General features: G+C 55.5%; 32 protein-coding genes, 1 tRNA gene and 1 pseudogene. 27 read left to right on the plus strand and 7 right to left on the minus strand.

Annotation, left to right across the window (positions count from 1 at the left end; all coding sequences use genetic code 11):
* From Q0V70_RS09415 to Q0V70_RS09440, 6 genes are all read left to right on the plus strand, one after another.
* A partial coding sequence (locus tag Q0V70_RS09415) for an MMPL family transporter (protein WP_297591152.1) occupies positions 1-2,634 on the plus strand: 2,634 nt, incomplete at its 5' end.
* Between the two features lie 133 nt (positions 2,635-2,767).
* On the plus strand, positions 2,768-3,982 hold the full coding sequence (locus Q0V70_RS09420) for a hypothetical protein (RefSeq protein WP_297591154.1): 1,215 nt from the start codon (positions 2,768-2,770) through the stop codon (positions 3,980-3,982).
* A 229-nt stretch (positions 3,983-4,211) separates the two neighbouring features.
* Complete coding sequence (locus Q0V70_RS09425) at positions 4,212-5,744, plus strand: Re/Si-specific NAD(P)(+) transhydrogenase subunit alpha (protein ID WP_297591157.1); 1,533 nt, start codon at positions 4,212-4,214, stop codon at positions 5,742-5,744.
* 3 nt (positions 5,745-5,747) lie between these two features.
* On the plus strand, positions 5,748-7,277 hold the full coding sequence (locus tag Q0V70_RS09430; protein WP_297591158.1) for an NAD(P)(+) transhydrogenase (Re/Si-specific) subunit beta: 1,530 nt from the start codon (positions 5,748-5,750) through the stop codon (positions 7,275-7,277).
* A 165-nt stretch (positions 7,278-7,442) separates the two neighbouring features.
* Positions 7,443-8,231, plus strand: coding sequence for a hypothetical protein (locus Q0V70_RS09435; protein WP_297591160.1), 789 nt, complete (start codon positions 7,443-7,445; stop codon positions 8,229-8,231).
* A gap of 312 nt (positions 8,232-8,543) precedes the next feature.
* On the plus strand, positions 8,544-9,275 hold the full coding sequence (locus Q0V70_RS09440; RefSeq protein WP_297591163.1) for a metallophosphoesterase: 732 nt from the start codon (positions 8,544-8,546) through the stop codon (positions 9,273-9,275).
* 156 nt (positions 9,276-9,431) lie between these two features.
* Here the strand turns inward: Q0V70_RS09440 and Q0V70_RS09445 are convergent, their stop codons facing one another.
* Positions 9,432-10,052 (minus strand): superoxide dismutase, encoded by a 621-nt coding sequence (locus Q0V70_RS09445; RefSeq protein ID WP_297591166.1) that lies wholly within the window; start codon positions 10,050-10,052, stop codon positions 9,432-9,434.
* A 180-nt stretch (positions 10,053-10,232) separates the two neighbouring features.
* Here Q0V70_RS09445 and Q0V70_RS09450 point away from each other — a divergent pair.
* From Q0V70_RS09450 to Q0V70_RS09485, 8 genes are all read left to right on the plus strand, one after another.
* Positions 10,233-10,317 (plus strand) — tRNA-Ser (locus Q0V70_RS09450).
* Between the two features lie 176 nt (positions 10,318-10,493).
* On the plus strand, positions 10,494-11,687 hold the full coding sequence (locus Q0V70_RS09455; protein WP_004013784.1) for a site-specific integrase: 1,194 nt from the start codon (positions 10,494-10,496) through the stop codon (positions 11,685-11,687).
* Between the two features lie 900 nt (positions 11,688-12,587).
* Complete coding sequence (locus Q0V70_RS09460) at positions 12,588-12,980, plus strand: hypothetical protein (RefSeq protein ID WP_297591177.1); 393 nt, start codon at positions 12,588-12,590, stop codon at positions 12,978-12,980.
* A gap of 228 nt (positions 12,981-13,208) precedes the next feature.
* Positions 13,209-14,474 carry an FtsK/SpoIIIE domain-containing protein gene (locus Q0V70_RS09465; RefSeq protein ID WP_297591179.1) on the plus strand — a complete coding sequence of 422 codons (1,266 nt, stop codon included), beginning with the start codon at positions 13,209-13,211 and terminating at the stop codon, positions 14,472-14,474.
* On the plus strand, positions 14,471-15,733 hold the full coding sequence (locus tag Q0V70_RS09470; protein ID WP_297591182.1) for a UvrD-helicase domain-containing protein: 1,263 nt from the start codon (positions 14,471-14,473) through the stop codon (positions 15,731-15,733). Before Q0V70_RS09465 ends, Q0V70_RS09470 begins: the two co-directional genes overlap by 4 nt.
* Positions 15,726-16,895 (plus strand): replication initiator, encoded by a 1,170-nt coding sequence (locus Q0V70_RS09475; protein WP_297591184.1) that lies wholly within the window; start codon positions 15,726-15,728, stop codon positions 16,893-16,895. Before Q0V70_RS09470 ends, Q0V70_RS09475 begins: the two co-directional genes overlap by 8 nt.
* A 253-nt stretch (positions 16,896-17,148) precedes the next feature.
* Positions 17,149-20,106, plus strand: a complete 2,958-nt coding sequence (locus tag Q0V70_RS09480; protein ID WP_297591186.1) for a putative Ig domain-containing protein — start codon at positions 17,149-17,151, stop codon at positions 20,104-20,106.
* Positions 20,107-20,632: 526 nt separating this feature from the next.
* Positions 20,633-21,808, plus strand: coding sequence for a transposase (locus Q0V70_RS09485; protein WP_297591189.1), 1,176 nt, complete (start codon positions 20,633-20,635; stop codon positions 21,806-21,808).
* Positions 21,809-22,921: 1,113 nt separating this feature from the next.
* Here Q0V70_RS09485 and Q0V70_RS09490 read toward each other — a convergent pair.
* Positions 22,922-23,137 carry a hypothetical protein gene (locus Q0V70_RS09490; protein WP_297591192.1) on the minus strand — a complete coding sequence of 72 codons (216 nt, stop codon included), beginning with the start codon at positions 23,135-23,137 and terminating at the stop codon, positions 22,922-22,924.
* A 277-nt stretch (positions 23,138-23,414) separates the two neighbouring features.
* On the opposite strand from Q0V70_RS09490, the pseudogene Q0V70_RS09495 reads away from it, so the two are divergent.
* From Q0V70_RS09495 to Q0V70_RS09510, 4 genes and pseudogenes are all read left to right on the plus strand, one after another.
* Positions 23,415-23,933: pseudogene (locus Q0V70_RS09495) on the plus strand (trypsin-like serine protease); the annotation flags it as partial.
* A 129-nt stretch (positions 23,934-24,062) separates the two neighbouring features.
* Positions 24,063-24,980 carry a cell wall-binding repeat-containing protein gene (locus Q0V70_RS09500; RefSeq protein WP_297591226.1) on the plus strand — a complete coding sequence of 306 codons (918 nt, stop codon included), beginning with the start codon at positions 24,063-24,065 and terminating at the stop codon, positions 24,978-24,980.
* A gap of 151 nt (positions 24,981-25,131) precedes the next feature.
* Positions 25,132-28,062: a hypothetical protein gene (locus tag Q0V70_RS09505; protein ID WP_297591200.1), complete on the plus strand. Its 2,931-nt coding sequence runs from the start codon at positions 25,132-25,134 to the stop codon at positions 28,060-28,062.
* Positions 28,063-28,086: 24 nt separating this feature from the next.
* On the plus strand, positions 28,087-28,314 hold the full coding sequence (locus Q0V70_RS09510) for a helix-turn-helix domain-containing protein (protein ID WP_004013795.1): 228 nt from the start codon (positions 28,087-28,089) through the stop codon (positions 28,312-28,314).
* A gap of 90 nt (positions 28,315-28,404) precedes the next feature.
* On the opposite strand, the gene Q0V70_RS09675 is transcribed toward Q0V70_RS09510, so the two are convergent.
* From Q0V70_RS09675 to Q0V70_RS09520, 3 genes are read right to left on the minus strand one after another with little or no spacing between them, the layout of a single operon-like run.
* Positions 28,405-28,605, minus strand: a complete 201-nt coding sequence (locus Q0V70_RS09675; protein ID WP_353616764.1) for a Fic family protein — start codon at positions 28,603-28,605, stop codon at positions 28,405-28,407.
* 32 nt (positions 28,606-28,637) lie between these two features.
* Positions 28,638-29,462, minus strand: coding sequence for a nucleotidyl transferase AbiEii/AbiGii toxin family protein (locus Q0V70_RS09515; protein WP_279105855.1), 825 nt, complete (start codon positions 29,460-29,462; stop codon positions 28,638-28,640).
* A gap of 5 nt (positions 29,463-29,467) precedes the next feature.
* Positions 29,468-30,043 carry a type IV toxin-antitoxin system AbiEi family antitoxin domain-containing protein gene (locus tag Q0V70_RS09520; protein ID WP_297591204.1) on the minus strand — a complete coding sequence of 192 codons (576 nt, stop codon included), beginning with the start codon at positions 30,041-30,043 and terminating at the stop codon, positions 29,468-29,470.
* 889 nt (positions 30,044-30,932) lie between these two features.
* Here Q0V70_RS09520 and Q0V70_RS09525 point away from each other — a divergent pair.
* From Q0V70_RS09525 to Q0V70_RS09565, 9 genes are all read left to right on the plus strand, one after another.
* A complete protein-coding gene (locus tag Q0V70_RS09525; protein WP_297591235.1) occupies positions 30,933-32,534 on the plus strand; it encodes an ABC transporter substrate-binding protein in 1,602 nt (533 codons plus the stop codon).
* 171 nt (positions 32,535-32,705) lie between these two features.
* The gene (locus tag Q0V70_RS09530) at positions 32,706-33,632 is read left to right on the plus strand and encodes an ABC transporter permease (protein ID WP_297591207.1); all 927 of its coding nucleotides are present in this window, start codon (positions 32,706-32,708) and stop codon (positions 33,630-33,632) included.
* 10 nt (positions 33,633-33,642) lie between these two features.
* On the plus strand, positions 33,643-34,611 hold the full coding sequence (locus Q0V70_RS09535) for an ABC transporter permease (protein ID WP_297346644.1): 969 nt from the start codon (positions 33,643-33,645) through the stop codon (positions 34,609-34,611).
* Between the two features lie 2 nt (positions 34,612-34,613).
* Positions 34,614-36,455 carry an ABC transporter ATP-binding protein gene (locus Q0V70_RS09540; protein WP_297591210.1) on the plus strand — a complete coding sequence of 614 codons (1,842 nt, stop codon included), beginning with the start codon at positions 34,614-34,616 and terminating at the stop codon, positions 36,453-36,455.
* Between the two features lie 56 nt (positions 36,456-36,511).
* The gene (gene typA / locus Q0V70_RS09545) at positions 36,512-38,431 is read left to right on the plus strand and encodes a translational GTPase TypA (protein ID WP_297591212.1); all 1,920 of its coding nucleotides are present in this window, start codon (positions 36,512-36,514) and stop codon (positions 38,429-38,431) included.
* A gap of 41 nt (positions 38,432-38,472) precedes the next feature.
* Positions 38,473-40,365 carry a VanW family protein gene (locus Q0V70_RS09550; RefSeq protein ID WP_297591214.1) on the plus strand — a complete coding sequence of 631 codons (1,893 nt, stop codon included), beginning with the start codon at positions 38,473-38,475 and terminating at the stop codon, positions 40,363-40,365.
* Between the two features lie 39 nt (positions 40,366-40,404).
* A complete protein-coding gene (gene fdxA / locus Q0V70_RS09555; protein ID WP_295027402.1) occupies positions 40,405-40,728 on the plus strand; it encodes a ferredoxin in 324 nt (107 codons plus the stop codon).
* A 243-nt stretch (positions 40,729-40,971) separates the two neighbouring features.
* On the plus strand, positions 40,972-42,276 hold the full coding sequence (locus Q0V70_RS09560; protein ID WP_295027403.1) for a citrate synthase: 1,305 nt from the start codon (positions 40,972-40,974) through the stop codon (positions 42,274-42,276).
* A 104-nt stretch (positions 42,277-42,380) separates the two neighbouring features.
* Positions 42,381-43,343, plus strand: a complete 963-nt coding sequence (locus Q0V70_RS09565) for a DapH/DapD/GlmU-related protein (RefSeq protein ID WP_297591217.1) — start codon at positions 42,381-42,383, stop codon at positions 43,341-43,343.
* Between the two features lie 125 nt (positions 43,344-43,468).
* On the opposite strand, the gene Q0V70_RS09570 is transcribed toward Q0V70_RS09565, so the two are convergent.
* Together Q0V70_RS09570 and Q0V70_RS09575 are read right to left on the minus strand one after the other, a co-directional pair.
* Positions 43,469-44,920, minus strand: coding sequence for a cell wall-binding repeat-containing protein (locus Q0V70_RS09570; protein WP_297591220.1), 1,452 nt, complete (start codon positions 44,918-44,920; stop codon positions 43,469-43,471).
* 75 nt (positions 44,921-44,995) lie between these two features.
* Positions 44,996-46,505: DNA repair protein RadA (locus Q0V70_RS09575; protein ID WP_297591223.1), on the minus strand; the 1,510-nt coding region annotated here is incomplete at its 5' end.

The following is a 46,505-nucleotide window of genomic DNA, read 5'->3' on the forward strand; positions in this document are numbered from 1 at the left end:
CAGGAGTTGAAGGCGCAAGCCGAGGCGGCCGGGGCGAAAGCGCAGCAGCTCGCCGCCAGCGGAGATATGGCAGGAGTTGGGGCGGCGATAGCCCAAGCTGAACAATTCGGGGCTGCAGCCCAGCAGGCCGGAGCCCAAGCCCAAGAACAGGGCGCCGCCGCCCAACAACTCGGGGCCGAAGCCCAGGCGGCGGGCACCGAGGCTCAAACCGAGGCCGCTCGTGCCCAAGAAATCGGCGCCCAAGCGCAGGCGGCGGGGAATCAGGCTCTTGCCAGTGGAAACCAAGCCCAGAGCCTGGCCGCGCAAGCTCGCCGACTGGGTGACCAAGCCAAAGCGAAGGGCGACAGGGCTCAGGAACTGGGCGATCAAGCGAAAGACAAGGGCGACATCGCCAAAGACTTGGCGAACCGTGCCCAAGCGCTCGGCGACGCAGCCCAAGCGCTGGGCGACCAAGCCAAAGCGCTGTCCGAACCCGACTGGCCCGTCTCAAAAGCTCTGCACACCGAGCTGAAACAGTTTGAGACGAAACTGAAAGGGATGCCACACGTAGACAAGGTGTCCTATCCCTTCGTGGAATACAACGCCATGCTCGATCCCCAAGCGCGGGAACTGGTGGCGAAGGACGGCCAGGGGTTTGTCATGGTGGCCACTATGGATTTGCGGGTCAACGGGAAAGCTCAAAAGACCCCGCCGGAACAGTTCGAGCCGGACGTGAGGAACGTTGAGAAAGCCCTGGGCGAGCTGGAATCCACGCTGAAATCGGCTCTGCCAAAAGATGCGGTGCAGTCCGATTTCCGGGTGCGGGTCACGGACGCGGACCTGGTAAACCAGGCCGGAATCCAAACCCTTAAGAACGACCTGGTGCGCTCCGAATCGATTGGGATTCCGCTGTCTTTCCTGATTATGGCGGTCGTGTTCGGAGGATTTTTGGCCGCTTTGCTGCCGCTGTCGGGAGCGATGGTGGCGATTTCCACCGCCCTGGCCATCATGCTGGGGATGACTTATCTGTTTGAGCAGCAGTCTTTCGCCGTCAACGTGATTTCAGTGCTGGGGCTGGGGCTATCCATCGACTACGGCTTGTTGATAGTGTCGCGCTACCACGAGGAACTTGTGCGTTTGCGTGACCTGCCCGAAGACGAATGGAAACCGGACTTCTCCGGGGTGAAAAAACCCAAGACCCGCGAGCGGCTGGAAGCCCTGAATCCGCGCTACCTGCGGGCTTTGGAAATTACCCTGTCTACCGCGGGGCGAACGACTTTCTTTAGTGCCCTGACTGTGGCGATTGCGTCCTCCGGCATGATTTTCTTCCGGCCGGAGCTGTTGAAGTCCCTGGGTATTGCGGGGTCCTCCACCGTGCTGCTGGCGATGATTGCGGCGCTGACTTTGGTGTCCGCGCTCATGTTTATGGCTTCCGCCCGCCTGGAAAAGCCCTCCATCCTGACCAAGATTCCGTTCCTGCGCCGCTTCATGGGCGACGTAGAGCCGGCACATGTGAAGCACCGGGTAACGCAAAGCAAAGATCCGGATGGCGCACCGGAAGTTGACCCCGAAACGGAAAACACGTTCTTTTATCGGATTTCCATCGCGGTAACCCGCAAACCCTGGCTGTCTTTCATCGTTTCGGCAACGGTTTTGGTGGCGGCGTGTCTGCCATTGGCGACTTTGAATCTGCGCAACTCGCTGTTCGACATGCTGCCAGTCCACAACGAACAAAGGCTTTTGTACGAAGATTTATCCGTCCAGGTGCCGCGTACCGGACTGCCCCCGGTGCGTATCGTCGCCGAGGACACCACGCCCGAGGAACTTGATGCCTGGACTGAAGCAAACCTCAGCGATATCAAAGGAATCGCCCAAGTTTTTGCCGCTTCCCAACTGGGCGACACGAAGGACTCCGTGGCCATCGTGGATCTGGAAACGAAAGACATCGGTTCCCCGCAAGCCGAGAGGATCGTGAAGGAAATCCGGGATAAACCCCATGATTTCGAGCGCTATGTCATCGGCCAGGCGGCGAACCAAATCGACTTCATCTCGTCATTGGCCCAAGGCTTGCCCTGGGTGCTCAGCGTGCTGGTGATTATCACCATTATCCTGCTGTTCCTCATGACCGGCTCGATAGTGATACCGCTGCAAGCCCTGGTGATAAACACGTTGTCACTGATGGCGACCCTGGGGATCTCCACCCTGGTCTTTGTTGACGGTTTCGGGGTGGAGCTGTTGGGTGCCCAAAAACTGCCGGGGCTGGAATCTTACGTGGTCGTGATGCTGATGTGCTTCGGCTTCGGGCTGTCGATAGACTACGAGCTGTTCCTGTTATCTCGAATGAAAGAGGTGTGGGACGAGACCGGGTCGGCCCGTCTGTCGGTCATTCAAGGCTTGACGCGCTCGGCGCGGATTGTGACTTCCGCGGCAACCATTCTGGTCTTTGTGTTCCTCGCGTTCGTGACCGGGCACATGATTGTGTTGAAGCAGGTCGGATTTATTTTGGCGTTGGCGGTCGCCTTTGACGCCACTATTGTCCGCATGGTGCTGGTGCCCTCCGTGATGGCTCTGTTCGGCCGGGTGAACTGGTGGGCGCCGCGACCCCTGCGCCGCCTGCATAATCGCTTCTCGGAAAGTTTCACGCACCACGGGTGAGCTAGCCCGGTAATAATTCCAGGTAAATGTAGGGTAAAAACTTCCCTGCGATTTTGGTCATCAAGCGTATACTCGTGGGCCTCTAGGTGGTATGGTTTTTCTGTAAAATCGAGTGATTTTGAAAGGAAAAACCGTGAGTCTTCCTCCACCTCCCGAAAACGAATCTTTGCCGCCCGCGCCCGTAAATCCCACGGCCTACCCCGGCGCCCAGCCAGCGATGCCTCCCGCACAGCCGCAACATACAGCGCAGCACGTTGCGCAGCCTAGCCAGCCGGAACAGCCCGGTTTTGCCCCGGCTCAACCCGCTGCTCCAATGCAGCCAGTCGCACCTTCTGCGATGCCTCCGGTTTCGTATCAGCCGATGCCTCCCGCTCCGGTCCAGCCGATGCCTCCGGCTGCGGGTTCGGCGATGCCTCCGGTTCCAGGTCAGCCGATGGGTGTGCCCCAAGCTGCCGGGCAACCTGTCCCGCCTGTGACCGGTGCGCAGCCCATGGTTGGCTACACCAACCAAATTCCCGGTGGCGCTCCTGGCCAGGGGGGTATCTACATCGCGATGCCAAAGCAAGACGGCGAATTCATGAAAGCCTTGAAGGCGATTTTCCCCACATTTAAGCGGATTCACAAATCCCAAGGCGACCAGGTAGTGCTGGAGAACCTGCAGCTGAAAGCCTGGTGGTGGGTGATGTTCCTGCTGTTCAGCATCATTTCCGGCTTGGCATATTCCGTTGGGGTAGCGCGTTCAGCGGACTTGATGGTGGGCGGTTTTATCAACGGCTTGAGCAATTCCATCGGAGCCGGAAGCATTTCACCCTACTCCATCCTCAGCTTCGGATACTGGTTCCTGGTCTTTTTCGTGGCCATCATCGTGTCTTTTGTGGCAGTCATTCTCCGGGCGGTTTTTGTCAAAGCAACCGTGGCAACGTTTAAAGGGGACATGACTTTCCTGCAGTGCTGCAACGTGGTGGCTACCGGTCTGGTGCTTCCCACCATTGCGCTGGCAGCTATTTTCGTAATCGAGCTGCTGCCCATCCCGTTCTTGACTATGCTGCTGGTGGTCTTATTGACGATAGCGTTCCTCGGTGGCTTGTTCATGATGGAGCTGCTGATTAGCGCCGCTATTCGCAACATTACGCGGACTGAAAAAACTACCGCCTTGTGGCACTCTATGTTCTTGGTGTTGTGCCTGGCCTGCTTCACCTTCGTTTACCTGATTCTAGGATTCACCACCACCACCATCGCGATTGGTAGTAGCGCGGTTTCAGCCGGCACAGGCATGGTCCAGGAGGGGTTGGACAATATGGGAGGGCCGAATTTGGGAGATGCCCTCGAAGAAATGCTGGGACAATAACCCTCTCGGCGAGTCTGAGAAAAGTTCCCTGGGGAAGCGGCGAGAGTCTCGTGGCAACCCCGGGGAACTTTCTTTTGCTTTAGGCCGGCCGCCGCGAACTTGACCGCAGTCTGAATCCGCCACCCGATAAAAACAACCCTGCGAGTTACTGATAGGATAAACCCGTCACGGGGACCATCCCGCCCCGGCCCGTTCGAGGCCGGAAACTGTTGACATTCAGGAGTTATACGTGCGTATAGGAATACCGAGAGAGCCCGCTGAGGGGCAAAAACTGGTATCCGCCACACCTGACACCGTTGGCAAACTGATTAAGTTGGGTTATGAGGTCATTGTCGAAGCCGGAGCTGGCGCCGACGCGTCGTACCCAGACCAGCTTTATCGCGATGCCGGTGCCGAAGTGGTGGGACCGCAGGAAGTTTGGCAGGCAGACATTGTCACGACTTTGGACACCCCGCCGCAAGACAAAATCGACCAGCTGCGTGAAGGCACCGTGTTGATTTCGCGCCTCGGGGTGCGTATCCACCCCGAAATCGCCGAAGTGTTCGCCAAGCGAAACGTGACCGCGATTTCGATGGACGCCGTGCCGCGCATTACCCGCGCTCAGGCGATGGACGTGCTGTCCTCGATGGCAAACATCGCTGGTTACCGCGCGGTTATCGAGGCCGCTAACGCTTTCGGGCGCTTGTTTACCGGCCAGGTCACGGCCGCCGGCAAGATGCCTCCGGCTAAGGTTTACGTTATCGGCGCTGGTGTCGCCGGTTTGGCGGCTATCGGCACCGCGAACTCGATGGGTGCCATCGTCCAGGCCACCGATGTGCGCGCCGCCGCGGCTGAACAGGTGGAATCCATGGGAGCTGAGTTCGTGGAGATTCCCGCTCCCGCTCAGGAATCCTCGGACGGCTACGCCAAGGAAATGAACGAGGATCAGGCCAAAGCGGCCCTGAAACTCTATACGGAACAGGCCGCCGCTTCTGACATCGTCATTACCACCGCCCAGATTCCGGGTCGTCCCGCCCCGCTGTTGCTCACTGCAGAAGCGGTGGGGGGCATGAAACCCGGTTCTGTCATCGTGGACATGGCGGGCGGCAACTGCGAACTGACCAAGGCTGGGGAAGTGGTGGTAACTGACAACGGCGTGACCATAATCGGCTTCACCGATCTGGCGAACCGTCTGCCCGGCCAGGCCTCCCAGCTCTACGGGCAAAACATTGTGAACCTCATGAAACTTATGACCCCGGAAAAAGACGGCACCATCGTCTTTGACCTGGAGGACGAAGTCGTGCGGTCCATCACTATTGCCCACGAAAAGGACGTACTGTGGCCCCCGCCGCCCATTTCGGTCTCGGCGGCCCCGGCCAAGCCCGCCCCCGCAGCGTCAGCGCACGCAGCTGCTGAACCGGAAAAGCCGAAGTCCCACGCCATGCGGAACTTCTGGATTTTCGTGGCCGCCGTGCTGGGCATCGCCCTGGTCGCGGTGACACCGTTCTCGATGCTGCCCTACTACATCATTTTGGCGCTGGCGATTGTGGCCGGGTTCTACGTAATCACCAACGTGACCCACTCGCTGCACACCCCGTTGATGAGTGAAACAAACGCGATTTCGGGCATCATCCTGGTCGGCGCGATTCTGTCGCTGGCTCAATCGACCTCGTGGATTGTGACGGGCCTAGCAGGTCTGGCCATCCTGATTGCTTCTATCAACATTTTCGGCGGTTTCTTTGTGACCCATCGAATGCTCAAGATGTTCCAGAAGGAGGACTAAGCCATGTTGCACACACTTGTGAACCTTGCCGCTAACGCGACTGACCACGCCGACATGACCACCCTCGCTTACTGGAGCGATCACGTCGAATACTTCGCCTACCTCATCGCCGCCCTGCTGTTCATCATGGCCTTGGCCGGTCTGTCTAACCAGACCACCGCCCTGCGCGGCAACAAGTTCGGTATCGCCGGCATGAGCATCGCGCTGGTGTCGATTATCTTTGTCGCCTTGACGGCCAACCCGCCGGCAAACGCCGTGACCCACGTCGGTCAAACCGCTTCTATCCTGGTGGGATGTATGCTGCTGGGCGCGATTATCGGCCTGTGGAAGGCCAAGAACGTTAAGATGACGGGAATGCCCGAACTCATCGCCTTGCTGCACTCGTTTGTGGGTCTAGCGGCGGTGCTGGTCGGGTTCAACACCTTCATGGAACTTTCGGCCACCGACAACGCGGAAACCGTGCGCGACATGGGCTTCCACCTGGGCGAAGTCGGGATTGGCATCTTTATCGGCGCGGTGACCTTCACCGGTTCCATCATCGCCTACCTGAAGTTGTCGGCCAAGATTAAAGGCAAGCCGTTGATGCTGCCGGCGCGTAACTTCCTGAACATCCTGATGATTCTGGCGGTTATCGCCATGATTGTGTGGATGATTGTGGCCAAGCGCACGGATCCGGCCGGCGCCGATGCCGCCCTGCTCCAGCAGCAGTGGATTGCTTTGGGCGTTTTGACCGCGATTTCCCTGGTGCTCGGTTTGCACCTGGTGGCCGCTATCGGCGGCGGGGATATGCCGGTGGTCGTGTCCATGCTGAACTCGTATTCCGGCTGGGCGGCCGCGGCGGCTGGCTTTATGCTCTCCAACCCGCTGTTGATTATCGTTGGTGCCCTGGTTGGTTCTTCCGGTGCGTTCCTGTCCTACATCATGTGTAAAGGCATGGGCCGCTCGTTTATCTCTGTTATCCTCGGCGGTTTTGGCGAGGGTGCGGGCCCGAAGCAGGAAGCCAAGGATTACGGTGAACACACCGAAATCAAGGCTCCCGAAGCCGCGGAGATTTTGAAGGGCGCCAAGTCCGTCATCATCACTCCCGGCTACGGTATGGCTACCGCGGGCGCGCAGTTTGCGGTCGCGGACTTGACCAAGAAGCTGCGTGAGGCGGGCGTGGAGGTTCGTTTCGGGATTCACCCGGTGGCGGGCCGTCTGCCTGGGCACATGAACGTGCTGTTGGCCGAGGCTAAGGTGCCTTACGACATCGTGCTCGAGATGGACGAGATTAATGACGACTTCCCGGACACGGACGTGGTCCTGGTCATCGGTGCGAACGACACCGTGAACCCTGACGCCTACGAGCCGGGCTCCCCGATTGCGGGAATGCCGGTGCTCCATGTCTGGGAGGCGGGGCGCGTGATTATCTTCAAGCGTTCGATGGCGACCGGCTATGCCGGGGTGCAAAACCCGTTGTTCTTTAACGAGAACTCGGACATGCTCTTCGGTGACGCCAAGGCCTCCGTGGAGGAAATCATCAAGAACCTGTGAGGTTTTGCCCAGCGGTTTCCCCTGCCTTCCGGCGGGGGAAACCGTTTTTTATCCCCGCCGAGCCGGGCCTGGTGGCGTGGAACTTGCACTGAACTGAAAACCAGTAAAAAAGAGCAAAACGGCGCGTAGCATGGTTGTGTATGTCGACTCGGTGAAAGCGGTAAAATGGCTGGTGAGAGCGCAAACAGCAGGAAGACGCTGCTGATACTGATTAACCTACTTCTAGTAATTATCTTGGTGCTGGGTGCGATTTTTGCGTTCTCTCTCAGTGCCAAAGATGTCTCCACGGCTAAGTTGGGGAGCAAACCGTATCAGGGTAATGTGCACCATGAGGTTACTGGTCCTAAGTTGCCAAAAGATTTTATGAAAGACTTTGATTTATCGGATATTCGTCTTCCGTACGATAACAATTTAGCGCCCGTTGATTCTCCGAGTCCGTTGAGACCCAATCCCGCTTGCCATTGGATTGTAAATTGGGACAAACCAACTGTGTTGCAACCCATGCCAATGTCACCCAACGAGTGTTGGAAAACAATCGAAAATGGCACCAGTACTGAGAAATGGTCTGCGTACGGGGCGAGCACTCCTTTCATTACGGCTGAGATTAGTGCTCCCACTTACGAAGATTTCAACGGTGACGGATTCCTGGACGTAGCATTTCAGGGGATGTCGCAGATGAAACCCAGCGGGGAAGGAGTGACCTACTTGCTAATCGCAAATGTGGCGCAACCCGACCAACCCTTTGCCGTATCTGTGGGACGTTCAATGCAGGCAACCGAGACATATCAGACCTTTTATAAAGGAGGGCTGTTTTCTCTTGCGACTGTAAACACCGATAGTCCCGAACCTGAAAACCCACTCGTGAAGAACTATAAGTTTGTGACCAGGCCCGATTCTCTAACGGTTGAGCCAACTCAAACCCGCGGCAAGGAAGTGCTGGTGCATTTTCAGTAGTTTTTCTCACCAGTTCATAGTTTATGTACCCGTAAGCCAGAACCATGCCTCCCAGCGAATGATAGGAATATGCCATGTGTAACCTTCCTGGATGAAGAAAATGACCGATCGCATTGATAACAGGCGAGTGCAAATGCAAGTGCGGATTAACGAACTCATGAAACGGTAGCATAAGCTGTTCCAAGCTCTTTGGCATACTTGTTCAGCACTTTTCCAACCTGCCTTTTGCGCCCATGCCCTCACGCAAAGGCCACCACCACGCCCTTGTGAAAAATTCGATTGCCGAATCAAGCAACCATACGGAAGTGACAAATGATATATGCACTCAGTGATATACACGGTTGTCTCGATGCTTTGGAAGACGCCTTGGCACGTATCGGGGATTTAGATGACATTCTGACCCCAGATTCCGATAATATGCTCATCTTCCTGGGCGATTACGTCGACGGCGGACCTGAGAGCGCATCTGTCTTATGCCGTATCCACGAGCTGCAACAACGCTACCGTGACAATGCCATCGTCCTCAAGGGAAACCATGACGACTGGCTGCTGGATTTCCTCACCACCGATGAGCCGCTAATTATCGCCAACTTCACCGAGGAAACCTTGTGCAGTTTCCTCCCCGATACCGTTATCGACAACTTTTCTGGAATCGGTTCTTTCGAGGTACTCTCAGCCATTCGGACCTATATTATGGAGCACTATCCCTGGCTGGTGGGTTGGCTGCATTCGCTGCCGCTCTATTTTAAGACGGAAACTCAGGTGTTCGTCCACGCCGGCATCGATGAGGACGCTGCGGAATGGTGGGAACTGGGCACCAGCGAAGACGTGATGCTCAATAAGTACCCGCCCACGACCGGACCATTCCTCATCGATGTTATTGCGGGTCATGTCGGCTCGGGGCAAGTTGCAGACGATCCGACTTTCCACGATGTTTTCTATGACGGATACTCGCACTACTTCATTGATGGCTCGGTGATGCAATCTCAGCGGATTCCGGTTCTCACCTACGACACTGAGACAGGACAGTACGGTTCAATCTAAGAGAACGGCTCCTGGGCAGTCCGAGCTGTTGATTCAGCGTCCGCCCCTGACGGTGATATCTACGATTCGGCGGATTGTCAGCCCTGTTCAAAACAACGGTGGCGACGCAAAATACGCCGCCACCGCGCGAAATATAGAGTCCTGAGGTTTATAGCACTAGAGCACGCCGTGATGTTTGGAGGCGGCCTCGAAGCGGCCTTCGACCTCCGTCCAGTTCACCACGTTCCACCAGGCCTTGACATAGTCAGCCTTGACGTTCAAGTAGTCCAAATAGAACGCGTGCTCCCACATATCCAGCATGAGCAGCGGAATTTGGGCAATCGGAATGTTCGACTGCTGGTCGAACAACTGGAAAATGACCGGGCGACCCGCCACGCTGTCCCAAGCCAATACCGCCCAGCCGGAGCCTTGCAGTCCGGTCGCAGCCGCGGTGAAGTGCTTTTGGAAGGCTTCAAAAGAACCGAAGTATTCATCAATCGCCGCAGCGAGTTCGCCGCTGGGACGATCCGGAGTGGTAGCAGCCGGACCCATCATCTTCCAAAAAGCGGAGTGGTTCGCGTGTCCGCCCAGGTTGAAAGCGAGGTCCTTTTCGAGCTGGTTAATCGTGGCAAAGTTGCCGGTCGCGCGGGCTTCTTCAAGCTTTTCCAAAGCCGTGTTCGCGCCGTTTACATAGTTGGCATGGTGCTTGTCGTGGTGCAGCTGCATGATTTTGCCGGAGATGTGCGGCTCCAGAGCAGCGTAATCGTAGGGGAGTTCGGGGAGGGTGTAAACCGCCATGTTTTGTTCCTAACTGTTGCAGTCAGATCCGGATTGACCCGACGGCTCGATTCTATCCGAGCATACGCGGGCTGTCTGCGGAGTATCGCCTATAGCAAAATCCCGACCGCTAAATTTTTCGCCCGGCCGGGAAATATGTAGAATAGTAGGCGCTGCTTTTTGCAGATTAACCAAATACCTGGAGGATTCGCCTAGTGGCCTATGGCGCACGCTTGGAAAGCGTGTTGGGTGCAAGCCCTCGGGGGTTCGAATCCCCCATCCTCCGCTAGCTGAATCTGAAACCCTTGGGAAGCCAAGGGTTTCAGTGTTTTTAGCCCGGTATTTCAGCGATTGTGTGATTTTCATATTTTCCACACAGTATGATGATTTCCATGGAATTCCATTCCGTTAGCCCTCATATAGCCCTCGGGTTGGGGTGATTTAAGATTTCTGGGAGGTCTGATGTCTGAAGAAGCTGCTGTTGAAGATGAGCAACCAAAGAAGAAGCGAAAGTCTCGTAAAGGCTTCGGTTCTATAGAGAAGCTCAAGTCCGGGCGATACCGGGCATATTGGCGTAAAGGCAGCATTAAGGTTTTGGCAGATGAGACCTTTCCCAATCGGCAGTTGGCCAGTGATTGGCTGGCGGCTCAACAGGTGGCTATTGCTAAGGGATTGATTGACCCTGAGTTAGCTGAGGAAGAACTGAGCCCGGTCAAAGCTGACGTTCCCACATTCAAGGAATGGAAGGAAACCTATCTAGCTAGGAGAGAGAAGGAGGGCGGTATGAAGCCAAAGACGATTCAATCGTATAAATCCTGTTTCAAAGCCCACCTTGAGGACACCTTCGGAGATATGCTCATCAATCTCATAACTAACCAGCAGGTGAAGGATTGGTATAATAGCTTTGACGGGAAGAAGCTGGGTGCGAGGAAATCTACCTACCGCGTATTTTCTGCCCTGATGAATGCTGCGGTTGATGAAGGGCTGATTGACGCTTCTCCCGTTCATGTCAAGGGTGCTGTGTCAAAGAAGCCCACGACCGACAATCACCGCAACATTGTGGCGACCTGCGACCAGGTTAGTCGTCTTGCTGAGGCTATGCCGGACGAATATAGGATTGCTGTACTGTTAGCGTTCTGGTGTTCCCTCCGTTTCGGAGAGATAACTGAACTACGCCGAAAAGACGTTCGGTTCAAGGGAGAAAAAGCGGTCATTAGCGTTACCCGTGCTGTGCAATATGCCGCTGGCTTCGGTTACACGGTTGGTCCGCCGAAGAGTGAAGCCGGTATCCGGGACATTGCGGTTCCGCCAACAATTGTCGCTGATTTAAAGGGGCACATAGCCAAGTACGTTGCCCCGGATAAAGAATCATTGTTGGTTCACTCTCCCGCTTCGCTAGTCAAGTGGTACTCTAACAAATCTATGAATGGCCATTTCGCTAAGGCCAAGAGAGCAGTTCCTGACTTAGACCAGAGATTTACCTTCCACGGACTTCGCCACTCCGGGCTTACCTTGGCTGGCCAATCCGGGGCAACCTTGGCAGAGCTTATGCATCGGGCTGGTCATGCCAATGCAGAGACTGTCATGATATACCAGCACGCTACCCAAGACCGCGACGCCGCCATTGCCGAAAAAATGAGTGCAATTTCAAACTAATTGCGTACAGTCCGGTTGGTTTCGAAGCCTCTCTTTTTAAGCTCCTTTATTTATCCACAATGTGCATTTATCATTTATTACACGAAAGGGCAACAGGTAAATGTTCCATGTGAGAGGAATGCATGGAGTTGACGAACAAAGAAAGGAGGCGTGTTGTGTCTTACTCTGATATGCATCCGGACATTTGCGTGTTCACGGTTAATAAACTGCGAGGCGTTTGTTTATCCATATCCCCGCATATTTAAGGTTCCCAGTCACCCGACCATTCTAGAAAGTGCGGGTTGGCGTCTGGTCTTGGGTTTTGGTGGGGCGGTATTGGTCTTGGGATTTTCTTTTAGACCTCGATTTCCGCCTGGCAAGGTACCCGGTTTTTTGGCTGGTAGCGGCGGAAATTGAGGTCTGTTTCTTCTTTCCCTGGGATAACTGCACCCTTTTTACCTGCGGCTTGCTGTGGCTGGGGTTGGTATTTCCCGGGCTGGCGGGTTGTTCGGAAATGGAAAATGGCATTGTTTTGCTCTTTCTGTTAGCGGAGCACGCGATGTACTGCCTCGGTTGTGGGAATGCTGCGGGTTTCCGCTGGCGGGGTGTGGTTGCGGCGGCTGGGGGCTGTTTGGCCTGGGGTGCGGTTCTTCGCGTAAAGAAACGGCAGCGAGTGCGGGAAAGCTTTTGGGTGTGGCGGTCTGCCGTGCCCGTAGGGCTAAGGCAGACCGCCTGTGGGGTAAGGCTTTGACATTCTCGATTAATGTTTCTTTCACAATGAGAGGCCGCATTATATCGGGCATCTTGCATCCCAGCACCCCGTCTAACTAACTCTTTCCTTTCCAGGGGCAAATCGAACGATATTTACCACTAATGGAGCAGTCAAGAGGGCTGTTCCCCTAAACAGTAAGGAAAAGAACAATGGCTACGATTCCATTCGAACCAAACACGCCGCTCATTGTAATGAGCGGCCCACGCCCTGCCTATGTGTATGAGGCAGGGGTACGCACGGAGAAAAGGCTGCTGGATGCCTTGGGGCGCCCGCAGGCTAGGTTCTCTGGTCTCTCCATGATTGGCGAGGAGCCAACGGAAGTCACGGTGGAGCTTCCCGAAGATGTCTCTGAACCGGCTGCTGTCGGCGGCACGGTCATCCTTACCGGTTCCAAGCCTTTGAAGGCTGAGCTGTCAGGCGGGGATTACGGTTCCGTCCGCGTGAAAATCGTTGGCTGCGACCGGCTTGTCCCGGGCCCGTCTGCCGTGAAGGTATTCGAGCAGATAAAGGCAACTGCCCAATCGACACCTTCGCAGAAATAGTAGGCGTCCGCCTCACCAGTGGGGGCGGCTGTAGCTAACTGTTCCGGTCGCCCCCACCACCTCAAGTAATAACGGGGAGGCATCCCCTCAACATGCACAAGAAATTCAATGAAACGAAAGGATTGAACAGAAATGTTTAAATCTTCTTATCTAAATCACATAACATCCCGGGTTCTGTCTAAGATTTGGGTCACCTGTCTGTGGCTGATATCCACTTTACTTGCTTGGGTGTTTATAGAGCCCGCGTTCAGTTGGGCTGGCATCAAAGTTGTAGGTATTGGGACAGGGGTCTTGTTCCTGGCAGGTCTGGTTATTCCTCAGTTATGGTATGCGGTGCCGGTTCTAGGCGACATCTGGCGTGCCTATCAGAAACGTGCTGTACGCCGGGGCAGGGAGGCTCTTGCCGCGTGCGAGCTGGTGTCTAAGAGCGACGCGGAGTATTGCAAAGCGAGGCTTGCCGGCGACTTGTGGGAGTTCATTTGCCCTTGGGCTGCTGGGGGCGATGACGCAATGGTGCTGGTGTTGATACGCAAGCATCTTGCCCGGTTTGGTGCCAGGGATTTCGAGCTGCTGGAGCACGACGACAGGACAGGGCGTTGGGTCATCCGGTTTTTGAAGCAGCCTGATATGGAGGCACCTATCAGGCAGAAGTATATGCTCGCGGATTTCCCTAAGTTCAGCTTGGATGACTGTGGCATTGACTATGGTATTGACGATTTCGGGTACAAGCACCGGCTCAGTCTGCGTAACCAGCCGGGGATGCTGGCTGGTGGAATGCCAAGTTCCGGGAAAACCAGCGGTGCCCAGGTGATAGTCGGGTCGCTGCTTGCCTCTCCTAATGCGGAAGTGCACATTATCGACGGCAAAGGCGGGGCGGACTGGTCTTGGGCGAAACACTCAGCGAAAACATTCATCAGCAGCACCGGTAGTCTGAACCAGGTCATCAAGCTGCTCGAAGACCTGGTTCAGGAAATGGAACACCGGCAGGAAACCATGCTGGAACGCTACGGCGTGCCTGCTTTTTGGGACACGATACCCGACCCGACCTGCCCGGTGCTGTGCCTGGTGATTGACGAATGCCAAACGTTGTTCGACACGCGTGGAGCATCGAAAGAGGATAAAGACAAACGGGAGCGTATTACCGCACTCGTCGCGGATTTAGTGAAGCGGGGACGCTCCTCAGGGGTATTCCTCATGCTCATGACCCAGAAACCCACCGCCGACGCCATACCCACCAGTATTAGGGACAACATCGGTATCAGGGCTTGTTTCCGTGTGGCGACCCGCGAGGCGGAACAAGCAGTGCTCGGGTATCCGGCAGAAAACACCCTTTCCCTGGCATACACCATCCCCTCGGATAATCCCGGCCAGGCAGTAGTGCTGGAAGACGACGGACTCAGGCACAACGTGAAGTTCTACTACGTCCCGCAGTACGTCCTGACCCGTTTCGCTGAACAGGCGGAACAAGCAGCAGAGGAAGAAGTGGCACTGTGACCCAGGAACAAGAAGCAGTTTGCGAATCGAACGCTGACCGGGTGCGAGTTCTTGCTGGTGGCGGCACCGGCAAGACCCACACCATGGTCAACTTCGCCAGGCTGAATCCAGATAAATGCCTGATGATTGCTTACACCAACGCCAACGTGGGGGTGTTCCAAAAGCGGATTAGTAGCCCCCTCGTGGAAGTATGTACCGCTGATTCTCTTGCTTTAGGAATCCTGCGGGAGCATCCTGATTTCCAAATCCCCAGGATTGACCGTCCCCAAGCCGTGGACAGACTGGCGGGTGAATGCCTGGTCGGAGCTTTTATCCCCAACACTCCGGGGAACCGTAAAATCCTTATCTCAGCCATGGATTATATGCTCGCCAGGCTTTATTCTTTGGAAGGTTTTACTTCATCCTCTTCTAGCCTCCCAGCAGCAAATCTGGCGGAGCTAGTGGAAACGCTGTTCAGTAAGCTCGCGAAGAACCGCTTAGCCACTTTCAATATTTGGGAATACCTCGCCGTGTATCTCCTGGAAAGCGACCCAGTATTTCTTGCTCGGCAATCCAAGCGTTGGGCGACCATCATCGTAGACGAAGCCCAGGACATCACGCCTCTGCTTGCCCGCCTCATTAAGCTACTGTCCGGAAGCTCCCGGCTGGTCATAGTCGGTGACCCGTGCCAGGAAATCTTCTGCTACTCCGGGGCAGGAATCCCCTGGTTCACCGACCCGGGATGGGAAGAATTCCACCTCACCACCTGCTTCCGGTCCGCACCCGAAATCCTAGAAGTGGTGAATCGGACAAGGACTGATGGTCTTACTATAACCCCTGCCAACCCAGGTGTATCCGGCACAGTGGAACGATGGGAGTATCAACCAGGCAAGAGAGATTGGGACGACTTTTTCGCTTCTGAAATCTCCTCTACCTTGGAGGCCGGAACGGTCGCTGTGCTTGCTGATACTCACGCAGAACTCGATGTCGTAGCAGAAATCCTCGAAGACCACGAGATTCCATACCTGCACAACAATCCCAGCGAGTCAGACGCCACCCCGGCATCCCGTAGGCCGAAAGAGGGGACGGTGACGCTTTCCACAATCCATTCCGCCAAAGGCATGGAATGGGATGCGGTGCATGTGGCAGGTATGGGTTCCCTGGTTCACCCAACAGTTTTAGCTGGCCGCCAAGAACGCAACATGCAGCATGTCGCCGTTTCCCGCCCTCGAACACGTTTGTCCATGTATTTCCAGGAAGGAGCCACCCGAAATGTATAACAACGAGGCAACCAAGGCGGCGAAACTGTTCAAAGAATCCCGCCAGTTCTGCTCTTGCCCCCACATCTATAAGGGACAGTTCTACAACTGCAACAGCCGCTTCTGTGATATCTGCCCCCGTTGTGCCTTGCTGTATCGGAAAGATTGGCTGATAATCTGCAAGTCCGGCTGTGTGCCATGGGACGACATTCCCCAGGAAACCATTAAGAAGTACACGTTCTATTTCCTAACTCTTACTGCTCCTTCTTTCGGTGAAATCCACTTTGTTCCCAACACGGATAGCGGCTCTAAGGTGTGTGCCTGCGGCAAGACCCATACCGAAGAAGACCTGCATTTGAAAGGTGTTCCAGTAGACCCGAGCACCTATGATTACGAAGGACAGGTGGCATGGAATTATGCTGCCGCCCAGCTATGGAGAAATACCTACCGGGCATTGAGAAACAGCTTCGAGACTCTCGATTTTTTCCGGGTATGGGAATGGCAAAGTCGTGGTGCCCTCCACGTACATGTTATCCTGCGTATAGAAGCCAGCGAAGGCGTAATGCCCAGCAAAATAAAAGACATCGCCCACAACCAGCACACCGGGGAATTCGGCTGGGGCGACCAGATAGACTGCCAGCCTCTACCAGACGACAACGAACGCGAAGACCGCACCAAATACCTGATTAAAGCCGTGTCATACAGTGCGAAAACCTGGGGAAGGTTCATCAAATCCAGGAAAGGAGACAACAGCCTAATCAGCAAACATTACCGCCGTCTGGACAAAGCTGCGAGGAAAATGGAATGCCCCAAATGCGTGAAAGGCGAAATCTGCACTGCTGCCTGCCACGACAACTTTGGCTCTATCGTGCGGATAATCTCGAACTCGCGTAAAAGCAAGAACACCCCCGGATGGTCACTGAACGGCACAAACCGGAAATTGTTGAGACAACGCCGCCACGACTATTACGTCTCTAACTACGACTGGCAGGAAACTCAGATTGGTATGGGACGAGCCAAGAAAGCACGCCAGGCACTCGCCAACCTCAGCTCCAGCCCGCAAGACATCGCCGCCAGGTTCGCCAACATCACCGCCCGATACTACAAACCCGGAACAACCCGCCCCGGCACAAGGAATCACCGTTCCAAGCCCGCCCTGACAGGACTCCCCGCCCCGTTCTAACCGCACCGGGTCGCCCAACATGAAGCCGTATTCCATCCACGCCTCGGCGACCGGTGATAATAGTGGCGTCAACGCCACCCCAATTACGGCCACAGCAAGCGGTTTGCCCCAAGGCGTCACCTATACGGTGACCAGGGATTCCGGCTCGGACCAGCGTGGGGTTACTGTTGCATTCAGCGGCACCGCGAAAAAGCCGGGGGTTTACCCGGTCACTGTGAGCTTCGAGAGGGCTAATACAACCGGTAGGGGAACGGTGAGTAAGTTCAACATCCATGTCTCCGACACCACCGCCCCGGTCATCCAGCCCATTTCAGACAAAACCCTGAAGACGGACTCTAAAATCACCCCCGGCAAGAACCGGGTGAGCATTCCGTTCCAAATCACTGACAATTCCGGGGTGTATATTGTCAGTTCAGTAACCGGTCTGCCGAAAGGGCTCGCCTGGACTAAGAGCGGTATTTCGGGGAACATCGACCCGTCCGAAACCGGGAAAACCTTTGATGTGACGGTGAACGCCGAAGACACCATCATTCCGGGGCACCCGACGCATGAAATCAACAAGTCCTCTAAGTCTTTCCGGATTACTGTGGTGGACGGCACGGAGCCGGACATCGGCACCACCGATTTCGCGGGATTAACCGACCGGCTGGAGCCGCAGCCCGGGCAGGTCAGCCGGGAGGTCAGTTTCGAGCTGGTCACGGGCGACAATTCCGGGATTAATCCGGATGTGTCTTTCTCTCGCCCGCTGCCGGACGGTCTGAAATATGACAAGTTCACGAAGATGATTACGGGCAGGCTGGAGCCGCACACGTTCCTGCAAACCCCGTACCGCCTGACCGTCACCGCGAAAGACCAGGCGGGCAACGTCCGCAACAAGTTGATGACCGTAACGATTTCGGACGGCACCGAGCCGCAAATCACGTTTACTGACCAGACGGCAAACACGGGGGACAACTTCTCCTACACGTTCCCGAACGTTTCGGACAATTCCGGCAACAAGCCGAAAGTGACGCTGGAAGGGATTCCTCGCGGCCTGGGATGGAACGACGTGTCCTACACCCTGTCCGGGACTATCCTGCCGGAGCTGGCCAGGAACAACGGCGTCAACAAGATGACGGTGGTTTCCCGTGACCTGGCGGGCAACTCTACTAATCCGAAAGTGTTCACCTTGAAAGTCATCGACACGACCCCGCCCGAGATTCCCGAAATCATCAAAGACGAACACGGCAATCCTGTGGTTATCGACGGGCTGCATGTGCTGAATGACGACACCACCACCACGGAGGACGTGTATACCAGGCAGATTGTCGCCACAGACAATTCCGAGTCCGACCTAAAATATGACATCAGCGGGCTGCCTTTAGGGATAGGGTACGACGAGGACACCGGGCTGATTTCCGGCATGACGAAGAAGCCAGGAATTTACCCGATAGACGTGAAAGTGACCGACCCGTCGGGCAACACCTCTGTCGGTGCCAGGTACTACCTGACTGTTTTGGACAAGACCCTGCCGTCCATGGTCGGTGACCCGCAGTTAACAGGGGAAACCTCTGTTAAGAACGAGGTGGAACTGCAATTCAGCGACAACGACGGCTTCCCGCCGTCGTTAGAAATGGGGCAGATGCCGCAAAACAACGCGGCTCAAAACATCGCCACTGAGGTAGTTCAGGACCCCGCCACGGGGCTTACTACTCTGAAAGTGACGGTCATAGCCCGCACCCCGGGGGTACGGGAGTTCCCGGTCACAGTCACCGACCGTGCAGGCAACGCCTACACGGACAAGGTTGTGATAAACATTGTGGACACCACTCCGCCGACTATATCTGGCGGCCCCTTCAGATGCGAGACCGGCAAGCCTTGCAACAAGAAAATCAATGTTAATGACAACTCCGGCGGTAAAACCACGGTGAATGTGGATAATCCGGGGCAACTGCCGCCGGGGATAACTATTGATGCGGACGGCAACATCACCGGCTCCACCGACAAGCCCGGGGAATACCATGTTGACGTGACGGCTAAAGACGAGTCCGGCAACGAGGCGAAAGCCGTCGTGGTGATTGTCGTGACGGACTCCACCCCGCCGACCGTCACGATAGACGGCAAAGATACCCGGGACCACAACGCCGAATACACTTTAGAAGTTGGAACCCCGATAAACCCGATTAGGTTGGAAACCAGCGACAACTCCGGCGAGACCCCACGCCTGGAGTTCGGGCCGCTGCCCGACGGACTGCAATTCGCCCCCGACCGTAAAGGCGGAACCATTTCGGGCACCCCGACTAAGACCGGGGACTACACGACTCACGCCACCCTGTCAGACCCGTCCGGCAACATTACTAGGTTTACTATTCTGTTCCACATCATCGACACCACCGCCCCGAAAGCGACCGGCGGGGAAGGCTCCAAGACGGTAAACGGGCACATCCAGTGGACCGTGGAAGCCGGAACCGACATCGAGCTGAAAATCAACGTGAAAGACAACAATCCCGGTGTGAAGCCCCTGGTTTCTTTGGCTTCCGGGAAGCTGCCCGATAATACGGAGCTCAGCCAGGACGGTGTGTTGAAAGGCAAGCCGCGTGACATCGGAGTCTACAACTCCACTTGGCGTGTCGCCGATTCAGCAGGCAATAAGACCGACATACAGGTCAGGGTAAACGTTGTAGACACCACTCCGCCGATGATAGTCATGCCGAAGCCGCTCTCCCTGCCCGCCTGCGAAACAATGGTGAACCTCACCTACCCGATACAGATTCTGGACTCGGCACGCAACGGAGCCGTGGAAGTCACTAATACGACGGGAGCCCCAGACGGGCTGAAATACTCCCACGCCGACTTCATCAAAGACCGCCAATTCTTCGGAATCCTAGGCAAGAAAGCGAAACCGGGAACCGTCTACCATCCGGAGTTCACGGCACGCGACAAAGCCGGGAACCTCGCTACTGAGACCGGAACCATCAAAATAGTGGCCTGCACCCCGGAAGAAATCGAGAAGGCGTTGAGAAACGCCCCGCAGGTCCCAGACGGGCTGCGGGACGGGTATCCTGATGCCGACATCTCCGGGGGTAATAACGTCGGCGGCAACATCGGGCCGCGTGCCTCCGCCGGGACGCTTGCGAAAACCGGCGTCGCTATTACCTCCCTCGCACTGGTAGGTGCCATGGCCGGGCTCGGCATCGTGGCAGCACGCAGGTCGAGGAAACAGATGAGGTAACGTTACCCCCCGCCAGGTTGGGGGCGGGGGAGAACGTTCGACGGTTGTCGATAACTTCCTAATAAGTTTTGAGAGGTTATCGACAACGTGACGTGATATTCTTGTATGTGGGAGCACCTGCTCCGCTGTAACGAAACAGGTGCTCATAGACATGGCTCCTGTCTACTAGAAGCCAAAAATATATTCAATAATGTCTTGGTCACCTTCCTTAGCTGCTCGAATAGCTAAGGAAAGTGACCAAGACTTTTATCAAGTCATCTTGTCTCCGTCTTTTCTTCGACTTTGATATTTCTGCCTATCTCGACGCCACATAGACAATGCGGATGGGGCGGGTGGCATCTGGGAGCCAGGATTAGGTGTTAATTAACAGCTAATCAAAATCCATACTACGCAAACAATAAATGCAACGATATTAGCTCCCATGAGCAAAAATATACGTTGCAAACAGGAGGGTAAACTTCCGTATCGCGTCGCCGCTAGCCAAATACGAAAACTATTCACCGAGTATCTAGGGCTGGCGTAAACAATGCTTAAAGGTAAGCGAATCCGGCTGTACCCAACGGAAGAACAAGCACAAACGTTTTTCCGTTATGCTGGTGCGGCTAGGTTTGCCTATAACGAATGTGTCGCCTATTGCAAGGCACAATATCAGTCAGGACGTACCGACCTGATAAAACAGCTAGAGTTACGCCAGCATTTGCGAGACTTGAGAGACAACACGCCAGGTTATGAATGGTTGCGAGAGATTCCCGCATCTGTTGTGTATCGGGCAACAAAAACCTTTGATAAGGCTAGAACCAAGGCTTTTAAGAAACAAGCTGGGTTCCCACGCTTCCACAAGAAACAGCCTTCAAAAGCAAGTTTCTACCAAAGAACAGAGAGATTTCACACCACCAAAAACGGGGTGAAAATTACCGGAATCAAAGAGCCTGTTTATGTAAAGTTTCGGAAAATACCTGGCTATGTGCTGAATACTCATGTTGTTTGGGACGGTAAATACTGGTATTTGTCCTATGCTTATGAAACGGGAACCGAACCAGCTAAACCCCGTAAACACGGAGATACTCTTGGTATAGACCTTGGAATCAAGAACTTTGCCGTTGTTTCTGACGGCACAGTATTTTCAAACATCAACTACTCTAAGGAGGTGAAGAAGCTAGAGAAACGCAAACGCCACTTACAACGCCGCTTGTCTAAGAAGTTAGAATCGAACAAGCAAGGGACGAAGTTTGTCCGCACGTCTAACTCAAACAAGCTACAGCGTAAAGTTGCACTAATAGACAGGAAACTAACCAATATACGTTCGACTTACATTAATGAAGTTATCAAGGACATACTTTCCGCAAGACCCAAACGGATTGTGATTGAGGATTTGAATGTAAGAGGAATGCTGCGAAACAAGTATTTGGCTAAGTCTATCGCTAGTCAAAAGTTTGCAGAATTCGCGACCAAACTTGCTCAGAAGTGTGAAGAAACAGGTATTGAACTGGTGAAAGCTAACCGTTGGTATCCTTCGTCAAAAACCTGTTCCGGCTGCGGATTCAAGAAGCGAGACTTGTCTCTTGCCGAACGTACCTATACCTGCGAGCATTGTGGTTTAGTGATTGACCGTGATTTTAATGCGGCACTTAATCTTGCGAACTACCCGTCCGTTGCGGGGAAGTTAAGCCCTGGGAGAATCAAACCAACCTTAGTAGCCTGATAGGCAAAAGGGGATTCGAAGAATAGGGAATCAGGTAACATCCTAATAGGTTTTGGGAGGTTATCGACAACGGTCGGAAATAATCCGCAGTGGTGGCGGACATACCGACGGTGCAGATTTGGTCTAACGGTATCGCGTGCTCAGGAACCAAAATTTCTCCTTACCATGTATTAACAGCAGCACAGTATCTTAAATTCTTAATATAAGCGAACATTGCTTACAAGAATAATCTAAGATTCCAGCCGGTGAGCGGCATTCTGGAAATCTATGCGGATGAAATCCACGCCGGGACTTTATTCGTCAGGCGAAACGCAACATCGAAAAGTTTGAGGGGGAAGACTTCATGTTTTAGCTGACCCCTGATGAAGTCGAAATCTTGAGGTGTCAAAATGGCACCTCAAGTTGGGGAGGCTCCCGGAACTGAAATAGGCACAGGAACAGGAATGGGAGACGGAACTGTTGCCCCTGACCGGCGAGCTGACGCCGCCTAGCAAAATTATCCTTGAAGCGGAGGCGAGTGACGTGATATTCTTGATAGTGGACGGCGGACGCCCCATCAAGTTCAAAAATAGGACGCCCGCCGGTGGCTCAGAGTCATCCGTCACGGAATGACTCGATAACTTCAACGATTGCCCGATTATTTTCGCGGAGTTCCTAATCAGCTCCACGGTAATCCGGGTTTTCGCGTCGTCATCCGCCTTCGTCCTCGGCTTTCGCTTCTGTTTAGGCATCTTGCTCACCTCCTTTCAGTCGCTCGTTCGCCTTTCGTGTACTCGTTTGGAAAAGGGGATGAGCGGCTTTGAGGAGCCAAGATTAAGTATAAAGAGCAGCCGCCCGCCGGTAAAGGAATCCCAGGTTTGCTTTTTTGCGGGTTTCGGATGTTTTGGACGGAATCGGCTCACTGGCGAAATTATCCCTGAAGCGGAGGCGGATGACATGATATTATTGAAAGTGGGAACACCCGCTCCGCAGTAACGGAACGGGTGTTCGTAGACAGGGCTCCTACTACTAGAAGCCAAAAAATAAACTCAATAATGTCTTGGGTTGTCTCCCTTGGCTGCTCGAAAAGCCGGGAGGCGACCCAGGCTTTTTTAAGTCATCCGCTCACGGAACCTAGGGAGCAACCACCACACGCCAGCCCGGAACCACGCTCCCGGAGCCCAAGAATCCTGTGGTCGCCGGGGTGAACGAAACCCCGAACGTTCCGGCAGCCCCAGAAAACTCCCCGCAGGCGACAGCGGCGAGTTGAGTATCCCCGCTGCTGATTGCGGCGGGCGGGGCGGGGATGCGGCTGGCGATAAGGAAAACAGCGAAATCATGAGACGGCAAATCCCCGGTCACTTTTTACGGTGACCGGGGTTGCTTTCCCCGTAAAACCGCAGGAAGGGGCGTGGTTGGCTACAGCTCCTTTATTTTTCGTGGAACCAATCGTAGAATTTTTATCAGGAGGTCGGAAAAGCCGACCGGGCAAGGAAAGGAGACGAAAATGAAGCCAGTAAGTAAGAGAGCAGCTGCTTTTTTCGTTGGATTAACTTTAGCAGCAATGGGGGTGCCTACTGTAGCTTTTAGCGTCGGGAACAATCCGCAATGGGGGCAGGACATATCGATGGTGCAAATAAACTACAATGGGGCGTCATGTTCCGGTACTAAAATCTCTCCTTACCATGTGCTAACAGCAGCACATTGCTATTATGTAGGTAATCCTAATGCAGGTGTCGTGATTACATCAGATTCCGGAATGAATATATGGGATTCTAATTCGCTCAAGTTGTATCACAATGGCGGGAACATAGCTTCTTGGTCAGTCTACCCGGACGGAAGAGACCTTGCTTTAATCACCACAAAGACACCTTTGTCTGGGGCCATTGCTAATGTCGTGAACGTAGACACTATTAGAGACCAAATACCATCTATGCAAATTACGGCGTGTGGGCAACGTTTAATCGATAACAATGGAAACGCAGTCGACGGCAAAAAATACAATGCCTCCTGTGCTGTACCTGGTGGAAAAACTACACTTAGTTTTGATGGTGATTCTCGTTACTCCGAATCTGTATGGACTACGGCTGGTAATCTGGTAGAACATGGAGATTCGGGTGGCGGAATTTACGCAAATGGCAACTTGTTTGCTGTGCTCGCTAAGAATCCTACTGAAACCAGCACCTTTCGTGGTAAAGTTTCAGTAAAATATTCCGTTGCCGGTGCCCTCATCGACTCCGCCGTATATTCTTGGCTGCAAGCACATGGGGTGCCATTGAGCAACCAGCAACCTCAACAGCCCCAACAGCCCAAGCCGCAGGGCATCCAAGTAGGCAAGTCGCGTATCGGCGGCATTACCCGCGTCTCGACATCCACAATGTTGCTAGATAACGCACAGAACAAGTCCGATGTGGTGCTGGCGACAGGTCGCAACTTCCCCGACGGCCTCGTGGCGGGTGCCTTGGCTGGTGCCAGCAAGTCCGGCGTAGTCCTAACCATGGGCACGAACGCTATCGAACCGGAGACTCTAAGCAAGTTGAAGTCCGTGGGAACCAGCAAGGTCACTATTGTTGGCGGAACCGGTGCTGTCAGCCAAGGTGTAGAGAATTCGCTGAAAACAGCGGGAATCCAGGTGGAACGTATTGCCGGAACCGACAGGTACGACACCGCGTTCAAGGTATACGAGCACATGAAGAACACTGGCAAGTTGAAGCTGAATGCTCGGGGCGAGCCGCATGTGTTCGTGGCGACCGGTAGGAATTTCCCTGACGCCCTAGCTGCCTCCGCTGTCGCGGCGAAGATTGGAGCCGCAGTAGTGTTGGCGGATACCCCGGAGCAGGTGAATCGCGTGGTGGCGGGAACCCGGCCGTACGCGGTAGGGGCGCAAACCGACAAGTTGATGGCGAACATGGGCGTGTCCATGTCGGGTTGGTTTGATGGGAAAGACCGGTATGACACGGCGAACAAGCTGGTGAATTGGTCGGTATGGAGAGGCGGAGACACCGTGATGGTGGCCGTAGGCACGAATTTTGCTGATGCTCTTGCTGCGGGTCCGCTGGCAGCTTCCACCGGACAGTTGCTGGTTTTGGCAAATCCCAACTCCGATACCTTGAAGGTTCCGGCTGGTACTAAGAATCTGGTGTTCATTGGCGGGGAAGCCGCTAACCCCGACAAGTACGCGGTCATTAACTGATAAGTGAATACGGCAAACCCCGGTTGCTTCCCATAGCGACCGGGGTTTTTGCTTGCCCTGTCGGTTGGGTGCCCCGAAAAACCCGTGTCGAACGATATTAGGAGTACAAAGGCTCGGTTGTTTTCCCGGTTTTGGAAGCGAGGAGATAGAAATGGGAACCATCAGAAATAAACTTTTGGCGGTTATTGCTGCGGGGGCGTTGTCGGTGACTGCCCTGGCTTCGATAACGCCGTTCACCGAAAATCCGACAGACCTGCCCCAGGCGAACGCCTCTGGCAGCTTGAAGTCCACTACAGAAGGTGGTGGGAAAGGAGCTCCGCCCTCGTGGTATGCGAAGCTGGGCGCCAAATGGGACCAGTGGAAAGCCCAAGGACAGGCTTACCTGGAATTCAGCGACCAGCCGGACAGCCAAATATTCAATAAGGTTGTACCTGACCCGGTCGACCCACTCCCACCACCAGACGTTCCTAAAGCCCCGCCCTCCGGCACCGGGAACATGGTTCCCGCCAATCAGCCCGCCGGTGGCACGCCTACCCCTGGCTTGTGCAAGTGCACCGAGTGGTCTTACACGACCAACTCTAAGGGCGAGCGAGTGCGTGACAAGTGCCTGGAAGCATACCGCTCCGTTGACGTCCACCGCCGTTTGACCGTGGGGTACTTTGCCCCAGGACAGGTTCAGGGGGCAGGTGAACTGTGCCGGGCTCCGGGTGATTGGATGTTGGATGATACTGAACGCGGCATCCGTAAGGAGCTGAAAGGCAACTCCATTATTGAAGCGTTTTTGAAATATAAGTACGGGCGGATGGGCGACCGTGACCTGCATCAATATTTTACTGAGAGGTACCCCAAGGATTTCCCGAACCGCAACTTTAAGCCGGAAGTCGACGTGCAACTGATTTCGGTTGCGGGTGCGGGCATGACTCAAACCCCGGTCGGGCGTGAAGCCTGTGACTACTACTCTCCGGGAGTGAACATGCCGTTCGAGAACTACATCAAGGAAACCAATAGCTCTATCAACAATTGGGACGGCGGGGCCTACGCGGCTGCCGACTTAGGAGGCGGCGATGGTGCGTCCTCGAAATACATTGCGGTGAAGCGTGGCGGTCAAATCTGGAACGAGATGGATAAATGGTGGAAGTCCCACCCCAACTACGTGATGGCATCCCCCGGTTGTATTTACAAATTCAGTATTAAAGCTTCCGCGACTGACGCGGGTGCGGCTGGCCGCTGCGTGACTGCGGTCCAGGCGTGGAGCGACCAGATTGACGGGCCGAAGACCTCGAACAACCAGACCCGCGACATGCTGTTGAAGAAGACTGAGTTCGGCGACCGGTCTATCGACATGACTCCTGGGAAGAACCGTATCCACTGGGCGAAAACCAACTCTGATGACCCGGATACTTCTCAGGTGATGACTGATTTCGGGGTGCCCTACGACAAGACAGACGAGTACAAGAACTCTGAGTTTTACAAGAACGCCGCGAAAGGTGTGGGCACCGGTTTCCAGGGAGAAAGCGAACCGAAACTGAACTATAAGACGGGAGTTTTAGGAAACAACGCTGATTTAGTATGGGCGTGCGACAACTCCTACTTCCAGTTCGGTAACGAAGGACAGATGAAGGCTGCCGCAGGCGACTTTAAAGACGGACTACATAAACCCGGCGACGACCTCGGAACCACCCCTATCGGCACTGGGAAATACGTACAGGACGGCGACGGGAAGCCAGTGTTCCATCAGGACACGGAGACCGGCGACATGGAGGGTGCCCTGAAGAACATGGTGGACTCCGGGTTCCTTGAAAAGGCAGACCGGGACATGATTCTGAAGGGGGCGAGGGAAAGACAGTTCGGCTCCGACACCTTGTCTAAACAAGGCGGGCTGCCGCAGGCTGACGAGAACGGCAACGACGGAACCTCGTACGTATGGAACACTTCTTCGGGCGGCGAAAACACCCGTATCGGTAACAAAAACTACCGCAGTTGGGTGTGGAAGGCGACCACGAAAGGCATGATTGACGGGGCTGACCTTGACAAGATAGAACCGGAAGACCTAAAGAAGAACCGGGAAATCTTCGAGAAACCCCTCGTGAACCCCTTGAAAGGCTACGCGGAAAACGTGACGAAAGCGGACACGTTCTTTAAAGGTCTGGACGGGATAGACTCGGTTTCTGCCGGGCAGTCTTCTAACTTCGGCAAGGGCGGCAAGTCGGACAACACGATTACTTTCGGGCGTTCTCTCCAATACGGCATTACTACGCACCGTGCCGCCGCGAACGGGGTGCCTAAGAAGGGCGGGGTGGACGTGCAATCCCAGTTCATCCCGTTCCCCCCGGGGGCGTTCGGACGCTGGAAAGGCTACGTGTGGTCTGAAGTTATTAACCCGATAATGACTATTGATTCCGACGGCACCGCCATCGTAGACAACAACTTAAATGGTGAGGAAGCGAAAGAGCAGTACTACCAGACCATGGACCTGATGAACACCTGCAACTTCGACGATTCTAAATTCTACTACGATTCGGGACGTAAAGGCGTCGGGGCGGAAATACCGGAAAAGGAAATAGTTAACCCGCGTACCGGCTTACCTTACGCCTACAACATGTCCGACTGTCTCGCGGTGCCCGGTGTAGGTATCTCCGGCACAGCCGTCAGATGCGAATCCAACCTTTCTAACCTGAAAAATTCCACAGATGAGAAGTCCGCATTAATCCCGTCCAGGCCGACCTTGTTCGGCAACGCCAACGGGTTCGTCTCCGACTGGGGGCAGACCGTCGGGGGCGTGAAGTCCGTGAAACTGACTGCGACTGATGAGAAAGGCAACGCGAAAACCAGGTTCGTGGACTCCTCCGGACGTATCACTATGAAACGCGACGGCACCCCGGTCACGTTAACGATAGCGAAACCAGTAGTGGTCGCGTCCAACCCGAAACAGTTCTTGCCGAAAGCGACTTATGAGGTGTACAACAAGGACACCGGGAAGACCAGGACGGAGACCAGGGCGGCACAGGGGGTGTACGGTAAAGTTCAGACCCAAATCGTTGGTTCAAACGCATTTATATTGCATAATAAAACTAGAGCTTAAAAAAAGGCTCGATACACAAGAAAGGTGACTGCCTATAAGTTCACACAAGAGAAAGGACAAAACATGACTGAGCTAAACAAAAAACTGCTTAAAGCAACCGAGGTTGCCGAAATTCTTAACATTTCCCGCTCAAAGGTTTATCTCCTCAAAGACCGCCGCCAAATCGGATTTGTAGATGACGGGTACATCAGGTTCAGCCACGAAGATGTTGCTGAATACATTGAAAAACACCGCGTTAAAGCAATAGCGTAAATATCAACACCAGAATTTCCGGGTGTACCACCGGACGCTTAATTGGCAAATTAAGTCATACAGATACCGATAAATTCGATACTTTTGGTTCTACGATTGCGGCTTATCGGGAATAGTCATTCCTATCAAGCCTGATTCTAGGGCAGGTACCATATACGCCTTACGGAAGTAAGCACAACTCGCTAATCTCAAAGAGTCTATTAGTTCTTTAGCAGATAATTCCTGACCTGCTTTTAACTTCTCTAACAGTCTCTCGACTTGAGTGGTGACTTGGGGGGCTTGAGGGGTCATGCCCCCCCAAGTCGAATAAGCAGCATCTGGAATTAGAGCAACTCCTCAACAAAATCCCCCAAAACTCGGCAGCAATCCTCAAAGGTAATGCCTGCGGCGTAGTGGTTGGATTCCTGGAAGCTCCGCCAAGTCTTCCGCAGGTTGTTGCTCTGTTCGATTTGCCGAAGCGTAGCCGCCGCATCGTCCATAACAGGCGAAGTTCCCCTGGCCTCCGTCGTGTTCCGCAACGCTTCCTTTAGCAGCCTGGCATCGTAAGAATCCGGAATGGAAGCAATCACGTAAAGGTCGTAAAAGTCTTTCGCCCTGCTGGTGGCGGTTCCCCGTGACAGTACAGTTTCCAGCTTCTCTGCCAGTACCGTTTCAGTGGGGTAAGACCAGGCTTCCACGACCTCGCTTTCCAACATCAGCGGGAATACCCGTTTCACCGGATTTGGTGTTATCGGGTCACCAGCAGTGACATCAACCGACAAAGGAACCCGCATCCCCTCGTAAACCGCAACCAGATTCACTTTGACTCCGTGGTAGCGGCGTTGTTCAGTAATGGTTTTGATACCCTCAACTTTGAAAGTAATCCCGTCTCCACCATCCACACCGCAAATCTCGGTAAACATCAGCCGCACGGATTCTTCATTCACTGCGGTATGCCAAGCGGTCGTGTCGAGGTCTTTGGTTGACCTAGCCTCGAAGCCTGCCAAGGCTCCCATCAGGAAACCACCTTTAACCACCAAATCATTCCGGTGCTCCGACGCGACTATCCGCACCAACAAGCGTTGCATCATATAAACCTGCATAGTGACAGGCTCGTTGAGTCCGTACTTCCTGGCGTAGTTCTTCACCAGGGCTTTCAGCTGCATCATGTTCTTCACAGTACCGTCCTCAAATAGGTATCAACCCGACCGGCAACCCGCAGCTTCGCCGCATAGTCTGTCAGTTTTGGTAAGTTCTTCTCCGGTGAATCCAGATATTCCCGCATGGCAAAGTTTATCTGCTCCGTCACAACGTCCTGCCCCCTGAACAGGTCACACAATGAACGCTCCCGGTCATACGCCGCCACCCCATTGCCATACGGAGTGACTGTCGTTGTTAATCCCAACGGATACAGTTTCCGGTTGCAGCGGTAAACCTGCAAATCCTGGTCCGCCAGACTGCGGGGGTTATATCCCGAGGGAACCGTCACCGTGTAACGGCTCGGAGCCGTATCCGCTAGCCCGTGCAAGTAGAGGGCGGTTTCATGGGAGAACACCATCCGCGTGTACCGCCGCTGCAACAACACCATCTCGTCCGGCCATTCGTCAACGACAGTGTAAATCCCGCGACTGTACCGTTCTAACTTTCCTTCATTCACGAGGTTACCCAAGGACTCCCGGCGAAATCCCGCCTCAGTCACTTCCGCCGTAGTCACCACCCCACCTTGACCCGTAGCTAAAGCGTTTCCCATGACTCACCCCTATGTACAACGGAACACTTAATTACACCATTAAGTGGTTCGGTTGTCCAGTTGTCCGCATAGGATAGTTCCAGAGAACGTATCCTATACGGATAAATTTCTTTCCACAGTGTCCATATTTTCCGCTCCATAAGCCCTCATATAGCCCACGTTGCAGATTTAAACAAGCAAATCCGCACGTAATAACCATTCTCACGCCGAATCCCCCATCCTCCGCTAGCAATGATGTCCGGCTTGTGCCGGGCATCATTTTCATTTGCACAATGTCGGTGGAGACCTGCGACGGCCAGCGGTTTTGCGTGGCGAGCCTGCCGCCGCCCTGTGCTCCTCGCCTCGCGCTTAGCCAAGCAGCACCGCGCAAACGTCGGCGAGAGTCAGGGGATACTCGCACGGTTGTGCCTAAAAGGGGAGAATAGCCGGGTAGCTGCCAATAATGGCAGCTACCCGGCTATTCTCCCCCTATAATCCACGCCCACCCCGAAACCCACCAAGAAACCGCCGTCCAAATCGCCAGGGGGGCTCCGAAAGCCCGATTTCCAAAAAAGCCTAAATAAAACCTATTTAAACTCTCGGTGTGTCATATATGACACACCGCCCCATATAAATAGGTTTAACGCACTATAGGCGCTAACCAGAGCCGGTTTAGAGCTGAATCAAAGCCGCACGGGAGCCACACCAAAGCCGCATCAAAGGTAAAAGACGGGTATGTTTTTAGTTATATTTAGGTTTTGCCTGTAAACTAGCCTCGTGCCACAAAAGTGGTATTACCCGAAAGTTCGGCTCTGGTGCTGTTGGCGCCAAGCTGAGGATATCTTTGGAGGCTAACCTCGTGAAGAAGCAACTAACTGCCATCGCTGCTGCGGCAGCCCTGGCATTGACGATGACTGCTTGCGGCCCTGGATCTGACGGCGGCAGTGCTGATGGCAAAACTGGTGCCAATGCGATAATTGTGGGTAATGATTCCGAGCCCCAGAACCCGCTGGTTCCCGCTAACACTAATGAAACCGGCGGCGGTTTGATTCTGGATCACATCTTCGCTGGTCTGGAATACTACGATGCCAAAGGCAACCCCCAGATGGAAGTTGCCGAATCGATTACATCTGACGACAACCAGAACTGGACTGTGAAAATTAAGGGCGATACCAAGTTCTCGGATGGCACTCCCGTGACCTCCAAGTCTTTCGTGGATGCCTGGAACCAGGCCGTGAAGCATAACATGCTTAACGCCAGCTTCTTTGAGTCCATCCAGGGCTACGACGAAGCGCTGAAGGCTGCAGAAGCCGCTACTGAGGCGGATCCGAATGGTGCTGGCGATTTGGATATGTCCGGTCTGAACGTGGTGGACGACACGACCTTTACCGTGGCTTTGAACCAGCCGGAATCTGACTTCCCGCTGCGTTTAGGCTACTCGGCGTTCTACCCGCTACCGGAGGCCGGTATCGGTGACCCGGCCAAGGTCAAGGCTTACGGCGAAAACCCCATCACCAACGGCCCCTACCTGGTAAAGAAGGATTCCTGGAAGCACAATGAACAGATTGAATTGATTCCGAACCCGGATTACAAGGGCGATCGTAAGCCGAAGAACGGCGGGGTGACCTTAAAGTTCTATTCCACCCAGGACGCGGCTTACAACGATTTGCAGTCGGGCGCTTTGGACGTATTGGATGCTATTCCGGACTCTGCATTCGGAACCTACCAGGACGAATTGGGCGACCGCTCGGTTAACGAGCCTTCCGCTATATTCCAGTCCTTCACTTTCCCGAAGTCTGACACTCGTTTGCAGGGTGAAGCTGGAGCACTGCGCTTGCAAGCTATCTCCATGGCTATCAACCGTGAAGAAATCTGCAAGACCATCTTCCAGGGTACGCGTACCCCGGCCATTGACTTCATTGCCCCGGTTATCCCCGGTCACAACGACTCGCTGGCCGGCAACGAGGTACTGAAGTACAACCCCGAAAAGGCCAAGGAACTGTGGAAGCAGGCTGACGCGATTGAACCGTGGACTGGCGATTTGCAACTGGCATACAACTCCGATGGTGGACACCAGGCCTGGGTTGACGCAGTCATGAACTCCATTAAGAACACTTTGGATATTGAAGCCAAGGGTGCGCCTTACCCCGACTTTAAGTCCATCCGTGACGAAGTGACCAAGCGCACCATTAAGACGGCGTTCCGTACCGGTTGGCAGGCGGACTACCCCTCGCCTTACAACTTCCTCGGACCGCTCTACGGCACCGGCGGTTCTTCCAATGACGGCGATTACTCCAACCCGGATTTCGACAACCTGTTGAAGCAGGCTCTGAACACCTCTGATCAAAAGGAAGCCTTTAAGATTTACGATCAGGCTCAGGAAATCCTGATGAAGGAATTGCCGACGATTCCGCTGTGGTACTCCAACGTCAACGGCGGTTGGGCAGAGGGCGTGCAGGGCGTCCAGTTCGACTGGCACTCCAAGCCGTTGTACTTCGACATCACCAAGTAATTTGGCGATAATTTGAGCTTGATTTGACGTGTCGAAAGACCGCCATAAAAGCCTGAAAATTGAACGACTGCGGCCTGGGTGGGAAATATCACTCCCAGGCCGCAGTTACGTTTTCACTACCTAATCGGGGTAGAATCATTACGTTATTTCGATTATTGACAAGGAGGCGCCGTGGGCAGATATCTCGGCCGCAGGCTCCTGCAGATTATTCCGGTGATGTTGGGGGCTACTCTGCTCATCTACGCGCTGGTGTTCTTGATGCCTGGTGATCCAATCCAAGCCCTGGGCGGCGATCGTGGTTTAAGTGAAGCCGCCGCCGCCGCTATGCGCCGGCGTTACCACTTGGATCAGCCATTCATTATCCAATATCTGCTCTATCTCAAAGGCATCTTTACCCTAGACTTCGGGCTGACATTCTCAGGTCGGGAAGTCACCGAAGTCATGGCTTCAGCTTTCCCCGTGACCATCAAGTTGGCGTTGATGGCGCTGGCGTTTGAGGCGATTTTTGGGATTGCCTTCGGGACGATTGCGGGTCTGAAGCGCGGTGGTATTTTTGACGCCACGGTTTTGGTGGTTTCGCTGTTCGTCATTGCCGTGCCGACCTTTGTCATTGGTTTCGTGATGCAGTTCCTCATAGGGGTGAAGCTGGGGTGGCTACCCACTACCGTGGGGGCAAACACATCTTTCGAAAGGCTGCTGATGCCTGCCATCGTGTTGGGGGCGGTGTCTTTCGCGTATGTGCTGCGTTTGACCCGTCAGTCCGTTTCCGAGACCGTGTCGGCGGACCATGTGCGTACCGCTTATGCCAAGGGCCTGCGTCCCGGACGAGTCATCCGGGTACACATCCTGCGTAACTCGCTGATTCCGGTCGCGACATTCCTGGGGGCTGACCTAGGGGGATTGATGGGCGGTGCCATCGTGACCGAAGGTATTTTTGCTATCAACGGTGTTGGTGGCAACATCTACCAGGCCATCATCAAAGGTGAACCTGCCACAGTCGTATCCTTTACCACCGTGCTGGTGATGGTCTACATTTTGGCGAACTTAATCGTTGACCTGATGTACGCCCTTCTGGATCCGCGGATTCGCTATGAGTAAGGAGGGGGAAATGGCAAACGAAAACGAGAGCACTGTGGAAACGAAAACTTTGCCCGGACAGTCCCACTACGTTTCAGAAATCGACGAAACCGGTCTGGGGGCGGTAGACGCCGTAGCTGATGACCGCGCTCCCTCCTCCATGTGGGGAGAGGCGTGGAAGTACCTGCGCAAACGTCCCCTGTTCTGGGTGGCGGCTGCCATTATTTTGTTCGCTATCATGCTGGCGGCTTTTCCCAGCCTGTTCACCAGCGTGGATCCGAAGTTTTGCGAGTTAAAGAACTCTTACGGTCAGCCCAGTGCCGGACACCCGTTCGGATTCGACCGTCAGGGCTGCGACATTATGGCGCGAACCGTTTACGGGGCACGTGCTTCTGTGATTGTGGGAATCCTCACCACCGTGGTGGTGGTGCTGATTGGTGGCACATTCGGGACACTGGCTGGTTACTTTGGAGGCTGGCTCGACTCGATTTTGTCGCGTATTACAGACATTATTTTCGCGGTGCCGTTCTTGCTGGCGGGTATCGTCGTGATGCAGATGTTCCGCGAAAACCGCACCATCTTTACCGTGGTATTAGTGTTGGCGGTGTTCGGGTGGCCGCAAATAGCGCGAATTACCCGCGGGGCCGTGATGCAAACCAAGACTGAAGAATTCGTCAACGCCGCCAAGGCCCTGGGCGAGAGCAAGATTCGTATTATTTTGCGCCACATTGTTCCCAACGCGACCGCTCCGATGATTGTTTACGCCACCGTGGCTCTGGGGACGTTCATCGTTTCAGAAGCGACCCTGTCCTTCCTGGGGGTGGGCTTGCCTTCCGATGTGGTCAGCTGGGGTGGGGATATTTCGCGTGCCCAATCAGCGCTGCGTCAAAATCCCTCCGTCCTGTTCTATCCGGCTGGCGCCCTGGCCATGACCGTTTTGAGCTTCATCATGATGGGTGACGTGGTCCGCGATGCCCTCGATCCGAAAGCGAGGAAGTAACGTTGAGCGACACTACAAATAACCTCAGCGAGGCAGCTGCAGAAGCTTCTGGAATGCCGGTGGTAACTCAGGAACTGGAAGGTATCGATAAAGCGGCTACTGCCGCGGAGATGGAAGATACCCAAGACGAACTGATTCTGGGCTCGCAATCCTACGCGGCAGTGAAAGCCGGTCTGACTGTACCCTTGCTGGAAGTCATCGATTTGGAGGTTGCTTTCCGATCCTCCACCGGCATGGTTCCCGCCGTGCGCAAGGCAAACTTCTGTGTCTATCCCGGTCAGACCATCGCTATTGTGGGCGAGTCCGGTTCGGGGAAGTCTACGGCGGCGGCTGCCATTATCGGGTTGCTTCCCGGTACAGGCAAAGTCGTGGGCGGCAAAATCTTGTTCCAAGGTCACGACATCACCAAGTTGGGGCGGCGCCAATATGTTGATTTGCGCGGTTCGCATGTCGGCATGGTGCCCCAAGACCCCATGTCAAACCTGAACCCGGTGTGGAAAATCGGTTTCCAGGTGCGCGAAGCGCTCCGGGCTAACGGTAAAGCTAAAGGTCAAGAGAATGACCGGGTGGTGGAACTGCTGGAGGAAGCGGGACTTCCTGACGCGAAACGGCGCGCGAAGCAATATCCGCACGAGTTTTCCGGCGGGATGCGCCAACGCGCCCTCATCGCGATTGGCTTGGCTGCTGATCCGCGGCTGTTGATTGCCGACGAACCGACTTCCGCCCTGGACGTCACGGTGCAGCGGCGTATCCTCGATCACCTGCAGAACCAGACGCAGGAGCGCGGTACCTCGGTACTGTTTATCACTCACGACTTGGGTCTGGCGGCCGAACGGGCTTCGCACCTGGTCGTCATGCACCGGGGGCGTGTGGTGGAATCCGGTCCGGCTCTGGACATCTTGAAACAGCCGCAGCACCCTTACACGAAGCGCCTGGTCAGCGCTGCACCGTCCTTGGCTTCACACCGTATCCAAGCAGCCAAGCAACGCGGAGAAGTCTCTGACGAGCTGCTGACTTTCGGAGCCAGCCGCGAGGAATATACCGAAGAAATCATCCGGGTCGAAAACTTGACCAAGATTTTTGACGTGCGCGGGGCAAAGGGCACGGCTAAAAAGCTCAAGGCAGTCGATGATGTGTCTTTTGGTCTGCGCAAAGGCACGACCTTGGCGCTGGTGGGCGAATCCGGTTCCGGGAAATCCACGGTGGCGAACATCATCTTAAACCTGCTGGATCCCACTTCGGGAAAGGTTTATTACGAAGGCACCGACCTGTCTACCCTGAACAAACGTGAACTGTTCGATATGCGGGCGAAAATGCAGGTAGTGTTCCAGAACCCCTACGGCTCGCTCGATCCCATGTTTAGCGTCTACCGCTGTATCGAGGAACCGCTGCTGGTACATCGGAAGGGTGACCGGAAGGCTCGTGAGGAGCGTGTGGCTCAGCTGTTGGATGCGGTAGCCCTGCCGCGTTCGGCGATGCGCCGCTACCCCGGGGAGCTGTCCGGCGGTCAGCGTCAGCGTGTCGCGATTGCCCGAGCGTTGGCGTTGCGTCCCGAGATTATCGTTTTGGATGAGGCCGTTTCCGCCCTGGACGTGTTGGTGCAGGAACAGATCTTGCAGCTGTTGGCTGAGATTCAGCACCGGGAACACATCAGTTACCTGTTCATCACCCATGACTTGGCGGTAGTGCGTCAGATGGCTGATGACGTGGTGGTGATGCAGGAGGGTCGGGTTATGGAAACCGGTTTGACTGACGAAATCTTTGACCACCCGGCCGAGGCTTACACCAGGGATTTGATTGACGCGATTCCCGGCGCCAAGATTCCGTTGTTCACCGGCGAGTAAGCGGCGTTACAATAGGACGTTGTTTTAGGAAAACCGGTAACTACAGAAAAGGGTTTATGGCACAGCGTCAAGATATCCGAAATGTCGCCATCGTCGCGCACGTTGATCACGGGAAAACGACCCTGGTCGACGCCATGTTGAAACAGGCTCACGCCGAGGGACTCCGGGCGGACGGCCCGGAACGGGTCATGGATTCGGGCGACCTGGAGCGCGAAAAAGGCATCACTATCCTGGCAAAGAACACGGCGGTCAAGTATTCCGGCCCGGCAGCCGTAGAGAGCGGATGCCCCCAGGGCGTCACCATCAACGTGGTCGATACCCCCGGTCACGCCGATTTTGGCGGGGAGGTCGAGCGCGGTCTGTCGATGGTAGACGGGGTAGTGTTGCTGGTGGACGCTTCCGAAGGCCCTCTGCCCCAGACTCGTTTCGTGTTGCGCAAGGCGTTGGCGGCGCGACTGCCTGTCGTGTTGGTTATTAATAAGGTCGACCGTCCCGACGCGCGTATCGACGAAGTCGTTTCCGAAGCGACCGACCTGCTGCTGACGCTGGCCACTGACTTGGAAGCCAGCGGGGAACTCGGTGAGGACGGTCTGGACCTGGATCAGCTGCTGGACCTGCCGATTATCTACGCTTCGGCAAAGGTTGGGGCGGCGTCCCTGACGAATCCCGGCAACGGCAACGTCCCTGACGGCGACCTGGAGTGCCTGTTTGAAGCCATTTTGCAGCATATTCCCGGCCCCACCTACGATCCGGACGCACCGCTGCAGGCGCACGTCACGAACCTCGACGCGTCTCAATTCCTGGGCCGCCTGGCACTGCTGCGGATTCACAACGGAACCATTCGGCAAGGTCAGACGGTCGGTTGGGCTCGCCAGGACGGCATGGTGGAAACTGTGAAGATTACCCAGCTGCTGGCCACGCACGGCCTGGAACGGGTTCCTGCCGAGTCGGCAAAGTACGGGGATATTGTCGCAGTGGCCGGCATCGAGGATATCACCATCGGCGAGTCCCTAGTTGACGTGGACGACCCGCGTCCCCTCCCGCTGATTCGGGTGGACGAGCCGGCGATTTCCATGATGATTGGCATCAATACTTCTCCCTTCGCCGGGCGGGTAAAGGATGCAAAAGTTACCGCGCGCCAGGTCAAGGACCGCTTGGAGCGGGAACTGGTGGGTAACGTGTCCCTGCGGATTGTGGATATCGGGCGCCCGGACGCCTGGGAGGTACAGGGGCGCGGCGAGCTGGCTTTGGCAATCTTGGTCGAACAGATGCGCCGGGAAGGCTACGAGATGACCGCCGGGAAACCGCAGGTTGTGACCAAGACAGAAAACGGCAAACTGATGGAGCCGATGGAGGCCTTGACCGTGGACGTCCCGGAAGAACACTTGGGAACGGTGACGCAGCTGCTGGCGGCACGCAAAGGTCAGATGAACACGATGACCAACCACGGAACCGGCTGGGTGCGTCTGGAATTTACTGTTCCGAGCCGCGGTTTGATTGGTTTTCGGACGCGGTTTTTGACCGAGACGCGTGGCACCGGGATTGCCTCCTCGGTCAGTTCCGGGTGGGCGCCATGGCAAGGCGACATCGAGGGGCGTGCGACCGGCTCGCTCATCGCGGATCGCGCCGGGAAAGCCAGCCCCTACGCCATGATTAAACTGCAGGAGCGCGGCAACTTCATCATTCAGCCCGGCTCGCAGGTATATGAGGGCCAGGTCGTGGGTGAGAACCCGCGCGGCGAGGACATGATTGTCAACGTTACCAAGGAAAAACAGCAGACTAACATGCGTTCCTCCACCCAGGACGCTTTTGAAGGCCTGACCCCGCCGATGAACTTTACACTCGAGGAAAGCCTGGAATTTGCCGGAAATGATGAATGTGTCGAGGTAACTCCTGAAGCTGTGCGGATTCGTAAGGTAATCTTAGATACGGAAACACGCTACAAAGATGCGGCGCGTCGTCGCCGTGAGCAGTAATTCGGCGGATATACCAAGAGCGGATACCGCGGGGGGATTCGATGGGCAAACCAGACGTGAATAAAGGTGCGAGGCCAGGTGCCTCCCCCAAAGGGTCGCGTCCTGCCATGCCCCGGCCCGTTCCCCGACCCGCTAGACCGGTAGGAAAAGCGCCGGGTGGGGCGCGGACTACCAACGCCACCGAAATGTTCCCCGGTTTTGCGCAGGACAAGAAACGCAGCGGCAGGTTTCCTGTGTTTATCGGCGCGGCCATTGGAGTTTTAGCCTTGGCTTACGTGGGGGTGGCCGTAGCCGTGTCGGGCAGTATGCCCCGAGGGTCGTCTATCGCGGGGGTTTCTGTTGGTGGAATGACTCCCGATGCCGCCATTAAGAAGCTCGATTCCGATTTGGGGGACAAGCTGAAGCAGCAGTTCCCGGTGAAACTGGGCGCCAAAACGGCGAACATCGATCCGGCTGTGGCGGGGCTGCAGCCTGATTTCACCTCTTCCGTGCATGAGGTCGCCGATTTCTCCTTGAGTCCCGTCAAGATTATTGCTCATATCGGTGGTGCCGGCGCGCTGGACCTGAAATCGAAGATTGATGAAAAAGCGCTTTATAAAGCCGTTTCCGCGGCGGCCGCGGATCTAAAGTCCGCGCCGCAGGAAGCTGGTTTTACTTGTCAGGCGGGTCAACTAAAGCCGGTCAAGCCCGGTCCGGGACGTGAGCTGAATCTGAAAGCCGCCACCGCCCTGCTACAAACATCGTGGTGGAAGCAAGGGGATCCCCTGAACCTTCCGGGCAAGTCTAGTGCCCCGAAATCCACCCAAGCCCAGTTGGACGCTGCCATCGAGGGAGAGGCGAAGACCCTGATGAGCGCCCCGGTGAAGCTCAATGTCGGCGGGCAAAGCCTGGAAATTCCCCCTGCTGAACTGTGTCAGGACGTCAGTTGGTCTCTGCGCGGTGAGGAGCTGAAAGCCAGTTTTGACGGGGAGAAACTAAAGAAATTCACTTTGGGAAGCACCAAGGGCTTGGAAAAGGAGCCGGTTAACGCTCGTTTCAGTTTTAGTTCCGGATCTCCGCAGGTGGTGGCGTCTGTGGACGGAACCAAACTTGATCCGAAAGAATTGGCCGACCGGGTGGCCTTGGGAGCAACTTCCGGGGAAAACCGTGAGGTCAGTGTTGATTTGACTCCGATTCCTCCCCAGTTTTCTACCGATGATGCCAATAAAGCCGGAGTAAAAGAGATTATTGGGGAGTTTGCCACCCCGCTGACTGCCGACAGTGTGCGGACCAGTAATCTGACCAGGGCGGCTCAGATTCTGACTGGGAAAATGTATCTCCCGAAACAGGACTTTTCCCTGGAACGTGACCTAGGGCCGTTGACGCCCGAGAATGGTTGGCGAGCTTCGGGGGTCTTTGAAAACGGTGTGCACACCACAGCTATCGGCGGTGGTCTGTCCCAGATGTGCGTCACGGCCTTGAATGCGGCCTGGTTTGCAGGAATGGATTTGATTGAGTTCAATCCTCACGGGGTTTACTTCACCCGCTATCCGGCTGGACGCGAATGCACCCTGTGGACCGGTTCTCTGGATTTGAAGTGGAAAAACCCGAATCCAACGGCTGTGGTGTTGCAGGGATGGACCGGCGGGGGTCAGCTGCATATGCGTATCTGGGGCACCAAGTACTACACCGTTGAGTCAACACAAAGTGCGCGGACAAACTATGTGCAGCCGAAACAGACCATCAACAATTGGTCCAAGTGTGTGCCATCAGGGGCGGGCCAGCCTGGTTTTACCGTCAGCAACACGCGTACCCGCTACTTGGATGGGAAAAAGGTCGATTCCAAGACCTACACTCACACTTACGCGCCGGATAACGCGGTGGTGTGTGCGAAAGATTTAGCCGCGCAAAAAGCTAGTGAAGGCGCCGCTGCGTCCCCAAGCACAGACGACTAGCCGACAGGAGAACCTGACGACACGGGGTAGGATAGATTCATGACTTACGTGATAGCTCAACCCTGTGTGGACGTGAAAGACAAGGCTTGTGTCGACGAGTGCCCGGTCGACTGTATTTATGAGGGCGAACGCACTCTGTACATCAACCCGCTGGAATGTGTGGATTGCGGGGCTTGCGAGCCGGTGTGCCCGCCGCAGGCAATCTATTACGAGGATGACTTGCCCGCGCCGTGGACGGACTTCTTGCGGGCCAATCGAGAGTTTTTTGCTGATTTTGATAACCCAACCCCCGGCGGGGCCTCCGTAGTGGGCAAGGTCGACAAGGATGACCCGATGGTGGCCGCGCTACCTCCCCAGGGTTGATTCCGGCACCAGGATTGGTGCCTTTACGAGGCTTGACTGAACGCCTCCTCAACGTACGGTACGGTGCAGAGTGAAACTGCACCGCCCTGGTGATTTTTATTTAATTTCGGCAAACACTATTGGACGAAACGCGGGTAACGGGGGTACTATAGTCCTAAGGACTTAAGTCCTAAAGCTCCCCAGCCTGGCAATGCTGCCGGACCAGCGCTTATATGAAAATAAAAATCATTGAGGAGGAATCTCATGGGTGAGAATAACGGAGAGTACTTTATCCAATCTGACCAGAAACGGTTGGATACCCCTTTTCACCAGGCCACGCAAGGCAACAACGGTCTTGAAATCAACAAACTGTTGAGCAGTACTGGCAACGTCACTTTGGACTACGGTTTCGGCAATACTGCCAACTGCGAATCCAAGATTACTTACATCGACGGCGCTAACGGGGTGCTGCGCTACCGCGGCTACCCCATTGAGGAACTGGCTCGGGAATCCAGTTTCGTAGAGGTCGCCTACCTCTTGATTTATGGCGACCTGCCCGACGCGAAGTCCCTGGAAACCTTCACCCACAAAATCAAGCGCAACCGTCTGTTGCCCGAGGACTTTAAGGCGTTCTTTACGGCTTTCCCCTCGAATGGTCACCCCATGTCAATCCTGCAGGCGGGCGTTGCCGGTCTGGCGACCTACTACGAGGACACTTTGAACCCCCTCGAACCTGAACAGCTTGAAGAAGCCACGATTCAACTGTTGGCCAAACTCTCCGTCATGGTCGCAACCATCGCGAAGCGTGCCGCCGGCCTGCCTCAGCTGTATCCGGACGCGTCTCGGGACCTGACCGAGGACTTTATCCGCATGTGTTTCGGGCTACCCTACCAGTCCTTTGATATTGATCCGGCGATGGTTCGTGCTTTGGACCGCCTGTTTATCCTGCACGCCGACCACGAACAGAACTGCTCGACCTCGACGGTGCGTTTTGTGGGCTCCTCTCACGCGAACCTGTACACTTCGGTGGCTTCCGGGGTGGGTGCGCTGGCCGGCCCGCTGCACGGCGGGGCGAACGAGGCGGTATTGCGCATGCTGATTCAGCTGCGGGACACGGACATGTCAGTTAAGACCTTCGTGGAAAAGGTCAAGAATAAGGAAGACGGTATCAAGCTGATGGGCTTCGGCCACCGCGTATACAAGGCTTACGACCCGCGCGCCGCCATCGTAAAAGAATCCGCTCACGAAGTGTTGAGTCGTCTGGGCAAGGCCGACAAGCTGCTGGATCTGGCACTGGAGCTGGAAGGCATCGCGTTGAGCGATGATTACTTCGTTTCCCGTAACCTGTACCCCAACGTGGACTTTTACACTGGCTTGATTTACCGCGCGATGGGCTTCCCGATGAAGATGTTTACCCCGCTGTTTGCGGTGGGTCGTCTGCCGGGCTGGATTGCTCAGTACCGCGAGATGATTGCCGATCCAGCGACCAAGATTGCTCGCCCGCGTCAGGTTTACATCGGCCACGCCGAGCGTCACTACGAGAATCTGCGTTCTCGGTCTGCCAAGTAATCGACTTTTACGTTTCCCCGTCCTGTCCGGTTTACCGCGCCGCCTGACGTGTCCCGGCACCGGAGGGTGAGGAAAAGTGTTGACAATTAGAGAGAAGGAAAAACATGGTTAAGAAAGTTTGGGGTGTGGGCCTGACGGCCGAAACTGAGAGCGGGAAGTCGCTGGACACTTGGTACCCTTACATTTATGAGGGCGAAGTGGACGAGGCGAAGGCAAAAGAACTGACCGCGAAGCTGGCGCACTTGGAAGGCAAGGACGATGCCCGCCTGATTATTAACAAGGTCATCACCGTGAGTGCCGATTTGGAGGACGATGTCCAAAGCGCTCCCGATGGCTACTTGCGTTTGCACGCCCTGTCGTGGCGGATGGTGAAACCCAACACCTTGAGTCTGGAAGGCTTGTTTGACAAGCTGAACCTGGTGGCGTGGACCAGCCGGGGGGCTTGTGATTACGAGAACTTTGAGGAAACCCGTCTGCGCCTGATGACCAAGTACGGCATCGGCGCCAACATTCGTTGCGTGGATCGGATTCCCCGGATGACCACCTACGTGACCCCGGACGGGGTGCGGATTGCCAATACCGAGAACGTGCGGTTGGGGGCTTACCTGCATCCGGGTACCGAGATTGGCTACACCGGGTTCGTGAACTATAACGCGGGAACCTTGGGCGCGGCCCGGATTGAGGGACGTTTGTCCCAGGGCGTGACCGTGGACGAAGGCACGACTCTGGCTGGTGGTGCCTCCACCGCGGGCACTTTGGCGGTGGGAGTTCACAAGCGGGTGTCCTTGGGTAAGGACTGTCACATGGGGGCAAACTCCGGTCTGGCGGTTCCGCTGGGAGACGACTGTGTTGTTGAAGGCAGTTTGTACTTGAACAGCGACACCAAGGTTTACTACATGCCTTCCGGCGGTGTTATGCCTGGTGATACCGGGTTCTTTATCGAACCAAAGACGATGTTGGCCGAGGAACTGGCAGGGGTTTCCCACGCCGTGTTCCGCCGTAACTCCCAGACGGGCCGTGTCGAGGCCGTGTCCCGCGGCGGTACAGCCATCGAGTTCTCGGATTGAGAATCGGCCAGTTTGGCGCTGTTTTGGGATTAATGCTTTTTGGGGCTGGCGTGCGCCAGCCCCAAAAAGTTTATTAAGTTAGGAAAAGTTGATTAAGTTAGGTGTTTTGCCTGTTCGGGAAGCCTTTACCGGCAGAACATCTGGGTCGCGTAGGACGAATTCGGCCCGTCGAACCACACCCCGATACCGGTGGTGGTGAATCCGGCGTTCATCAGGTTCGCGAAGTGCCCGGGCGAGTGAATCCAGTTGGTGACGTGCTTGCTGCCGCCTTGACCAGCGGGGAAGAAGCCCATGTGCCAGTCAATGTTTTCGCCTACTGCCATGCACTTCGAGCCGAGAATCGAGAGGATGCCGTTAGGAGCATTATTGGAATGCTCGAATTCGCCGGTTTGAGCCATATGCTGCGACCAGGCGCGGGCGAGGGCATCCATGGCGGGGTCGCGAGTCAGGGGCGCGATGCCGTCCTGGGCACGCCGGGCATTAATGCCGGCATGAATATCTGCTTCCTCCTGGGCGGCGGCTTGCTCCGCGGACCCGGCCGCATTACCAGGATTATTTGGTTGCTGTGGTTGCTGTGGTTGAGCGGGCTGAGCCGGTTGAGCTGGCTGAGTGTATCCGGTGCCGCTGGCAATCATCTGCATGACCTGCGGATCCCAGATGCTACCACCTAAGAAAATGGGAGAAGCCGAGTTATTATGCACGTAACCAGCGGCGGTATTCATTCCCGGGTTCGGCATGGTGGAGGACAGGATAATGGGACCGTCCTGGAGCGCTCCCCCGGAAACAGAATCAGCCAACACGTCGCCGCGAGCCACGTAGAAGTTCCCCTTGTGACCGGGGAAAGCATAGTTGGCGATAGCCATGGAGGTGGCGTAGCGGTTCTCACCCTGCAAGCGGGCGGTGTCTGCCCCCTGGGCAACTTCGGCAAGCACCTCCGCGGACACGGCGCCCGGCCCGCCCAAGGCGGTGACTTTTTGAGCTCCAAGTGCCTTAATCGCATTGGCGGCGAAAGCGTTATTTCCGCTGGGATTGACCAAAATGACCGGGCCGTCCGTGAGAACCCCGCCAGCTACCGCATCGGGGGAGCCATCCCCGGCACCATTGGCGATATAAGCCACTTTGGCGCCGCTCGGGAAAGCAGCTGCGGCAATCTTAGCTGAAGTTTCATAGCGGTTAGCCCCGAAAATCCGGGCGGTCGGTTTATCCCCAGCCACTTGGGTCAAGGCTGCATCGGAAACTACGCCCGGCCCGCCCAAGGCAATGACTTTGCCGGTGACTTTCAAACCGGCCACATACTGGGTGGCTGCATCGTTGTTGCCGTGGGGATTGACCAGAACAATCGGGCCGCCCGGCAGGGATCCTGCCGAGAGAGCATCGGCTAAAACATCGCCGCGTGCCAGGTAAACATTTTCCGCTGAACTGGGGTAGGCGTGGCGAGAAATCGCTACGGAGGTTTCGTAACGGTTAGTGCCCGCGAGCTGGTTGAACCCCTCAGCGTTAGCGGCGGCGCAGGTGATGGTAGATGCTCCCGCCATAGCGAGGGCACATACCGTGACAACGAAACGTTTTCGGATCATATTATGTCCTTTCGGTAGTCGAGATGTACTCATTGTGACACGGCATGCGTGAGAAAAGTTCCGTTTCGGTTTAACTCAGATTTCGTGGTCTGGAGGCGAGGCGGGGGCGCGGCGTAGGGCCAGGCTCATCGCTTCACGCAGGTTTGCGGCAGCTTGAATCTTGAATCCCCGCGGGGCCTGCAAACCACCCGCGGCGGCAGCCGGCACAATAGCGCCAGTGAATCCCAGCCGAGCCGCCTCCGCTACCCGGCGAGACACCGAGGTGCAGGAACGGATTTCTCCGGTCAACGAAACTTCCCCAAAAGCCACCAAACCAGGGTCAATGACCTGGCCCGTCACGGCTGAAGCCGCCGCGAGCGCAACCGCCAAGTCCACTGCCGGCTCGACCGCTCTGGCTCCGCCAACCGTAGAGACGTAAGCGTCCAAAGTGCCGAAAGGCAGTTTTAGTCGGGCTTGCAGGACAGCCAGCATCATGGCGGTGCGTGAGTAATCCAGGCCGGAAACCGTGCGTCGCGGTGAGCCGCCCGCTATAGGGGTGGCTAGGGCTTCTATCTCTATAGGTAGGGCGCGCCGGCCTTCCAGTGACATAGTGACGCAGGCTCCGGGTACCGGCTCGGCCGTTTTGCTGAGGAACAGGCCGCTGGGATCCTCGATGCCTTCGATGCCGGATTCGACCATTTGAAAGAAACCGACCGCATCCGTAGGGCCGTAGCGGTTTTTCACCGCGCGCAACAGTCGCAGCTCCCCGGTTCGTTCGCCTTCAAACTGGCACACTACGTCCACCAGGTGTTCCAGGGTGCGCGGGCCTGCCACCGCTCCGTCCTTGGTGACGTGCCCCACCAGGACCAGTGCCATGTGCCGGCTCTTTGCCGCGTCAATGAGCCGGGCCGCGACTTCACGAACCTGAGCCGGTCCGCCGATAGACGTGTCCATAGTGGGGTCAGTGAGGGTCTGAATGGAGTCGATGATGGTTAAATCCGGGCTGATTGTCTCGATTTGAGCCAGGGCTTGTGAGACCTGGGTTTCGGCTGCCAGGTAAAGGTTGTCTGCCACTCCACCGATACGTTTCGCCCGGGACAGCACGGCTTCGGCGGTTTCCTCGCCGGTAAGGTACAGGACAGTTCTTTCCTCAGTATCCGCAGCGGAGGAATTCGGTGAATCGGGGGAAACCAAGCGTAGCCGGGAGCTTCCACCAGCATCGGGCGAGGGTGGGATTGTGCCTTGGGCAATCCGGGCGGCGACCTCTAACAGTAGCGTTGACTTTCCGATTCCGGGCTCTCCAGCCAGCAGGATGACCGCACCGGGTACGATGCCGCCGCTGAGGACCCGGTCGAATTCGCCCACCCCGGTTGGCAGGCGCACGGCCCGTTCGGTGGAGTACTGGCCAATGGGTTTGGCCGGGGACGCCGGACGCCCGTAGCCGCCGGAACCGCGCACCGCGCTTCCGGTACCCCCACGGGTGGAGCTTTTCGCCAGGACCACGTTCTGTTCCAAAGTGCCCCACTGGCCGCAGCCACGGCATTGACCAGCCCATTTGGGCCATTCCTCCCCGCAGTTGGAGCACACGTAAACCGTTTTTTCTTTC

The sequence above is a fragment of the uncultured Mobiluncus sp. genome, from assembly GCF_947087965.1.
Lineage (GTDB): Bacteria > Actinomycetota > Actinomycetes > Actinomycetales > Actinomycetaceae > Mobiluncus.

Coding starts and splice junctions, on each gene's coding strand:
- Q0V70_RS09455 (WP_004013784.1), top strand. CDS start 10,494: ATGTCTGAAGAAGCTGCTGTTGAAGATGAGCAACCAAAGAAGAAGCGA.
- Q0V70_RS09475 (WP_297591184.1), top strand. CDS start 15,726: ATGTATAACAACGAGGCAACCAAGGCGGCGAAACTGTTCAAAGAATCC.
- Q0V70_RS09520 (WP_297591204.1), bottom strand. CDS start 30,043: ATGGGAAACGCTTTAGCTACGGGTCAAGGTGGGGTGGTGACTACGGCG.
- Q0V70_RS09565 (WP_297591217.1), top strand. CDS start 42,381: ATGGTTAAGAAAGTTTGGGGTGTGGGCCTGACGGCCGAAACTGAGAGC.
- Q0V70_RS09505 (WP_297591200.1), top strand. CDS start 25,132: ATGGGAACCATCAGAAATAAACTTTTGGCGGTTATTGCTGCGGGGGCG.
- Q0V70_RS09550 (WP_297591214.1), top strand. CDS start 38,473: ATGGGCAAACCAGACGTGAATAAAGGTGCGAGGCCAGGTGCCTCCCCC.
- Q0V70_RS09560 (WP_295027403.1), top strand. CDS start 40,972: ATGGGTGAGAATAACGGAGAGTACTTTATCCAATCTGACCAGAAACGG.
- typA (WP_297591212.1), top strand. CDS start 36,512: ATGGCACAGCGTCAAGATATCCGAAATGTCGCCATCGTCGCGCACGTT.
- Q0V70_RS09445 (WP_297591166.1), bottom strand. CDS start 10,052: ATGGCGGTTTACACCCTCCCCGAACTCCCCTACGATTACGCTGCTCTG.
- Q0V70_RS09485 (WP_297591189.1), top strand. CDS start 20,633: ATGCTTAAAGGTAAGCGAATCCGGCTGTACCCAACGGAAGAACAAGCA.
- Q0V70_RS09430 (WP_297591158.1), top strand. CDS start 5,748: ATGTTGCACACACTTGTGAACCTTGCCGCTAACGCGACTGACCACGCC.
- Q0V70_RS09525 (WP_297591235.1), top strand. CDS start 30,933: ATGACTGCTTGCGGCCCTGGATCTGACGGCGGCAGTGCTGATGGCAAA.
- Q0V70_RS09460 (WP_297591177.1), top strand. CDS start 12,588: ATGGCTACGATTCCATTCGAACCAAACACGCCGCTCATTGTAATGAGC.
- Q0V70_RS09440 (WP_297591163.1), top strand. CDS start 8,544: ATGATATATGCACTCAGTGATATACACGGTTGTCTCGATGCTTTGGAA.
- fdxA (WP_295027402.1), top strand. CDS start 40,405: ATGACTTACGTGATAGCTCAACCCTGTGTGGACGTGAAAGACAAGGCT.
- Q0V70_RS09675 (WP_353616764.1), bottom strand. CDS start 28,605: ATGACCCCTCAAGCCCCCCAAGTCACCACTCAAGTCGAGAGACTGTTA.
- Q0V70_RS09570 (WP_297591220.1), bottom strand. CDS start 44,920: ATGATCCGAAAACGTTTCGTTGTCACGGTATGTGCCCTCGCTATGGCG.
- Q0V70_RS09515 (WP_279105855.1), bottom strand. CDS start 29,462: ATGATGCAGCTGAAAGCCCTGGTGAAGAACTACGCCAGGAAGTACGGA.
- Q0V70_RS09435 (WP_297591160.1), top strand. CDS start 7,443: ATGGCTGGTGAGAGCGCAAACAGCAGGAAGACGCTGCTGATACTGATT.
- Q0V70_RS09535 (WP_297346644.1), top strand. CDS start 33,643: ATGGCAAACGAAAACGAGAGCACTGTGGAAACGAAAACTTTGCCCGGA.